At 69.0% G+C, this 57,671-nt stretch carries 36 protein-coding genes, 1 tRNA gene and 3 rRNA genes (2 of these 40 running past the window's edge); 31 read left to right on the forward strand and 9 right to left on the reverse strand.

Going from position 1 to position 57,671, the window contains the following annotated elements; all coding sequences use genetic code 11:
* The 4 genes from OHB41_RS32730 to eccE form a co-directional block, all read right to left on the reverse strand.
* Positions 1-1,593, reverse strand: partial view of an ABC transporter substrate-binding protein gene (locus OHB41_RS32730; protein ID WP_266701847.1) — the 5' portion only. The gene continues 252 nt to the left of window position 1, outside the view; the window shows 1,593 of its 1,845 coding nt (coding positions 1-1,593); the start codon lies at positions 1,591-1,593; its stop codon lies off the left edge, out of view.
* A 330-nt stretch (positions 1,594-1,923) separates the two neighbouring features.
* Positions 1,924-5,325 carry an SCO5717 family growth-regulating ATPase gene (locus tag OHB41_RS32735; RefSeq protein ID WP_266701849.1) on the reverse strand — a complete coding sequence of 1,134 codons (3,402 nt, stop codon included), beginning with the start codon at positions 5,323-5,325 and terminating at the stop codon, positions 1,924-1,926.
* Positions 5,326-5,737: 412 nt separating this feature from the next.
* Positions 5,738-6,562, reverse strand: a complete 825-nt coding sequence (locus OHB41_RS32740) for a hypothetical protein (RefSeq protein ID WP_266701851.1) — start codon at positions 6,560-6,562, stop codon at positions 5,738-5,740.
* On the reverse strand, positions 6,562-7,896 hold the full coding sequence (gene eccE / locus OHB41_RS32745) for a type VII secretion protein EccE (RefSeq protein ID WP_266701853.1): 1,335 nt from the start codon (positions 7,894-7,896) through the stop codon (positions 6,562-6,564). Before eccE ends, OHB41_RS32740 begins: the two co-directional genes overlap by 1 nt.
* A gap of 195 nt (positions 7,897-8,091) precedes the next feature.
* Here eccE and eccB point away from each other — a divergent pair, with 195 nt between their 5' ends.
* The 7 genes from eccB (at position 8,092) to OHB41_RS32780 (ending at position 15,444) form a co-directional block, all read left to right on the forward strand.
* Positions 8,092-9,618, forward strand: a complete 1,527-nt coding sequence (eccB, locus tag OHB41_RS32750; protein WP_266701855.1) for a type VII secretion protein EccB — start codon at positions 8,092-8,094, stop codon at positions 9,616-9,618.
* An 18-nt stretch (positions 9,619-9,636) separates the two neighbouring features.
* A complete protein-coding gene (gene mycP, locus OHB41_RS32755; RefSeq protein WP_266701857.1) occupies positions 9,637-10,896 on the forward strand; it encodes a type VII secretion-associated serine protease mycosin in 1,260 nt (419 codons plus the stop codon).
* A 234-nt stretch (positions 10,897-11,130) separates the two neighbouring features.
* Positions 11,131-11,604 carry a DUF2563 family protein gene (locus tag OHB41_RS32760; RefSeq protein WP_323138414.1) on the forward strand — a complete coding sequence of 158 codons (474 nt, stop codon included), beginning with the start codon at positions 11,131-11,133 and terminating at the stop codon, positions 11,602-11,604.
* Positions 11,604-13,367 carry a WXG100 family type VII secretion target gene (locus tag OHB41_RS32765; RefSeq protein WP_266701859.1) on the forward strand — a complete coding sequence of 588 codons (1,764 nt, stop codon included), beginning with the start codon at positions 11,604-11,606 and terminating at the stop codon, positions 13,365-13,367. Before OHB41_RS32760 ends, OHB41_RS32765 begins: the two co-directional genes overlap by 1 nt.
* Positions 13,368-13,470: 103 nt before the next feature.
* Complete coding sequence (locus OHB41_RS32770) at positions 13,471-14,658, forward strand: S8 family serine peptidase (protein WP_266706312.1); 1,188 nt, start codon at positions 13,471-13,473, stop codon at positions 14,656-14,658.
* 77 nt (positions 14,659-14,735) lie between these two features.
* Positions 14,736-15,074, forward strand: a complete 339-nt coding sequence (locus OHB41_RS32775; protein WP_266701861.1) for a WXG100 family type VII secretion target — start codon at positions 14,736-14,738, stop codon at positions 15,072-15,074.
* 67 nt (positions 15,075-15,141) lie between these two features.
* Complete coding sequence (locus OHB41_RS32780; RefSeq protein WP_148010778.1) at positions 15,142-15,444, forward strand: WXG100 family type VII secretion target; 303 nt, start codon at positions 15,142-15,144, stop codon at positions 15,442-15,444.
* A gap of 212 nt (positions 15,445-15,656) precedes the next feature.
* Here the strand turns inward: OHB41_RS32780 and eccCa are convergent, their stop codons facing one another.
* Entirely contained in the window at positions 15,657-19,622 is a 3,966-nt protein-coding gene (gene eccCa, locus OHB41_RS32785; RefSeq protein ID WP_266701863.1) for a type VII secretion protein EccCa, read from the reverse strand.
* 401 nt (positions 19,623-20,023) lie between these two features.
* Between eccCa and eccD the strand changes: the two genes are divergently transcribed.
* Positions 20,024-21,532 carry a type VII secretion integral membrane protein EccD gene (gene eccD, locus OHB41_RS32790; protein ID WP_526025071.1) on the forward strand — a complete coding sequence of 503 codons (1,509 nt, stop codon included), beginning with the start codon at positions 20,024-20,026 and terminating at the stop codon, positions 21,530-21,532.
* A gap of 78 nt (positions 21,533-21,610) precedes the next feature.
* Here eccD and OHB41_RS32795 read toward each other — a convergent pair whose 3' ends face one another.
* The gene (locus OHB41_RS32795) at positions 21,611-21,931 is read right to left on the reverse strand and encodes a DUF397 domain-containing protein (protein WP_266701867.1); all 321 of its coding nucleotides are present in this window, start codon (positions 21,929-21,931) and stop codon (positions 21,611-21,613) included.
* 265 nt (positions 21,932-22,196) lie between these two features.
* On the opposite strand from OHB41_RS32795, the gene rpsO reads away from it, so the two are divergent.
* The 5 genes from rpsO to OHB41_RS32820 all read left to right on the forward strand — a co-directional run bounded on the left by rpsO (position 22,197) and on the right by OHB41_RS32820 (position 27,704).
* Positions 22,197-22,484 carry a 30S ribosomal protein S15 gene (gene rpsO, locus OHB41_RS32800; protein ID WP_019064787.1) on the forward strand — a complete coding sequence of 96 codons (288 nt, stop codon included), beginning with the start codon at positions 22,197-22,199 and terminating at the stop codon, positions 22,482-22,484.
* A 351-nt stretch (positions 22,485-22,835) separates the two neighbouring features.
* The gene (locus OHB41_RS32805; RefSeq protein ID WP_266701869.1) at positions 22,836-25,052 is read left to right on the forward strand and encodes a polyribonucleotide nucleotidyltransferase; all 2,217 of its coding nucleotides are present in this window, start codon (positions 22,836-22,838) and stop codon (positions 25,050-25,052) included.
* Positions 25,049-26,428: a M16 family metallopeptidase gene (locus OHB41_RS32810; protein WP_266701871.1), complete on the forward strand. Its 1,380-nt coding sequence runs from the start codon at positions 25,049-25,051 to the stop codon at positions 26,426-26,428. The genes OHB41_RS32805 and OHB41_RS32810 overlap by 4 nt, the downstream gene beginning before the upstream one ends.
* A gap of 26 nt (positions 26,429-26,454) precedes the next feature.
* Positions 26,455-27,207, forward strand: a complete 753-nt coding sequence (dapB, locus tag OHB41_RS32815; RefSeq protein ID WP_266701873.1) for a 4-hydroxy-tetrahydrodipicolinate reductase — start codon at positions 26,455-26,457, stop codon at positions 27,205-27,207.
* A gap of 41 nt (positions 27,208-27,248) precedes the next feature.
* Positions 27,249-27,704, forward strand: coding sequence for a tetratricopeptide repeat protein (locus OHB41_RS32820; RefSeq protein ID WP_266701875.1), 456 nt, complete (start codon positions 27,249-27,251; stop codon positions 27,702-27,704).
* Between the two features lie 557 nt (positions 27,705-28,261).
* Here the strand turns inward: OHB41_RS32820 and OHB41_RS32825 are convergent.
* Together OHB41_RS32825 and OHB41_RS32830 are read right to left on the reverse strand one after the other, a co-directional pair.
* Positions 28,262-28,819: an SCO5741 family PH domain-containing membrane protein gene (locus OHB41_RS32825; protein WP_266701877.1), complete on the reverse strand. Its 558-nt coding sequence runs from the start codon at positions 28,817-28,819 to the stop codon at positions 28,262-28,264.
* A gap of 90 nt (positions 28,820-28,909) precedes the next feature.
* Entirely contained in the window at positions 28,910-29,149 is a 240-nt protein-coding gene (locus tag OHB41_RS32830) for a hypothetical protein (RefSeq protein WP_266701879.1), read from the reverse strand.
* 177 nt (positions 29,150-29,326) lie between these two features.
* Here OHB41_RS32830 and thyX point away from each other — a divergent pair, with 177 nt between their 5' ends.
* The 8 genes from thyX (at position 29,327) to OHB41_RS32870 (ending at position 39,638) form a co-directional block, all read left to right on the forward strand.
* Positions 29,327-30,067, forward strand: a complete 741-nt coding sequence (gene thyX / locus OHB41_RS32835) for an FAD-dependent thymidylate synthase (protein WP_266701881.1) — start codon at positions 29,327-29,329, stop codon at positions 30,065-30,067.
* Between the two features lie 210 nt (positions 30,068-30,277).
* Positions 30,278-31,177 (forward strand): 4-hydroxy-tetrahydrodipicolinate synthase, encoded by a 900-nt coding sequence (gene dapA / locus OHB41_RS32840; protein ID WP_266701883.1) that lies wholly within the window; start codon positions 30,278-30,280, stop codon positions 31,175-31,177.
* Positions 31,178-31,314: 137 nt separating this feature from the next.
* Positions 31,315-33,000, forward strand: a complete 1,686-nt coding sequence (locus OHB41_RS32845) for a ribonuclease J (RefSeq protein WP_266701885.1) — start codon at positions 31,315-31,317, stop codon at positions 32,998-33,000.
* Positions 33,001-33,517: 517 nt separating this feature from the next.
* Positions 33,518-35,043: ribosomal RNA gene (locus tag OHB41_RS32850) — 16S ribosomal RNA — on the forward strand.
* 314 nt (positions 35,044-35,357) lie between these two features.
* Positions 35,358-38,478: ribosomal RNA gene (locus tag OHB41_RS32855) — 23S ribosomal RNA — on the forward strand.
* 86 nt (positions 38,479-38,564) lie between these two features.
* Positions 38,565-38,681 (forward strand): 5S ribosomal RNA (gene rrf, locus OHB41_RS32860).
* Together the 16S, 23S and 5S rRNA genes form the textbook arrangement of a ribosomal RNA operon.
* 114 nt (positions 38,682-38,795) lie before the next feature.
* Positions 38,796-39,458 carry a DegT/DnrJ/EryC1/StrS family aminotransferase gene (locus tag OHB41_RS32865; protein WP_266706314.1) on the forward strand — a complete coding sequence of 221 codons (663 nt, stop codon included), beginning with the start codon at positions 38,796-38,798 and terminating at the stop codon, positions 39,456-39,458.
* Between the two features lie 104 nt (positions 39,459-39,562).
* Positions 39,563-39,638, forward strand: a tRNA-Thr gene (locus tag OHB41_RS32870).
* 60 nt (positions 39,639-39,698) lie between these two features.
* Here OHB41_RS32870 and OHB41_RS32875 read toward each other — a convergent pair.
* The gene (locus OHB41_RS32875; protein ID WP_266701887.1) at positions 39,699-42,446 is read right to left on the reverse strand and encodes a SpoIIE family protein phosphatase; all 2,748 of its coding nucleotides are present in this window, start codon (positions 42,444-42,446) and stop codon (positions 39,699-39,701) included.
* Positions 42,447-42,810: 364 nt separating this feature from the next.
* On the opposite strand from OHB41_RS32875, the gene OHB41_RS32880 reads away from it, so the two are divergent.
* From OHB41_RS32880 to OHB41_RS32925, 10 genes are all read left to right on the forward strand, one after another.
* Complete coding sequence (locus OHB41_RS32880) at positions 42,811-48,312, forward strand: HAMP domain-containing protein (RefSeq protein WP_266701889.1); 5,502 nt, start codon at positions 42,811-42,813, stop codon at positions 48,310-48,312.
* 300 nt (positions 48,313-48,612) lie between these two features.
* Positions 48,613-49,296, forward strand: a complete 684-nt coding sequence (locus OHB41_RS32885; protein ID WP_266701891.1) for a response regulator — start codon at positions 48,613-48,615, stop codon at positions 49,294-49,296.
* Positions 49,297-49,510: 214 nt separating this feature from the next.
* Entirely contained in the window at positions 49,511-52,249 is a 2,739-nt protein-coding gene (locus OHB41_RS32890) for a DNA translocase FtsK (RefSeq protein ID WP_266701893.1), read from the forward strand.
* A gap of 276 nt (positions 52,250-52,525) precedes the next feature.
* Positions 52,526-53,380: a helix-turn-helix domain-containing protein gene (locus OHB41_RS32895; protein WP_266701895.1), complete on the forward strand. Its 855-nt coding sequence runs from the start codon at positions 52,526-52,528 to the stop codon at positions 53,378-53,380.
* 91 nt (positions 53,381-53,471) lie between these two features.
* Complete coding sequence (rimO, locus tag OHB41_RS32900) at positions 53,472-54,947, forward strand: 30S ribosomal protein S12 methylthiotransferase RimO (RefSeq protein WP_266701897.1); 1,476 nt, start codon at positions 53,472-53,474, stop codon at positions 54,945-54,947.
* A complete protein-coding gene (gene pgsA / locus OHB41_RS32905; RefSeq protein WP_266701899.1) occupies positions 54,944-55,657 on the forward strand; it encodes a CDP-diacylglycerol--glycerol-3-phosphate 3-phosphatidyltransferase in 714 nt (237 codons plus the stop codon). The genes rimO and pgsA overlap by 4 nt, the downstream gene beginning before the upstream one ends.
* Positions 55,654-56,199 carry a CinA family protein gene (locus tag OHB41_RS32910; protein WP_266701901.1) on the forward strand — a complete coding sequence of 182 codons (546 nt, stop codon included), beginning with the start codon at positions 55,654-55,656 and terminating at the stop codon, positions 56,197-56,199. The genes pgsA and OHB41_RS32910 overlap by 4 nt, the downstream gene beginning before the upstream one ends.
* A gap of 109 nt (positions 56,200-56,308) precedes the next feature.
* Positions 56,309-56,686 (forward strand): helix-turn-helix domain-containing protein, encoded by a 378-nt coding sequence (locus tag OHB41_RS32915; RefSeq protein WP_148010798.1) that lies wholly within the window; start codon positions 56,309-56,311, stop codon positions 56,684-56,686.
* A 189-nt stretch (positions 56,687-56,875) separates the two neighbouring features.
* A complete protein-coding gene (locus OHB41_RS32920) occupies positions 56,876-57,346 on the forward strand; it encodes a Dps family protein (protein WP_266701904.1) in 471 nt (156 codons plus the stop codon).
* A gap of 113 nt (positions 57,347-57,459) precedes the next feature.
* Positions 57,460-57,671, forward strand: the 5' portion of a protein-coding gene (locus tag OHB41_RS32925; protein WP_266701906.1) for a hypothetical protein. It continues 79 nt past the right edge of the window; 212 of the gene's 291 nt are visible here — the first part of the coding sequence; its start codon is at positions 57,460-57,462; its stop codon lies beyond the right edge, outside the window.

Below are 57,671 nucleotides of genomic sequence, written 5' to 3' on the forward strand. Positions count from 1 at the left end.
GTTCGGGTACGCCATGACGTTCATGTACCCGGTGTCGTACAGCCGCGACTCCATCTGCTTGACGATCTCCGCCCGCTTGGCGGTGTCGTACTCGGCGAGTTGCCGGCCGTACAGCTCGTCGTACTTCTTGTCGCAGATGAAGTTGTCGGTCGCGCCCGTGTCCTTGGGTGTGGCGGGCAGCGCCGCGCAGGTGTGGATCGACAGCACGAAGTCGGGGTCGGGGTTGACGGACCAGCCGTCGAAGGCCAGGTCGTACTTGCCCGCGAGCCACGGGTCCGTCACGTTGTCCAGGCAGTCGAGGGTGACGCCGATGCCCAGCTTGCCGAACCACTCCTTCAGGTACTGCCCGACCGCCTTGTCGTTCGGGTCGGTGGCGTGGCACAGCAGCCGGTAGTTGATCGGCTTGCCGTTCTTCTCGACGCGCTTGCCGTCACCGTTCTTCTTGTAGCCCGCCTCGTCGAGGAGTTGGGCCGCCTTCGCCGGGTCGTAGCCGAGGTTCTGACTCGCCGAGGGCTTCCAGGAGTACGTGGAGAAGCGCGGCGGGATGTATCCCTCGCCCTCGACGGCGTGGCCCTGGAAGACCTTGTCGACGAGGGTGCTCCGGTCGACCGCCATGAACAGCGCCTGGCGGACCTTCTGGTCGAGCAGGGACTGTGCACCGTCGCCGAAGCGGTCCCCGTTCGCGGCCTGGGCGCCGGGATTGGTGGCGAGGGCGTAGAAACGGCGGCCGGGGGCGTCGTTGACCTTGATGTTCGGCTGGCTCTTGAGCGCGGCGGACTGGGCGGGCGTCAGGTTGGAGACGAACGACACCTCGCCCTTCTGGAGGGCCGCGACGGCCGCGTCACCGTCCTTGTAGTACTTGAAGACCAGCTCGTCGAACTTGGGCGCGCCTCGCCAGAAGGTCTTGTTGGGCTTGAGCCGTACGTAGCTGTCGGGCTTGTAGTCCGTCAGGATGAACGGCCCGTTGCCCACGATGGGGAAGCTCTTGTCGTTGTTGAACTTGGAGAAGTCCCCGACCTTCTCCCAGATGTGCCGGGGCACGATCGGGACGTCGAGAGCGGCCATGGTGGCCTGCGGCTTCTTCAGCTCGATGACCAGCTTGGTGGGGCTCGGGGCGGTGACCTTCTTGAAGTTGCCGACGAAGCTGCCGTTCGCGGTGGCCGCGTTCGGGTCGGTCATCATCTTGTTGAAGGTCCACGCCGCGTCCGCGGCGGTGGCCTGCTTGCCGTCCGACCACTTGGAGTTCGAGCGGATCGTGTAGGTCCAGGTGAGCTTGTCGGCGGACGGCGCCCACTTGGTGGCGAGGCCCGGGATCGCGTGGTTGTCCGCCGGGTCGTAGTTGGTCAGGTACTCGTACATGAGCCGGTGAATGCTCGTGCTGACCAGGCGTGACGCCAGGAAGGGGCTGAGCGAGTCGACGCTCTGGGCGACCGCGACGGTGAGGACGTTCTTGCCCTCCGCGGCCCGGGCCTGCTGCGGGGCCGGATCGAGCGGCGTCGCGAGACCGGCGGTGAGGGTGAGGGCGGCGGCGCCCGCGGCGGCGAGGAGCCTGAGACGCGGACGTCCTCCGGTGAGCTGATCTTGTCTGTTCATGGGTCGGTGACCTCGCGTCATCGCTCGCACGGGGATGGCTGGTTGAACTACTGGATCAGGGGTGAACGGGGGGCGCCGGCGGGGTTGATGTGTGTGTCTATCAGCGGCGGTCTCCGCGAGTCAACGGCAGGCGGACCCCATGTGGCCTGCGGAAATAACGAGTTGGCGCGGAATATTCGCTCATTGGTTCAGACCGGTGAAGCCCCCCTGGCCAGGGGGTGGCGCTTTCTTTCGCCCCTGGACACGCGAAGGCCCGCACCGTCGACGGACGGTGCGGGCCCTGGCGGGAACCGGCCCCTCGGAAGGGGCCGATCGGGTGAGGGTTTCCGGCTACTGCTGAGGGGACGCGGGAGGCGGCGGGGGCGGGGTGTGGCCCTGGTGGGGCGGATAGGCCTGACCGTCCTCGAAAGGCCGGCCCGCGGCGGACTGACCCGGCTGCGGCTGCGGCTGCGGCTGTGGCTGTGGGGGCGGGGGCGGCGGGTACGCCTGGCCCGGCTGCGGCGGAGGGAGCGGCGGCCCCGGCTGCTGGGGGTAGGGACCGCCCTGCTGGTACGGGTGGGGCTGGCCGGGAACCGGCTGTCCGGACGGCGGCGGGCCGGCAACCGGCTGGCCGGGGGCGGCCTGACCGCCCGGTACGGGTACGTCCAGCGGGTACGAGTACTGCGGCTGCCGCGGCATCGGCGGGGCGGCCACCGGCGGCGGGTTGCCGTCGTTCGTCCACAGACCGTGCGACTGCTGGTGACGCACGATGTCCTCCGCGACCATCGCGGAGAGGTTGAAGTACGCCTCCCGCACCTTGGGCCGCATCATGTCGAGGTCGACCTCGGCGCCCGCGGCCAGATGCTCGTCGAACGGCACCACCACGACCCCGCGGCAGCGCGTCTCGAAGTGGCTGACGATGTCCTCCACCTTGATCATCTTTCCGGTCTCGCGCACCCCGGAGATGACGGTGAGGGAGCGCGAGACGAGATCCGCGTACCCGTGCGCCGACAGCCAGTCCAGCGTCGTACTCGCGCTGCTCGCGCCGTCGACGGACGGCGTGGAGATGATGATGAGCTGGTCGGCGAGGTCGAGCACCCCGCGCATGGCGCTGTAGAGCAGACCCGTGCCGGAGTCGGTCAGGATGATCGGGTACTGCTTGCCCAGCACGTCTATCGCGCGCCGGTAGTCCTCGTCGTTGAAGGTCGTGGACACGGCCGGGTCGACGTCGTTGGCGATGATCTCGAGCCCGGACGAGGCCTGGGACGTGAACCTCCGGATGTCCATGTACGAGTTGAGGTACGGGATCGCCTGGACGAGGTCGCGGATGGTGGCCCCGGTCTCCCGCCGTACCCGGCGCCCCAGCGTTCCGGCGTCCGGGTTGGCGTCGATCGCGAGGATCTTGTCCTGCCGCTCGGTGGCCAGCGTGGAGCCGAGGGCGGTGGTGGTGGTCGTCTTTCCGACACCGCCCTTGAGGCTGATGACCGCGATCCGGTAGCACGACAGCACCGGCGTCCGGATCAGCTCCAGCTTCCGCTGCCGCTCGGCCTCCTCCTTCTTGCCGCCCAGCTTGAACCGGGAGGAACCGCCGCCGGGGCGGCCGCTCTTGGCCTTCTGCTTCTTGTTGTTGAGCAGACGGTCGGAGGACAGCTCCACCGCGGCGGTGTACCCGAGAGGCGCGGCGGAGGGGTTGGTGGGCTGCCGCTGGTCGTGCCGGACGGGCTGCGGCCAGGCGGTCCCGCTGCGGGGATCCACGGGGACCTGCTGGGGAGCCTGCTGCTGGTGCGGCGGCTGCTGCGAGGCGTCCGGAGCCTCGGGCGGCAGGCCCGGGTGCGGCTGGTACTGCGCGGGGATGTGCGGCTGCTGTCCGGGGATGTGCGGCTGCGGCTGCGCGGGCGGCTGGGGATGCGGGGGGAAGCCGTAGCCCGGCTGCGGGCCCGGGGCCCGGGGTGCCGGGGCATCCGGCCCCGACGCCTGGGGCGCGGGCGGCTGGGGAGCCGGAGCGGGGGCGCCCGGCTGGGGGAAGCCGTAGCCGGCCTGCGGCGCCGGCGGTCCCTGCTGCGGGAAGCCGTAACCGGTCGGCGGGGCCGGGGGGTTGGGTGCGGCGGGAGCCGGAACACCGGGCTGCGGGAAGCCGTAGCCGTCCTGCGGCGCGGGCGGCTGGGGGACCGGAGCGCCCGGCTGGGGGAAGCCGTACGCAGCCTGCGGTGCGGGCGGGACGGGGGCGCCCTGCTGCGGGAAGCCGTAGCCGCCCTGCGGCGGGGCCGGGGCGGGCGCCGGGGGCACCGGGCCCGGCGCGGGCGGTGCGGCCTGAGGGTCCCAGGGCGTGGGCGCGGGCTGCGCGGCCGACGGCTGGAACGGCGGCTGCGGCTGGGCCGGCGGCTGGTGCGGCTGGACCTGGGCGTGCTGGGGCTGGATCTCGGGCTGGTGCGGCGGAGCGGGCGGCTGCGCCCCGGCGACCGCGGGGTGCGGCGGTACAGGAGGCTGTGCGGGCCCCTGCGCGGCCGACGGCGCCGGCTGCTGCGCGGTCTCGGGCACGGGCGGTGCCACCGGCCCGGGCGAGGGCCACTGCGCGGCCGCAGCCGGGGCGGCGGGCTGGTACGCGGGCGGCAGCGGCGGCAGCGCGCCCTGCGCCATCGGCGGGGGAGCCCAGGCGGGCGCCGCTTCCGGTGCGTCCACGGGTACGTCCACTCCGGCGTCCGGCACCGCGCTCTCGGGCGGGGTGCCCGACGGGTCGCCACCCTCGACCATGACGTTCCGCGTTCCCGCGTCCTGGTCTCCGGAGTGCTGCGACGGCACCTCCGGTGACGTGGCGGCATCGGGTCGCCCGGTCCCCGCGTCGTCACCGCCGGTGGCGGTGGCGGTGTTCGCGGCGCCCTCCGCGTCCGCGTGGGAAGGCGAAGCCTCGCCGTCCGGGCCGTCCGGGCCGTCCGCGTCGACAGCTCGGGCCGCCACATCGGCCTCGGCGTCCGCGGGCTCCTGCCCCTCCCCAGGGACGGGCTCCACGACATCGGCACCGGCATCGGCACCGACGCCGGTGTCAGCGCTCGTGGAGGCGCCCCTCTCGGCGCCGTCCTGCCCGCTCACGTCGGTCTCCTTGCTCTCCGGTCGTGAGGGCGTGTCCCCGCTCACCGCGGACGCGCCGGAAGCCTCCGCGGCCCCTGTCTCCGGCCCCGACTCCAACTCCGCACCGGGCACAGCGTCCGGAGGAGCCGGAGCGCTCAACTCGAAGTCGCCGCCGGTCGGGTCACCGCTGTCCGATCCGGCGCCGGCCGGCTCCTCCTCGGGGGCGCCGACGACGCCACCGTTCGCCCCGACCGCGACCGGGTTCCCGGCCTCGGCGGCGTGTTCCCCCGCGGACCGCTCCGCGAACTCACGCTTGAGCGCGGCGGCGGAGATACGCATGGTCGCGCCGCTCTCGATGTCACCGGTCGCCGTACCCGCCCGGTCGGCCGGTACGACCGGCGGCGACCAGGCGGCCTGCGGCATCGGCGCGGGCGGCACCGGGGGAACCTGGGGCACCGGCGGCAGCGGTGGCCCCTGAGGGCCCGGTGGAGCCGGAGCGGCGGGCACCTCGGGAACCGGAGCCTGCGACGGCTGTGCCGAACCGGCCGACGCGTTCTGCGTGTACCAGGCGGGCGGCGCGTAGTCGATGGTGAACTCGCCCGTCGCCTCGACGGCGGACTCCGCGTCGGACTGGTCATCGCCGGGTGTGGCCCAGCCCCCGCGGATCCCGTCCCGATCGCTGTTCACAGTTCCTCCTGGTGTGGTCAAGCACCCTCGATACCGAGCCGGGGCGACCGTTCTCTTCATCTGAATCTCTTGGCCGGACGCCGTCCGACGCCGTCCGACGCGCCGGACCGTCCCCGCGGGACGCGGGCGGTCCGCCGACGGGTCGGTCGACGGCGAGGTGTCGCCTCCGGTCCCAGCCTAATCACCACGGGCGCCGCGACGGCAGGCCCGTCCACCCCTCCGCACAGGCCCACTTCGTCACACCCTGCCCAGAAGCGGCGCACGCACGCGCCACGGGACGAAACAAATCGGGCAATCCTGGTGAACAAGTCGGTAGCGAGAGGGGGTAATCGGCCTGAAACGCCCGAGTCCGGAAGAGAACTCCCGGAGCGCGAACCGGGTTTGCGGCAGGTCCGTCCCAGGCCGCGCCCGGTCAGTCCATTCTTCGCGGCGTACCGAACAATCCGGTCTCGGCGTCCGTGGGCTGCGTCATCACATACTGCCGGTCGCGGTCGGCGCACCACAGCGTGACGCCGTCGGTGAGCGTCGGCAGCGACTCCACGTCGCCCCGGGGCAGGGCCAGCGCCCGCCCGATCTCCGCGGCCTCGTCCGGCGAGACCCGCTGCACACCGACGAGCCGCGCCTGCCGCAGCAGCCGTGGGGCCACCGGGCTGAGATACGGCAGCAACGTCAGAATCGACTGCCAGGGACCGGCCACCACCCGCCCGCGGGGCGGCCGCATTCCGCAGTCGCGCACCACCAGCACCGGGTTGCCCGCCGAGGCGCCCTGCGGCGGAACCCGCCCCACGTCGTGCACACTCATGCCGTTCTGCCCGCCGCCCATCGCGTGCACCATCTGCATCCAGGCCTGCGCCCGCCCCGTCTCGACGGCGACGCGCGCACCGGTGGCCGCCGCCCGCAGCGCGAGCACCTGCGCGGTCCACAGCCCGCCGATCAGGACGACGTCGTACGGTGTCGGCCGGTTGAGCCCGAGCACGGCGGGCTGCCCCCCGGCGTCCACGCCGATGACGACCCCGTCGTCGCCGATGGGCAGCGCCAGCGAGTCCACCTGTTCCACGGACAGCACATGCCGTCCGTGCCGCGGCCCGATCAGACCGAATCCGCTGCGCAGCAGGCCACGCGGACGCTCCGCGGCCGAGGCTCCCGTTCCGTCGGGAGAACCCGACGGAACGGACCCGGGAGCCCCCGAAGTCCCGTACGTCCCCGGCGCGGTGGTTCCAGGTGGGGTCATGGACATCAGCGAACACCTCCGAGGGGCAGCGTGGCGAGCACACCCGGAAGCTGCTCCCGGTCGAGCCGGGTCAGTCCCGTGCCGGCCCGTCGTGCGGCGTCCTCCAGCGAACGGCGCGCCGCGACGAGTTCATCGTCGCTGCGCCCGGTCACCCGCAGGTGTCCGCACAGCGACACGTCCTGACGCTCCCCGCGCCGCAGGGTGAGACTGAAGGTGGTGGCCAGCGCGGGCACGGCCGTGAGCAGCGCGACGAGTTGGGGCAGCGACGGCCCGCCGGAACCGCCCAACTGGGGCCAGCGCCGCACCCAGTACGTCGTGTGCCGACGGTTGTCGCAGCGCCAACTGCGGCTGGACTCCTCCGTCCGCCGCGCCGGCAGGTCCGTGCGTCCCGCCTCCGCCGTCACCAGGGGGTTCGCGCACGCCGAGGTCGCCACCGCCGCGGTCAGCTCCTCCTCGTTCAGCAACGTCGTACGGAACCCCGCTCCCGTGAGCCGGCTCGCGAGGTGGTCCGCGGCGCGTACGACGCACTTCTGCGCACCGACGAGTCCGCCCCCGCGCGCGGCCACCGCCTCCGGGCACAGCTCCGGATCGAGCTTCAGCGCGATCCAGGTGATGCGCACGGCGGGCGCCCCGGTCTGCTCCTGCAACGGCGCGTAGTTGCTGACGGCCACGGACTGCTGGGGCAGATGCAGCGCGGGCGCGGGCTGCGTGTGCAGCACGACCTGCGCCGACTCCAGGCGGACGCCGTCCACCTCCAGCGCGTCCCGCACCAGTCCCAGGGGCAGCGGCTGGCGGCTCCGCTCGGCACGCAGCGCGGTCGCGTCGGCCTCCACCTGCAGGACGGCGGTCACGAACGTGCCGTCCCCGATGACACCGACCGGGCGCCGGTCGCGGGCGCTGTACGCGGAGGTGCGCAGGCTGGGATCGCACTCCACGGCCGGGGCGAGGCCCGGCTCCGTACCCGGCCGAATCGGCGTGCCCGCGGCGCGGCGCCGCCGGACGCGCAACGCCCTTGCCGTGGCCAGCCATTCGGGCAGTGAGCGGCCGCGGCGGCGCACCAGGGCGAGCAGGACCAGCACGACCGCGAGTACGACCGCGGGGACCAGCGCGAAGGGGGAGACGACCCATCCGACGAGCAGCGCGGCGGCGGCGATCTCCAGCAGGACGACTCGTTGCAACCGGAACGATCCGGACCGGCCGGAGCGCACCTTGAGATGCAACGCACCTGTGTGCGCCCCGGGTTGGGAGCGGTCGGGTGTCCCGGGCGGCTGCGGCCGGGACGCGGACGAGTCCTGCTCCCGCGACCGGTCACGCGACCGGAACCGCGCTCCGGAAGCCATCACGTCATCCCCCCGATTTCCTCACAACTCACTGGAACAAGGCCACCACACAGGGCCCTTGAGGCGCCGATACCCTACCCGCACCACCGGGCCGCTCCCTTACCAGGCATAGTAGGGGGCCGGTCCGACAACGGAGGGCGGGGGACGGGACCCCCGAGCGCGGGCAGGGCGAGACACGGGGAGACACAGGCACACATGGCATCTCGGCGGGACCAGCTCAACGCCTACACCTTCGCGAAGCGCCGCATGCTCGCGTCCTTCGTCCAGTCGTCCCCGGACGGCTCGGAGGAAGGGGCACCGCGCCCGTTGCGCGCCGTGCTGCCGGGCACCATCGTCGGGGTCGTCATCCTGGCCGCGTTCGGGGCGTGGGGGATGTTCAAACCGACGGCCCCGCAGGGCTGGGACACCGTCGGCGAGAAGGTGATCATCGCCAGCGACTCCACCACCCGCTACGTGGTGCTCAGGACGGACGGCAAGGTGCAGCTGCACCCGGTCCTCAACATGGCGTCCGCGAAGCTCCTCCTCAAGACGGGCAAGGGGGAGGTCGTCACCGTCGACGAGTCGATCCTCGACAAGGGCACCATCCCGCGCGGTGTCACGATCGGCATCCCCTACGCGCCCGACCGCCTGCCCGCGGCCTCGGAGGCGGGCTCCGCGAAGCGCTGGGCCGTCTGCGAACGTCCCAGCGCGGGTGGCAGGTCCATCCAGAAGGCCGCCTTCGTCCTCGCCTCCCGCGACATGGACAAGACCGAGGGAAGCCGGCAGAAGCTGCGCGGCGGCGATCTGCTGTACGTCGTCGGACCGGACAGGACCCGCTACATCGTGGACGCGCACGGCAAGTCGTACGAGGTGGACAGGAAGGACGAGTTCCTGCTGCGCACCCTCGTCGGCTCCGGCCGGGAACCCCAGCGCGTGTCCAAGGAGTGGCTGGAGACCCTGCACCAGGGTGACCCGATCACCTTCCCGAAGGTCGAGGGGCACGTCGGCGCCGGCGCCGGCGTCGGGGGCGGTCTGCCCGCGGCGGCGGACAAGGTCGGCATGCTGCTCAAGGCTCCGAACGGCGACCGGGACCAGTACTACGTCGTCGAACCGGGCAAGGTGGTGCCCGTCTCGGACTTCACCGAGAAGCTGCTGCTCAGCAGTCCGGACCTGGGAAGTCTCAACCAGACCGACGCGCTGGACGTCCGGATCTCCGACTTCACCCCGGACTCGGGGGAGTTCGCCGCCGACTACGACTGGCCGGCCGAGTCCCCGTCGACCGTCAACGAGGCGGGCACCGGACAGGGCAGCCGCAACACCGTCTGCAACGTCCTGCGGGGCGTCGACAAGGACAAGGGCACGACGACGCTCAGCACCTGGGCGGGCACCGACTTCCCGGCCCCCCTCCCGACCGGTTCCACCAGCGCGTACGTCACCCCCGGCTCCGGTCAGCTCTACCGTCAGTTCCAGGGCGAGGAGACCAGGGCGGGCGGCGTCTTCCTGGTGACCGACACCGGCCTGCGCTACGCGATGCAGTCCAACGACGACAGCGCCACGGACGACGCGGGCATCGGCACCACGGCCAAGGACCGCAAGCAGCTGGAGCAGGAGGCCAAACTGGCCCAGACCAGCCTGGGTTACTCCGACGTGGATCCGGCGCCGATCCCCGTCTCGTGGTCCTCGTTCCTGTCCACCGGCCCCCGTCTGTCGACGTCGGCGGCCCGCCAGCCGCAGGGCTCCTAGGGACTCGGGGGTCAGTCCATGCCGTACGCGCCCGCAGCGAAGTCTCCGCGTGCCGCGGCCCTCGTCGCCGCGCCACTGATCGCCTTCGCCTCCATCGCCGCCCTCGCGCCGGCGGCGGCCGCGGACTCGTCCACCGACCAGTGCACCTTCCCGAGCAAGATGTACGCGGGCCGCCCCTGGGCCCTGCAACGCGTCCTCCTGGACGAACTGTGGAGCCAGTCCAAGGGCAAGGGCGTCCGCGTGGCGGTCATCGACACGGGCGTGGACGTGCAGAACCCGCAGCTCACCCACGCGGTGGACACGGCCGCCGGACACAACTTCCTTCCCAAGAAGCTGAAGGACGACAACGGGGATCCGATCCCGCGCGGCAAGGAGAACGGCACGACGGACACCGTCGGCCACGGCACCCGTGTCGCGGGCATCATCGCGGCAAGGCCCGCCCCGAAGACCGGATTCGTGGGCCTGGCCCCCGAGGCGACGATCATCCCGCTCGAACAGAACGACGCCGAGGGCCACGGCACGGCGAGGGAACTGGCGGCGGCCATCCGCTTCGCGATCAACGCGAAGGCCGGTGTCATCAACATCTCCCAGGACACCTCCAACGCGGTGGAGCCCGACCCGGACCTGAGACGGGCGGTGGACGAGGCGCTGAACGCGAACGTCGTGGTCGTCGCCTCCGCGGGCAACGACGGCCTGGGAGGCAACGTCAAGAGGACCTACCCGGCGTCGTACCCCGGCGTCCTGGCCGTCGCGGCCTCGGACCGCAACAACGAACGCGCCTCCTTCTCGCAGTCCGGCGACTTCGTCGGCGTCGCCGCACCGGGGGTGGACATGATCTCCACCGTCCCCAAGGGCGGCCACTGTTCCGACAACGGCACCAGCTTCTCGGCCCCGTACGTGGCCGGCGTCGCGGCCCTGGTCAAGGCCAAGCACCCGGACTGGACCCCGCGCGAGATCGTGGCGCAGATCGAACAGACCGCGGAACGCTCCGTTCCCGGCCACGACCGGCTGGTCGGCTGGGGCGTCGTCGACCCGGTCCGCGCCCTGACCGAGGACGACCACCCCCTGCAGTCCCCCGATCCCCGGGAGGGTCTCTCCAAGGCGGAGGCCCCGGCCCCCGCCGCCCTGCAACTGGGCGAGACCCCGGACGAACGCAACGCCCGTCTGGCGACGTACGTGGCGGTGGGCGCTGTGGTGCTGGTCGCGGGCCTGGCCGGGGGCGCGGTGGCGATACGGGACGCGCGCCGACGCGGACACCGGATCCCGGGGACTGAGTAGAAGTACTCATGCCCGGCGGCCCGTTGCACGTCTAGCCTCGCGTTGCGGGAGTGATCATCGTGGTGCACCGGGCATGGTGAAGGAGGAGTGAAGCCTCGCACAGTAGTAGCAGAGCTGCTGCATAAGGCAGTTGGGGCTGTCACATGAATTGACTAGAGTGGTTGCGTTGCAGACAGGAGCGCTCGGGGGCGCGGTATCCCCGGGCAGGCGACGACAACGGGGAGGGAAAGCATCGTGCTTCCTGCGGACATGGGTGGCAGTGGGGGCGCCGACCTGAGGCGTGGCATGGAGGCGCTGACGACCTTCAAGAAGCGTGTCGACGGCGTGCTCTCGAACTTCGAGGACTCACCGGGCAGCGCGACGAAGGTCGGGGCGCACACCATCTCCCAGGCGTCGTTCTGCGGCAAGGGCGACTTCGGGGAGGCCAAGGGCCTCCACACGCAGTACGAGCGCGTCCACGAACGTCTCACCACGCTCTCCAAGTCCCTAGGGTTGCAGATCGAGGCGCTCCGGATCGCCGTGCACGGCGCGGACGTCGGCTTCGACAACCTCGAGGAGGAGCTCCGGCACCGCTTCTGGGAGATCCAGACGCAGGTGCGCCGCGAGCAGGAACAGGCGCAGCGCGAGAAGGCCGCGGCCGAGGCCGCGAAGCACGGCAAGCCCGAGGAGAAGCGCTCCGACGACACCAAGTCCGAGGCCGGGTACTGATGGGTGACGAGAAGAACAAGCCGGACCACAAGGCCGACCTGGAGCACGTGAACCAGCAGGTCGGCGTCATCGACGCGACCAACGCCGTGTCCGAGATGCTCAACCGCACCTTCCTCGGTGGCGGTGTCCGCTTCTTCGGCAAGACCGACTTCGAGGGCCACGAGCTCAACGACATGGTCGACATGGTCGAGTCCGCGAACCCCGAGCACCTGGAGACCGCGGGCAAGGCCCTGTGGGACGCCCGGGACGCCATCAACGACGCCGCCGAGGAACTGAGCGGCCACATCGGCCGGGTCGACTGGGACGGCGAGGCGGGCAGCGCGTTCCGTACGTGGGGCGGCAACCTCGTCACCCACGCGCGTGACCTCGCCACCTTCGCGGAGGTCGCGGGCACGCAGATCACCGCGGCGGCCACGGGACTGGCGTCCGTACGCAAGTCCATGCCGCCGCGCGACGCCCGGCTCGCCCCCAAGACGGTCGCCGACATTCCGGCACCCAAGCGGGTCGAGGGCAACCACGAGTACGCGGCGGCGGTGAAGGCCGAGGACCACCGCCAAGAGGCGATCAACCAGATGAACCGGTTGTCGTCGTTCTACGCGGTGTCGGAGGAGACGCTGGCGGCCCAACAGCCTCCGGTGTTCGAGCCGATGCCGGGGGTGGGGGTGCCGAAGCCGGCTCCAGGGACCATCAAGGGCAGGGAGGACGGGGGTTCAGGAGACGGTTCGCTGCGGACGACGAGCGAATCCGGCTCCGTGCACCACTCGGTCACCCAGCCGACGGTGGAGACCCGGCACTCGGCGGAGATCCCACCGCACTCCTCCGCGCACGTGGACGACCCGATCTCGCGACCGGACCTGCCCGTCGTCGGGACGGAGATCGACAGCGTCGGCACTCTGCCGCAGGACACCGTTCACCAGATGCCCGCCGTGCCTCCGTCGGCGACCGGGCCGGGCGGAAGCCCCGCGGGGAGCGTTCCCGTCGTCGGTACCGGCCCAGTACCTCCTGTCTTCGGGGGCCCGGTCGGACGTGTACCGGGATCGGGCGGAGCGAACGGGCCGAGGTCACCGCTCTCGACACAGGGGCGCGTCGGCACCACCCCCGGCGGGACGCCGGGCAAGGGGACCGGACGCGGCCCGGCGGGGCCGGTCGGACGTGCTGTCACGGCCGGTCAGACAGGAGCCCGTGGGGTCGGATCGTCCGCGGGCAAGCCGCCGATGGGGCGGAGCGTCACCGGCGGGATTCCGAGAGCCGCCGGTGCGGCGGGCGGACGAGCCGGCACACCGGGCGGACGTCCGGGTGGCCCGGGAGCCACGAATGCCGGACGTGCCAACGGTGTTGTCGGCGGAAAGCCCAGCACGGGTGCGACACCCGGGAAGCCGGGCTCCCGACTGCCGCGTGGCACGGTCGTCGGTGGCAAGGGCGCCGCTGAATCACCCACGTCCGAGGGCAGGCTTGGTCAACGCGGAGTGATCGGGGCTCCCCAGCAGGCCAGAGGCATGGCGCCTGGGCAGACTTCGCGTCGGTCCACGAGCAACCCCGATGGTGTGGTCGGCGCTCCCCGGGACCGGACCGCCGGAACGAAGAGCAAGGGATTCACCTCCGGCGGCACTGGCCTGGTGAGGGGTCCGGGGGGCGGACAGGCTCCTGGAAACGCTCGCGGCAAGGGCACATCGCGTCGTGAACGACCGGACGAGAACGAGAACGAGAACGAGACAGGTTCGCGTGAGGACCCACGGCGCGACGCGCGGCCGACGACGGACTGACCGGATACGAGCGAGGACATACAGGGGCATGGTGTCAGGGATCAGCCGACAGGGCAGGCGGGCCGCTTCCTCCGTGGGGCGCAACGGAAGGCGGGTGTCCTCCGTGTGCGCCGCGCTGGGCGCGGTGGTCGCTCTGTCGGCCTTGCCGGCCCCGGACGCGGCGGCCGACGACGGCCAGTCGAGGCAGTGGTATCTGGCCCCGATGAAGGCCTCCGAGATGTGGAAGGTGAGCACGGGCGAGGGCGTGAAGGTCGCCGTGATCGACTCGGGCGTCAACCCCGAGACCCCCTCGCTCAAGGGACAGGTACTGGTCGACGAGGTGCCGAAGGCCCTCTCGTACCACGTCACGCAGGACTACTCGGGCCATGGGACGAGCATGGCCGAATTGATCGCCGGTACGGGCGCCGGAGGTGGCCTGAAGGGTCTGGCCCCTGGGGCGAAGATCGTGCCGTACCGGATCGTGACCAGCGATCTGAAGGGCGAGGCCGAGAGGAAGAGGACCTTGACCTCGGCCCGGGCGATCAGGGCTGCCGCCGACAGCGACGCCAAGATCATCAACATGTCCTACGGCAGCCCGGCCAGTGATCCGGATGAAGAAGCGGCCGTCAAGTACGCCTATTCGAAGGGCAAGTTGCTGATCGCCGGCACCGGCAACAACGCGGAGAAGTTCAACCTGATCGGGTACCCGGCCTCGTATCCGTTCGTCGTCGGAGTCGCCGCCGCGGACAAGACCGGGAAGGTGGGGAAGTTCTCGGAGCACGGCAACTACGTCGACCTCGCGGCCCCCGGCCTCGACGTGCCCACCTGGTGCGACGCGACGTTCAAGTCGTACTGCCCCGGCGTGGGAACGAGTATGGCCACCGCCATCACCTCCGCCTCCGCCGCCCTCGTCTGGTCCGCCCACCCCGACTGGACGGCCAACCAGGTCCTCGGGAGTCTCATAGACACCGCGGGACGCGACTGGCCGAAGAACAACCCGAGCAACTACCTCGGATACGGCCTCATCCGGCCCCGCAAGGTGCTGGAGGACACCGGCATCGACCCCGGACCGGCCAAGACCGACCCGCTCAGCTACGAGAACGGGACGGGCGTCACCGACGCCTCCCCCTCCGCCACCGCACCCGCCTCGTCCCGGCCCCCCAAATCCACCTCGGGTGACCGGACTTCGGCGGCGGGATCGAGCACGGAGTCGTCCGGCGGCACCCCCTGGGGTGCTCTCGCCGGTGCCGCAGCCGTGCTGGTGATCGCGGGCGGCGCCTTCGCGGTGATCCGTTCACGGCGCCGCGCATGACCACCTCGCACGTCCGGACCACTCGGTGACGTGCACGCAAGGAAGACGAACCACAACCCACGAAAGGGAGTGCGGACATGGCCGACGGCCGCAAGTTCGACGACGACCGGGTACAGAAGCTCCAGACGAACGTCCTGGACCGGTACGAGTCCATCAAGAAGCAGCTCGCCGCCCTCCAGGGGACCATCGACATGATCGAGGCCAGCTGGACGGGTGTCGGCGCCAACGCCTTCAACAAGAAGCAGACCGAGATCAACGACAACATGGCCCAGATCGGCCGGATGCTCGACCGGTTCCTCGAGAACCTGCACCTCACCAAGTCGGACAAGGTCAAGCTCGAGGACGAACTCCACTCGACGATCTCCAACATCCAGGTGGACCTCGGCGGCAAGACCTCGGCGCTCAACAGCTACTGACGGCGCTGAGCCGCACCGTTCCCCGGACCGCGAGGTCCGTCCGAAATCGTCAAGGAGATGAGGAAACATGTCCGGCGTCCACTACCAGGACCTTGCCGTCAAGTACGGCACCCTGGACGCGCTCACCACGGAACTCGGCAACCAGGCCAAGAAGCTCGAGGAAGACCTCGGAGCGCTCAAGCAGGCCGTTCTCGACGCGGCGGAAGGCTGGGGCGGCGAGGCCTACGACGCGTTTCAGGCGCAGTCGAAGGAGTGGGACAACCACGCGACCGCCGTTCACCAGGCGCTGCTGTCCATCTCGCAGAAGGTCCACCAGGCCGGCGGTGACTACCGGGGCGGCGACCTCAAGGGAGCCAGCTACTTCCAGTAGGACCAGGCGGTACGGACGACCGGGGTGGGCACGCACGGGAGGTGCCCACCCCGTTTCCGTACCCCTGTCGCGGCGGGGCTCCGCACACGAGCGGCGAGGAGAGCGGAACACCCGCCCCCCTCGCCGCCGTTCGCCGTCCGGGCACCTCGTGACGGTCACCCCGTGCCGCCGTGCCCCGTGCCGGTGACCCGTGCCCGGTCAGCACCCGCCGGTCAGTACGTCCCCTCCGGCACCAGCCCCGTCTGCACCAACGGCTTCCCCCGCCGGCGTGACACGAAGACGCCCCGCCCGGCAGGCATCGGCCGGGGCCGCACCCCGCCGAGGATGTCGCCCTCGCCCGGATCACCGGCGAGTACCACACCCTGCGCGCCCAGCTCCTTCATCCGCTGCATGAAGGGTTCGTACGAGGCACGCCCCGCGCCCGCCGTGGAGCGGGCGATGATGAACCGCACGCCCACGTCCCGCGCGAACGGCAGCAGTTCCGTCAGACCGCTCAGCGGGTTGCCGCCGGACGTGGAGACGAGATCGTAGTCGTCGATGACGACGTACACCGTCGGCCCCCGCCACCAGCTCCGCTCCCGCAGCTGCTGCGCCGTGACCTCCGCCGTGGGGGTGCGGCGCTGCATCAGGTCCACCAGCGCCGCCATGTGGTGGTCCATGGCGTTGGACATCGGGATGTACTCGGCGAGGTGGGTGGCCGGGGTGACGTCCAGCAGCGAACGCCGGTTGTCGACGACGAAGAGCTTGCAGTCGTCGCCGGGATAGCGCTCGGTGAGCTGCTTGATCAGCAGCCGCAGCAGGTTCGACTTGCCGGACTCGCTCTCGCCGTAGACGAGGAAGAACGGGTCCTGCTCGAAGTCGACGTAGACGGGTTCGAGGTTGTCCTCGTCGAGCGCGAAGGCGACGCCCCGGCGCGGGAAACTGTCGCCGGGCGGCAGCTGTTCGGCCGGGAACTCGCGTGGCAGCAACCGGACTTCGGGGGCGCCGGGCGCCTGCCAGTGCCGGGAGACCTCCGCCGCCAGCGCGGCCGTCGCGTCGGCGAGGTCCGTGTCGGAGGTCAGGCCGTCGATACGCGGGACGGCCCCCATGAAGTGCAGCTTCTGCGGCGACTGGCCGCGTCCGGGCACTCCGGTCGGGACGTTCGCGGCCACCTTGCGGTCCAGCTCGGAGTCCATGGTGTCACCGAGGCGCAGCTCCAGGCGGTTCATCAGGTGGTCCTTGAGGTTCGCCCGGACCTCCATCGACCGGGACGCGGTCAGCACCAGGTGGATGCCGTAACCGAGACCGCGCGCGGCGATGTCCAGGACGACACCCTCAGCCGCCTCGTAGTCGCCACGGAAGTTGCCCCAGCCGTCGATGACGAGGAAGACGTCTCCCCACGGCTGGTCGGTCACGGAGATCTCGCCGCGCGCCCGCTTCGTACGGAACTCGGCGATCGAGGAGATCCCGGAGGACCGGAAGTACTCCTCGCGCCGGGTCATGACGCCGTACACCTCGGCGACCGTGCGCCGCACCTTCTCCGGGTCCAGGCGCGAGGCGACACCGCCGACGTGCGGGAGCCCGGCGACGGCCGCGAGACCGCCGCCGCCGAAGTCGAGGCCGTAGAACTGCACCTCGTGCGGGGTGTGCGTGAGGGCGAAGGAGGCGATCAGTGAGCGCAGCAGCGTCGACTTGCCCGACTGCGGGCCGCCGATGATCTGCATGTGGCCCGCCGCGCCGGAGAAGTCGACCCACAGCGGGTCGCGGCGCTGCTCGTACGGCTTGTCGACGAGGCCGACGGGCACGACGAGCCGCCCCGCCCCCTCGTAGCCGGGCTGGGTGAGCCCGCGCCCCGGTACGGCGGCCAGTCCCGGCAGCAGCCCGTCCAGCGACGGCGGGCTGTCCAGCGGCGGCAGCCACACCTGGTGGGCGGCCGGGCCCTGCGCCTCCAGCCGGCGCACGATCACGTCGAGCACGGTGTCGGCGAGGGCGTCGTCCGTCTCCGGCGTCACCGCCGGGCGCTGCTGGGGCACGGCCGCGTACTGCACCGGCACCTCCGCCGCCGTGAACAGCACCGGCCGCCGGTCCACCGGCAGCGCTCCGCCGAGCGCGGCCTGCGCCGGACCCGTGCGGTACACCCCGGAGACGTACGCCGCCTTGAAGCGCACCATCTCGTCGGTGCCGAACTTCAGGAAGCCCGAGCCGGGGACGTTCGGCAGTTCGTAGGCGTCGGGGACACCCAGTGCCGCGCGGGACTCGGCGGCGGAGAACGTCCGCAGACCGACGCGGTACGAGAGATACGTCTCCAGACCGCGCAGCCGCCCCTCCTCCAGGCGCTGCGAGGCCAGCAGCAGGTGCACGCCGAGCGATCGGCCGATGCGGCCGATCTGCACGAACATCTCGATGAAGTCGGGCTTGGCGGTGAGCAGTTCGCTGAACTCGTCGATCACCAGGACGAGCGAGGGGATCGGCTGGAGGGGGGCGCCCGCGGCGCGCGCCTTCTCGTAGTCGTGGATGTTCGCGTAGTTGCCCGCGTCGCGCAGCATCTCCTGGCGGCGGTTGAGCTCGCCGCGGATCGAGTCGCCCATGCGGTCGACCAGCGTCAGGTCGTCCGCCAGGTTGGTGATGACGGCCGCGACGTGCGGCATCTGCGCCATCCCCGCGAAGGTGGCGCCGCCCTTGAAGTCCGCGAGGACGAAGTTCAGCGTCTCGGAGGAGTGCGTCACCGCGAGACCGAGCACCAGGGTGCGCAGCAGCTCCGACTTGCCGGAACCCGTCGCACCCACGCACAGCCCGTGCGGACCCATGCCCTCCTGCGCGGCCTCCTTGAGGTCCAGCATCACGGGCCTGCCGTCCTCGCCGACACCGATCGGAACCCGCAGCCGCTCGGCGAGCGAACGCGGCCGCCAAGTGCGCTTGGTGTCCACCGAGGCGGCGTCGCCGAGGCTCAGCAGATCCGTGAACTCCAGGTTGGCGAGCAGCGGTTCGTCGTCGTCTCCGCCCGAGGCCATGCGCAGCGGCGCCAGTTGCCGCGCCAGCGCCTCCGCGGACTCGTACGAGAGGACGTCCGGCGTGCCCTCGTAGACGAGGCCGTGCCCCGACTCCAGGTGCAGCGCGTGCGGTTGCACGACGATGGAGAGGTCACCGCGGGCTCCGGAGAGCTCACCGGGCACGACCTCGACGACCGTCACCCCCTGCAGCCCCTCCGGGCTGGCCAGGACGGAGTCCGGCGGCAGCGACAGACCGTCGAGCACGACGACGATGTGCGGCTCGTCGGGGAGCGGGGTGGCGCCCGGATGGAAGCGCGGACGCCCGGTCAGCCGGGTGGCCAGCAGGTCCTCCAGTTCCCGGGTGTCGGCGCCGATCAGCCGTCGGCTGCCCGCGCCGTCCACCGCGGCGGACGCCTGCGCGTGCGGCAGCCACTTCGCCCACTCCCAGTGCGGCAGCTCCCCCCGCCCCGCCGCGACCACGATCATCAGGTCCTCGGGGGAGTGCAGTGAGGCCAGCGAGCCGGTCAGGGCGCGCGCCGAAGCACGGACGGACCGCGGGTCGCCGCTGACCGTCACGTGGTAGAAGGCCCGCAGCGAGACCGCCATCGGCAGGGCGTCCAGGACGCTGTGGGTGGCGACGAAACGCTGCATGGCCCCTGCCGTCAGCGGCTCCAGCTGGTCGACCGGCCCGGTGTCGGGAGAGACCAGCGGGGTCGCCAGGGACTGCGGGCCGAGGCCGATGCGCACCTGGGCGAAGTCCTCGTCGCCGGGCCGCCGTTCCCACACCCTGCTGCCCTCGGCGACCAGCGCCCACAGCTGCTCGGGGGAGGGGTGCTGGTAGTACTGGGCGTCGCGCTGTGCCCGCGCCGTGTCCATCGCGGCCCGCCGGGTCTGCGACAGATAGCTCAGGTAGTCGCGGCGCATGTCCGCCAACTGCCCCTGGGAGCCGCGGCGGAAGCGGACCACCATCGCGATGGACATGGCCACCGTCGACGCGATCATCACCATGCCCATGATCTTCATGAACGGTTGCCCGTTGGTGAAGAAGAAGACCACCGAGCCGCCCATGCCGAGCGTCGGCAGGAGCTGCATGAGGACGCTCTCCTGGTGCCCGCGCGGGAGTTCCGGCGGTGGCTGCAGGACGACCTCGGCGGTCGGTACTTCGGACGGCAGCGCCCTGGGCGGGCGCTTGACGATGATTTGGCTCACTGCTCACCAATTCCCTTGCCGGCCCCAGGGTCTTCCGCCCGCCGCCCCGTGTCAGGCGGGCGGAGGCCGCCGCGCGATCCTACTGACTTCCCGCTGAGGTCACAGGAGACGGGTGGGCGGTAAAGTGCCGGATGTTCGCGTGAGCACACGCGAACAGGGTCGGAGAATCAGGGCATTTCGCGCGATGTGGAGGTGTGCGGGGCCCTCGTTCCGGTCGCACGGGCCGCTTTCCGCCGCCTCGCCGCACGGCCGGCCCGGCGCGCGGAGCAAAGAGACGCAGGACCTTCACACGGCAGACGCAGAACCACCGCAGTCGCGGAACCGCCGCGGAAGCCGAACCGCCGAAGACCCGGAACCACCGCAGACGCAGGACCATCACTGAGGGGGAGCAGCAGGTGAGCATGACGGCCTCCGCGACAACCACCGGAGCCGGCGGGCCGGGCCCGGGAGCCCCCCAGGGGGCGGGCACCGGCCTCGGCTTCTGCCGGGTCACCATCGTCGCGCCCGACAGCCGGATCGACGTGGCACTGCCCGACGACATCCCCGTCGCCGACATCTACCCGGAGATCCTGCGGCTCTCCCAGCAGAGCCCCGCCGAGGACGCCCCGGTCGGCTACCACCTCGTACGCCGCGACGGAACCGTCCTCGACAGCTCGCGCTCCTTCGCCGCCCAGCGGATCCTCGACGGCGAACTCCTCACCCTGCGCCCCTTCTCCGAGTCGCTGCCGCCCGCCGTCTTCGACGACGTCTCCGAGGCCGTCGCGTCCGCGGTGACCCGCGAACGCAGCCTGTGGAGCGGCGACCTGACGCGGGCCGCCGGGCTCGTCGGCGGCGCCGTGCTGCCGACGCTGCTCGCCTTCGTGGCCTGGACCGCCGATCCCCGCCACGACATGCACAGCCTGCCCGGCATCCTCGCGGGCGTCACCGGCGTGCTCCTGGTCGTCCTCGCGGCGGTCCGCGCCCGGATCTACGACGACCGCGCCTCCGCGGTCGCGCTCGGGCTCGGCGCGCTGTCGAACGTGGGCGTCGCGGGCTCCGGGCTGCTCGCCGTCGCGCACGGTGAGGGCATCGGCAAGCTGCAGTTCCTGCTGGCCTGCGCCGCGGTCCTGGTCGCCTCGGTGATCCTGACGCTGTGCTCGCCGAGCGGGGACGGTCCGTTCGTCGCCTTCGTGTTCGCCTCCGCCATCGGCCTGGTCACCGTGTTCGTGGCCCTGCTCGTGCACTGGACGCCCACCGAGACCGCCGCGCTCTGCGCACCGGTCGCCGTCGGAGCCCTCGCCTTCCTGCCGGGCATGTCCATGCGCTTCGCCCGCATCCCGATCGGTTTCGACCCTCCGAACGCCACCCCGCGCAGCGCGTACGGCGCCGAGCCCGCCCCTCCGGAGCCCGTCGACGCCGGCCGCATCGAGGCACAGACCCGCCGCGGCCACGAACTCCTCGTCGGCCTCGTCGGCGGGTGCGCGCTGCTCGCCGTCGGCGCCTCGGCGGTGCTCGGCTTCTCCGACGACCTCTGGGGACAGCTGCTCGCCTTCGCGACCGGCGTCGCCCTCCTGATGCGCGCCCATCTCTTCCGCTACACCGCGCAGGTCGCCCCCGTGCTGGGCGCGGGCCTCGGCGCCCTCGTCCTGCTCGGCCTCGGCCTGGCACTCCACCCGCCGCACTCCCTGGTGCGCGACGCCCTCGCCGGAGACCGCGCGGACCTGGACATCCGTACGATCTGGCTCGTCGCGGCGATCGCGGCGGCGGCCGCGCTGGTCACCGCGCTCGGCCTGATCCTGCCGCGCGGAGGCCTCACCCCGTTCTGGGGCCGCTTCCTGGAGATCGCCGAGAGCTTCGTGCTGCTCACCCTGATCCCGCTGGCACTCGCGGTCTTCGACGTCTACGGCACGGCCCGCTCGATGACGGGCTGACCGGCCACGCGTCCCCGTCGGCGACGGAAGAGGGCGGCCGGCCCAACGGCCGACCGCCCTCCCCGCCGTCCGCTCGGGCTACTCCGCCGCGAGGCCGCCGTTGTGCGGCGCCGGCTCCAGATCGAACTCGCCGTCCCGGGCCCCCAGCACGAAGGCCCGCCACTCCGCCTCCGTGTACCGCAGGACCGTCTCCGGGTCGAGCGACGAACGCATGGCCACCGCACCCGCGGGCAGATACGCGATCTCGACCCGCTCCTCGTGCTCCTCCGTACCCGGCGCGCTCTGCCACTCGACGTCCGAGATGTCGAGCGCGTAGAGCTCGTCCCGCTCCCGCTCCTTGCGCGCCCTGACGTCCGCGTCCCTGACGTCGACGTCCCTGTCCGCTGCTGCCTCGGCCATGTTCCGACGGCCCCTTCCCCACGTACGGTTGACCTCTGCCGTCACCCTAGTGGCCGGACCGGCGCCGCCCGTGAGGTTCCGGGACGCGGGCGGACGCATCCGGCCAGGCTGGTACGCTGTGTGACGGCCGTTTGTGTACGCACCCCCGGAGCCCATCGCTCTGGAGGCCGCGCCCAGCGGATCCCCGCCTCCCGAGTAACGGAAGCTCCCCTGAGATGTGGACCAGGGGCACTCGGTGGCACATCAAAGACTACGAGGAGTACGCGTGTCGCTCGACGCCGCTACGAAGAAGCAGCTCATCAGTGAGTTCGGTCAGAAGGAGGGCGACACCGGCTCCCCCGAGGTCCAGGTCGCCATGCTCTCGCGCCGCATCTCGGACCTGACCGAGCACCTCAAGACCCACAAGCACGACCACCACTCCCGTCGTGGTCTGCTGATCCTGGTCGGTCAGCGCCGCCGGCTGCTGCAGTACCTGGCCAAGAAGGACATCCAGCGCTTCCGTGCGCTGGTCGACCGCCTGGGCATCCGCCGCGGTGCGGCGGGCGCCAAGTAAGACGCCGTGAAGGGAGCGGTTCCCACCTCTTGGGAGCCGCTCCTTTTGCTGTACGTGCCCTGTACGTGCGGAGTGTCACCGACGCTTTGTAGTGTGGTAGCACAAGGACACACGCAGGACACAGCACGTACGACACAGCGTGACGACGCCCCACCCGCCGGGTAGGGACCGTCACGACAAACGAACGAGGAGAAGCGCACCTCGCCGCCGCCGGTCCTCGGTAGTGGCCCCCGGGAGAATGAGACCCCGGGTGCTTCGATCGAAGACCGGCCCGCACCAGAAGGAGCGCTTCTCCGCCACCGTCCCCCTGCCACACGGGCAGGACGGGACGAAGACGAGGAGAAAACGCTAGTGGAGAACGAGACCCACTACGCCGAGGCCGTTATCGACAACGGTTCCTTCGGCACCCGCACCATCCGCTTCGAGACGGGCCGCCTGGCCAAGCAGGCCGCCGGCTCCGCCGTGGCGTACCTGGACGACGACACCATGGTGCTGTCGGCCACCAGCGCTTCCAAGAAGCCCAAGGACCAGCTCGACTTCTTCCCCCTCACGGTGGACGTCGAGGAGCGGATGTACGCCGCCGGCAAGATCCCCGGCAGCTTCTTCCGCCGTGAGGGCCGGCCCTCCGAGGACGCCGTCCTCACCTGCCGCCTGATCGACCGCCCGCTGCGCCCGTCCTTCAAGAAGGGCCTGCGCAACGAGATCCAGGTCGTCGCCACGATCATGGCGCTCAACCCCGACCACCTGTACGACGTCGTGGCGATCAACGCCGCCTCCGCGTCCACCCAGCTGGCCGGTCTGCCCTTCTCCGGCCCGGTCGGCGGCGTCCGCGTCGCGCTGATCAACGGCCAGTGGGTCGCGTTCCCGACGCACACCGAGCTCGAGGACGCCGTCTTCGACATGGTCGTCGCCGGTCGCGTCCTGGAGGACGGCGACGTCGCGATCATGATGGTCGAGGCCGAGGCCACCGACAAGACGATCCAGCTGGTCAAGGGTGGCGCCGAGGCGCCGACCGAGGAGGTCGTGGCCTCCGGCCTCGACGCCGCGAAGCCCTTCATCAAGGTCCTGTGCAAGGCGCAGTCGGACCTCGCCGCGAAGGCCGCCAAGCCGACCGCCGAGTTCCCGATCTTCCTCGACTACCAGGACGACGTCCTGGAGGCCCTCACCGCCGCGGTCAAGAGCGAGCTCGCCCAGGCGCTCACCATCGCCGGCAAGCAGGACCGCGAGGCCGAGCTGGACCGCGTCAAGGAGATCGCCGCCGAGAAGCTGCTCCCGCAGTTCGAGGGCCGCGAGAAGGAGATCTCCGCCGCGTACCGCGCGCTGACCAAGAAGCTGGTCCGCGAGCGCGTCATCAAGGACAAGGTCCGCATCGACGGCCGCGGCGTCACGGACATCCGTACGCTCGCCGCCGAGGTCGAGGCCATCCCGCGCGTGCACGGCTCGGCGCTGTTCGAGCGTGGCGAGACCCAGATCCTGGGCGTCACCACCCTCAACATGCTCCGCATGGAGCAGCAGCTGGACACCCTCTCCCCGGTGACCCGCAAGCGCTACATGCACAACTACAACTTCCCGCCGTACTCCGTCGGTGAGACCGGCCGCGTCGGCTCCCCGAAGCGCCGCGAGATCGGCCACGGCGCGCTCGCCGAGCGCGCGATCGTGCCGGTCCTGCCGACCCGCGAGGAGTTCCCCTACGCGATCCGCCAGGTGTCCGAGGCGCTCGGCTCCAACGGCTCGACGTCCATGGGCTCCGTCTGCGCCTCCACCATGTCGCTGCTGAACGCCGGTGTGCCGCTCAAGGCCCCCGTCGCCGGTATCGCCATGGGCCTGATCTCCCAGGAGATCGACGGCCAGACGCACTACGTCGCCCTCACCGACATCCTCGGTGCGGAGGACGCCTTCGGCGACATGGACTTCAAGGTCGCCGGCACCAAGGAGTTCGTCACCGCCCTCCAGCTCGACACCAAGCTGGACGGCATCCCGGCCTCCGTCCTGGCCGCGGCCCTCAAGCAGGCCCGCGACGCCCGCCTCCACATCCTCGACGTGATGATGGAAGCGATCGACACGCCGGACGAGATGTCCCCGAACGCCCCGCGGATCATCACGGTCAAGATCCCCGTGGACAAGATCGGTGAGGTCATCGGCCCCAAGGGCAAGATGATCAACCAGATCCAGGAGGACACCGGCGCCGAGATCACGATCGAGGACGACGGCACCATCTACATCGGTGCCGCCGACGGCCCGGCCGCCGAGGCCGCCCGCGCCACGATCAACGGCATCGCCAACCCGACCATGCCGGAGGTCGGCGAGCGCTACCTGGGCACCGTCGTGAAGACGACGACCTTCGGCGCGTTCGTGTCGCTGCTCCCGGGCAAGGACGGACTGCTGCACATCTCGCAGATCCGCAAGCTCGCCGGCGGCAAGCGCGTGGAGAACGTCGAGGACGTCCTCGGTGTGGGCCAGAAGGTCCAGGTCGAGATCGCCGAGATCGACTCCCGCGGCAAGCTCTCCCTCATCCCCGTGATCGAGGGCGAAGGCGACGACGACAAGAAGGACGACACCGACCAGTGACGTCTCGTAGCTCCACGACGACGGCCCGCACCTCTTCGGAGGCGCGGGCCGTCGCCCGTACCCAAACCCTCATCAAGGGCGAGAACGGCATCGGTACGGTCCGCAAGACCACCCTCCCCGGCGGCCTGCGCATCGTCACCGAGACGCTGCCCTCCGTCCGCTCCGCGACCTTCGGGATCTGGGCCCACGTCGGCTCCCGCGACGAGACGCCGACGTTGAACGGCGCCACGCACTACCTGGAGCACCTGCTCTTCAAGGGCACGAACCGCAGGTCCGCCCTGGACATCTCGTCCGCCATCGACGCGGTCGGCGGCGAGATGAACGCGTTCACCGCCAAGGAGTACACGTGCTACTACGCACGCGTGCTCGACACCGACCTCCCGCTCGCCATCGACGTGGTCTGCGACATGCTCACCGGCTCGCTGATCGAGCAGACCGACGTGGACGCCGAGCGCGGTGTGATCCTCGAAGAGATCGCGATGACCGAGGACGACCCGGGCGACTGCGTCCACGACCTGTTCGCGCACACCATGCTCGGCGACACCCCCCTCGGCCGCCCCGTCCTCGGCACGGTCGACACGGTTAACGCCCTCGGCGCCGACCGCATCCGCCGCTTCTACAAGAAGCACTACGACCCGACCCATCTGGTCGTGGCCTGCGCGGGCAACGTCGACCACAACAAGGTCGTACGCCAGGTCCGTGCCGCCTTCGAGAAGGCGGGCGCCCTCCGGGAGGCCACCGCCGAGCCGATCGCCCCGCGCGAGGGCCGCCGCGCCATCCGCACCGCCGGCCGTGTCGAACTGCTCGGCCGCAAGACCGAACAGGCGCACGTCGTCCTCGGCATGCCGGGCCTCGCCCGCACCGACGAGCGCCGCTGGGCCCTGGGCGTCCTCAACACCGCCCTCGGCGGCGGCATGTCCTCCCGCCTCTTCCAGGAAGTCCGCGAGAAGCGCGGTCTGGCCTACAGCGTGTACTCGTACACCTCGGGCTTCGCCGACTGCGGGCTCTTCGGGGTGTACGCCGGCTGCAGGCCGAGCCAGGTCCACGACGTGCTCAAGATCTGCCGCGACGAGCTCGATCACGTCGCCGAGCACGGACTGTCGGACGACGAGATCGGCCGTGCCATCGGCCAGCTCCAGGGCTCCACCGTCCTCGGCCTCGAGGACACCGGCGCGCTGATGAACCGTATCGGCAAGAGCGAGCTGTGCTGGGGCGAGCAGATGTCCGTCGACGACATGCTGGCCCGGATAGCGTCGGTCACCCCGGACGAGGTCCGTTCGATCGCCCACGACATCCTGGGACAGCGGCCCTCGCTGTCGGTCATCGGTCCGCTCAAGGACAAGCAGGCGTCCCGTCTGCACGAAGCGGTCGCGTAAATCCCGTCTCTGTTAGGAACGAAGCAATGAGCAAGCTGCGCGTGGCGGTCCTCGGTGCCAAGGGCCGGATCGGGGCCGAGGCGGTACGAGCCGTCGAGGCCGCCGAGGACATGGAGCTGGTGGCAGCGCTGGGCCGGGGCGACCGACTGGAGACCCTCGTCGACGCGGGCGCCCAGGTCGTGGTCGAGCTGACCACGCCGGACTCGGTGATGGGCAACCTCGACTTCTGCGTCCGCAACGGGATCCACGCGGTGGTCGGAACCACGGGCTGGACCGACGAACGCCTCGCACAGCTCACCACGACGCTGGCCGAGTCGCCGGGGACGGGGGTGCTCATCGCCCCGAACTTCTCCATCGGCGCCGTACTGACCATGAAGTTCGCCGAGATCGCCGCGCCGTACTTCGAGTCCGTCGAGGTCGTCGAACTGCACCACCCGAACAAGGCGGACGCGCCCAGCGGCACCGCCACGCGCACCGCCCAGCTCATCGCCGCGGCCCGGGAGCGAGCGGGCAGCGCCCCGCAGCCCGACGCCACGGCCACCGCTCTCGACGGCGCCCGCGGGGCGGACGTCGACGGCGTCCGGGTGCACTCGGTCCGGCTGCGCGGCCTCCTCGCCCACCAGGAGGTCCTGCTCGGCGGCGACGGCGAGACCCTCACCGTCCGCCACGACTCGCTGCACCACAGCAGCTTCATGCCGGGCATCCTGCTCGGCGCCCGCCGCGTGGTGAGCACGCCGGGCCTCACCTTCGGCCTGGAACACTTCCTGGACCTCGGCTGAGCCGAGGGACGGGCACGGACGGACACGGACACCTGGCAGACATGCGCGCGAAGATCACCTACGCCGTCACGGCGGCCGTCCTGGTCGTCTATTTCGTCCTGGTCGGCAGCCGCGGCGTGCTGCTCATCCAGAACGGCACCCTGATCACCGTCACCTTCGGCATCGCGGTGCTGATCCTGCCGGTCATCGGTATCTGGTTCCTCTGGAAGAACACCCAGTTCGTACGCAAGGCGAACCGGCTCGCGGCGGAGCTCGACGCCGAGGGCGGACTGCCGGTCGACGAGCTGCGGCGCACCGCGGGCGGCCGCATCGACCGCGACTCGGCCGACGAGGTCTTCGCCAGGCGCAAGGCCGAGACAGAGGACGCGCCCGACGACTGGCGCAGCTGGTTCCGCCTCGCCGTCGCCTATCACGACGCCAGGGACACCCCGCGGGCCCGCAAGGCGATGCAACGGGCGATCGCCCTCCGCGAGGGCAGGCCACCGGCGGAGGCCTGAGCCCCGGCGCAGGCCTGGGCCGGGGCCCGGCAGGGGGCTCCGCCCCCAGACCCCCGTTCGGCCTGAAGGGCCTCGTCCTGAATCGCCGGACGGGCTGAGGGTGCGGGCCCGCGCTGGAGATTTAGGCGTGCGCTGGATGGTCGTGGGCGGGCTGGATATGTCGGCATCTGCCGGAGAGTTCGGCATGGGCTGGATGGTTCCGCACGGGCTGGAGATGCGGTCCCGCGCCGGTGGGGCGCCCTCGAAGGCTGGCGCCGAGGTCATGCATGTCAGCCCGTCCGGCGTTTGAGGACGAGCCCTTCGGGCGAGCGGGGGGCCAGGGGGCGCAGCCCCTCGGCGGGGTCTGGGGCGGGGCCCCAGGGACAGGGTGATAGGGTCTCCCACCGCTAGAGCGAAGCCGAGGTGTCCGAGCCCGCGCCGGGACCCGCCACCGCGAGAACCCGGGAGTCCGGCCCAGCGATGAGCGCGGAGTTCGGGCGCGGAGGCCCGGGATGACACGACGAAGGGGCCGGTCCGCACGACGCGGACCGGCCCCTCCGTACGGGTCAGGCCCCGGCTCAGCCCAACCGGTACTCGTCGGCCCAGACCTCGACGGCGTCCGCCGCCCGGTCGAAGGCCTCCGTGCGCGCCAGGAAGTCGGAGTTGTGCGAGGTCAGCAGTGGCGGTACGGCATCGGACGCCCGGTCCCTGCGGACCAGGATCAGCGCCTGCCCCTGCACCGTGCGCGGCAGCCCGAGCCAGCGCACCGGCTGCTGCACGGTGCGCACGGCGACGACCTGATCCCAGGGCGCGGTACTGGTGGTGAGGAAGCCCACGCGGCGCAGTCCCCGGGCACTCACCCAGACGCCCATCCGCAGCAGCCGCAAGGCGCCCAGGACGACGATCACGGAGACCAGCAGACAGACCATGGCCGCGGAGCGGCTTCCGGCGAACGCGGTGATCACGGTGGCCACGAGCACATAGGACGCGAGCAGCAGAATCAGCGCGGCGAACGCCACCCGCCACGGGCCTGGCCGGTAGGGGCGACGCCACTGGTCGCGGTCGTCGAACGGCAGGGCGAGATCGTCCGCAGCCTCGTCAAAAGCACGGTCCGCCGTCAGGAAGGGCAGGGGCACGACTGATCCTCACTCAATCCACGCATGGGCTATGCCCGGTGAGGCTATCGAGCCGGGTCCCCGCTCACCACCCTCGGGGGTCCGGAAGAGTCAGCGGCCGTCCGAGGCCTCGGAGTGCTGTGTGTGGGCGGGTGACGGGTCCTGCGACAGGGCGGGCATGCCGAGGATCAGGGACCCGACGAGCCCGGCTGCCAGGGTGAGTCCCATGAGCCACCGCCCGGCAAGCTGGCCGGCGGAGGCCCGCTCACGCGGTGGGGGAGTGACATTGCTGCGGAAGTTGTCGGCTTCGGCGATGAAGGCGAACGGTACGGGCTCGCGCCGACGGAACATGAGGACTGCGTCTCCTCTGGAGTCTCGAAGAAATCTCTGTCACCAATACAGACGTACGGACGCCCTCGGTGGTGCCCAGTTTCGCCGAATTCATTGCGGCAAGGCCCGAACGCCCTGGTATCGGCGCCCCGTAGAGTGGCCGCGTTGCAAGCTGTGATGGGAAGGACCCCCCGAATCGTGACCGAAACCCCCGCCGACGATCTCAAGATCGACCTCCGTAGCGATGTCACCGTCGAGCTGGTGAAGCACTCCGCGGCCGACTCCGACGTGCTGTTCGCCGCCCGTGTCTCCACCGTCGGGGAGCAATCCCTGGACGAGATGGACAAGGACCCGGAGCGCTCGAAGGGGTTGATCAACTACCTGATGAGGGACCGGCACGGCAGCCCCTTCGAGCACAACTCGATGACGTTCTTCATCAGCGCTCCGATCTTCGTCTTCCGCGAGTTCATGCGGCACCGCGTGGGCTGGTCGTACAACGAGGAGTCCGGCCGGTACAGGGAGCTCCAGCCGGTCTTCTACGTCCCGGACGAGTCGCGCAAACTGGTCCAGCAGGGCCGTCCCGGGAAGTACGTGTTCGTCGAGGGCACCGAGGAGCAGCGCGAACTCGTCGCGGGCGCCATGGAGGACTCGTACCTCGCGTCGTACCGGACGTACCAGGAGATGCTCGCCGCCGGTGTCGCCCGCGAGGTGGCCCGCGCCGTCCTCCCGGTCGGCCTCTTCTCGTCGATGTACGCCACCTGCAACGCGCGCTCCCTGATGCACTTCCTCGGCCTGCGCACCCAGCACGAGCTCGCCAAGGTCCCGTCCTTCCCCCAGCGGGAGATCGAGATGGTCGGCGAGAAGATGGAAGCGGAGTGGGCCAGGCTCATGCCGCTCACGTACGCGGCCTTCAACGCCAACGGTCGTGTGGCGCCGTAGGGCGCTCCCATGCGCCTTCCGGCACAGATGTACGGATCAGCCGAGCGAGGTGTCCGTATTGCGGCATTTCGAGAAGTTCATCTAGCCTGATCAAACGGACCCGGCACTGCTTGAACCCCCGAGCAGGCAGTGCCGGGCTCCGCATTTGTCGTGCTTTGTCGTGTCCCCCGAGGGCAGACCCGGCCCTGAGCAGCGAGTAGCGTGTTACCCATGGCTCCGACCTCCACTTCGCAGACCCCCTTCGGACGGGTCCTCACCGCCATGGTCACGCCCTTCACGGCGGACGGCGCACTCGACCTCGACGGCGCCCAGCGGCTCGCCGCCCACCTGGTGGACGCAGGCAACGACGGCCTGATCGTCAACGGCACCACCGGCGAGTCACCGACCACCAGCGACGCGGAGAAATCGGATCTCGTACGGGCCGTGCTGGCGGCCGTCGGCGACCGAGCCCACGTCGTCGCGGGCGTCGGCACGAACGACACCCACCACAGCATCGAGCTCGCCCGGGCCGCCGAGAAGGCCGGCGCGCACGGCCTGCTGACCGTCACGCCGTACTACAACAAGCCCCCGCAAGAGGGCCTGTACCGGCACTTCTCGGCCATCGCCGACGCCACCGAACTGCCGGTGATGCTCTACGACATCCCCGGCCGCAGCGGCGTACCGATCAGCACCGAGACGATCGTCCGCCTCGCCGCGCACCCGCGCATCGTCGCGAACAAGGACGCCAAGGGAGACCTCGGCCGGGCCAGCTGGGCCATCGCCCGCTCCGGTCTCGCCTGGTACTCCGGCGACGACATGCTGAACCTGCCGCTGCTCTCCGTGGGCGCGGTCGGCTTCGTCTCGGTCGTCGGCCACGTCGTCACGCCGGAGCTGCGGGCCATGCTCGACGCCTATGTCGCTGGCGACGTGCAGAAGGCGACCGAGATCCATCAGAAGCTGCTTCCGGTCTTCACCGGCATGTTCCGCACCCAGGGCGTCATGACGACGAAGGCCGCGCTCACCCTCCAGGGTCTGCCCGCCGGACCGCTGCGCGCCCCGATGGTCGAACTGTCACCCGAGGAGACCGCTCAGCTCAAGATCGATCTTGCTGCCGGCGGGGTACAGCTCTAAGTACAGACTTCACAACTGAATACGTACGACAACGCAGGCCCGCGGCCTGCACCCCACACAAACAACAGCTACTGCACGAACGTCATGCACGCCACGTGCCTTGCCAGGTACGTGGCGTGTGTGGTGAGGAGAGTCTTTTGAGTCATCCGCATCCTGAACTCGGCCCGCCGCCAAAGCTTCCCCAGGGGGGCCTGCGGGTCACCCCGCTCGGCGGCCTCGGTGAAATCGGCCGGAACATGACCGTCTTCGAATACGACGGCCGCCTGTTGATCGTCGACTGCGGAGTGCTCTTCCCCGAGGAGGAGCAGCCCGGAATCGACCTGATCCTGCCGGACTTCACGTCCATCAGGGACCGCCTCGACGACATCGAGGGCATCGTCCTCACGCATGGCCACGAGGACCACATCGGTGGTGTCCCGTTCCTCCTGCGCGAGAAGCCGGACATCCCGCTGATCGGCTCCAAGCTGACCCTCGCGCTGATCGAGGCGAAGCTCCAGGAGCACCGCATCCGCCCGTACACGCTCGAAGTCGCGGAGGGCCACCGCGAGCGCATCGGCCCCTTCGACTGCGAGTTCGTGGCGGTCAACCACTCCATCCCGGACGCCCTCGCGGTCGCCATCCGCACCCCGGCCGGCATGGCGGTGCACACCGGCGACTTCAAGATGGACCAGCTCCCGCTGGACGGCCGGCTCACGGACCTGCACGCGTTCGCACGTCTGAGCGAGGAAGGTATCGACCTTCTCCTCTCGGACTCCACGAACGCCGAGGTCCCCGGCTTCGTCCCGCCCGAGCGCGACATCTCGAACGTGCTGCGCCAGGTCTTCGCTGGCGCCAGCAAGCGCATCATCGTGGCGAGCTTCGCCAGCCACGTGCACCGCATCCAGCAGATCCTGGACGCGGCCCACGAGTACGGCCGCCGGGTCGCCTTCGTCGGCCGCTCGATGGTCCGCAACATGGGCATCGCGCGCGACCTCGGCTATCTGAAGGTCCCGCCGGGCCTGGTCGTCGACGTCAAGACGCTGGACGACCTCCCGGACCACGAGATCGTCCTCGTCTGCACGGGCTCGCAGGGCGAGCCGATGGCCGCGCTGTCCCGCATGGCCAACCGTGACCACCAGATCCGCATCGTCCAGGGCGACACGGTGATCCTGGCCTCGTCGCTCATCCCGGGCAACGAGAACGCGGTCTACCGCGTCATCAACGGCCTGACCCGCTGGGGCGCCAAGGTCGTCCACAAGGGCAACGCCAAGGTGCACGTCTCCGGTCACGCCTCCGCGGGCGAGTTGCTGTACTTCTACAACATCTGCAAGCCGCGGAACCTGATGCCGGTCCACGGCGAGTGGCGTCATCTGCGCGCCAACGCCGAGCTGGGCGCGCTCACCGGCGTGCCCCACGACCGCATCGTCATCGCCGAGGACGGCGTCGTCGTCGACCTCGTCGGGGGCAAGGCCAAGATCTCCGGCAAGGTCCAGGCGGGTTACGTGTACGTCGACGGCCTCTCGGTCGGCGGTGTCGGCGAGCCCGCGCTCAAGGACCGCAAGATCCTCGGGGACGAGGGCATCATCTCGGTCTTCGTGGTGATGGACTCCAGCACGGGCAAGATCACTGGTGGTCCGCACGTTCACGCCCGCGGTTCGGGCATCGAGGACTCCGCCTTCACGGACGTCGTCCCGAGGATCACCGAGGTTCTCGAACGCTCGGCCCAGGACGGCGTGGTCGAGCCGCACCAGATGCAGCAGCTCATCCGCCGCACGCTGGGCAAGTGGGTCTCGGACAACTACCGCCGCCGGCCGATGATCCTGCCGGTCGTCGTCGAGGTCTGACCCCCCCCTCACACGCGCCAACCCGGAGCGGGGCGCCTCGATTTGCATCGAGGCGCCCCGCTCCAGTACGTTTACGGCTCCGCCTGAACGGGAACCCGGCCACAATCGTGTGCCTGGACCACCCCGAGCGGGACGGAAATTCCGACTCAGAATCTCTGATAAAGTCGGAACCGCCGGAAAGGGAAACGCGAAAGCGGAAACCTGGAAAGCACCGAGGAAATCGGATACGGAAACGGTCTGATAGAGTCGGAAACGCAAGACCGAAGGGAAGCGCCCGGAGGAAAGCCCGAGAGGGTGAGTACAAAGGAAGCGTCCGTTCCTTGAGAACTCAACAGCGTGCCAAAAATCAACGCCAGATATGTTGATACCCCGTCTCCGGCCGATCGGCTGGGACGAGGTTCCTTTGAAAAAGTCCTGCCCCTTCGGGGTAGGCGCACAGCGAGGACGCTGTGAACCGGGAGGATTATTCCTCTTCCTGGTTCCGCTCTCGTGGTGTCGTCCCGATTACGGGAAAACATTCACGGAGAGTTTGATCCTGGCTCAGGACGAACGCTGGCGGCGTGCTTAACACATGCAAGTCGAACGATGAAGCCCTTCGGGGTGGATTAGTGGCGAACGGGTGAGTAACACGTGGGCAATCTGCCCTTCACTCTGGGACAAGCCCTGGAAACGGGGTCTAATACCGGATAATACCTGCCTGGGCATCTGGGTGGGTTGAAAGCTCCGGCGGTGAAGGATGAGCCCGCGGCCTATCAGCTTGTTGGTGAGGTAGTGGCTCACCAAGGCGACGACGGGTAGCCGGCCTGAGAGGGCGACCGGCCACACTGGGACTGAGACACGGCCCAGACTCCTACGGGAGGCAGCAGTGGGGAATATTGCACAATGGGCGAAAGCCTGATGCAGCGACGCCGCGTGAGGGATGACGGCCTTCGGGTTGTAAACCTCTTTCAGCAGGGAAGAAGCGAAAGTGACGGTACCTGCAGAAGAAGCGCCGGCTAACTACGTGCCAGCAGCCGCGGTAATACGTAGGGCGCAAGCGTTGTCCGGAATTATTGGGCGTAAAGAGCTCGTAGGCGGCTTGTCACGTCGGGTGTGAAAGCCCGGGGCTTAACCCCGGGTCTGCATTCGATACGGGCTAGCTAGAGTGTGGTAGGGGAGATCGGAATTCCTGGTGTAGCGGTGAAATGCGCAGATATCAGGAGGAACACCGGTGGCGAAGGCGGATCTCTGGGCCATTACTGACGCTGAGGAGCGAAAGCGTGGGGAGCGAACAGGATTAGATACCCTGGTAGTCCACGCCGTAAACGGTGGGAACTAGGTGTTGGCGACATTCCACGTCGTCGGTGCCGCAGCTAACGCATTAAGTTCCCCGCCTGGGGAGTACGGCCGCAAGGCTAAAACTCAAAGGAATTGACGGGGGCCCGCACAAGCAGCGGAGCATGTGGCTTAATTCGACGCAACGCGAAGAACCTTACCAAGGCTTGACATACACCGGAAAGCATTAGAGATAGTGCCCCCCTTGTGGTCGGTGTACAGGTGGTGCATGGCTGTCGTCAGCTCGTGTCGTGAGATGTTGGGTTAAGTCCCGCAACGAGCGCAACCCTTGTTCTGTGTTGCCAGCATGCCCTTCGGGGTGATGGGGACTCACAGGAGACTGCCGGGGTCAACTCGGAGGAAGGTGGGGACGACGTCAAGTCATCATGCCCCTTATGTCTTGGGCTGCACACGTGCTACAATGGCAGGTACAATGAGCTGCGAAGCCGTGAGGCGGAGCGAATCTCAAAAAGCCTGTCTCAGTTCGGATTGGGGTCTGCAACTCGACCCCATGAAGTCGGAGTTGCTAGTAATCGCAGATCAGCATTGCTGCGGTGAATACGTTCCCGGGCCTTGTACACACCGCCCGTCACGTCACGAAAGTCGGTAACACCCGAAGCCGGTGGCCCAACCCCTTGTGGGAGGGAGCTGTCGAAGGTGGGACTGGCGATTGGGACGAAGTCGTAACAAGGTAGCCGTACCGGAAGGTGCGGCTGGATCACCTCCTTTCTAAGGAGCACTTCTTACCGATCCCTCCGGGGTGAGGTCAGAGGCCACTACGTCGGCAAACGTTCGACGGTGGTTGCTCATGGGTGGAACGTTGATTATTCGGCACACTTGATCGTCTTCTCCTTCCAGTACTGTCCTTCGGGGCGTGGAACGAATGAGGGAAGCGGGGAGTGTGTCGGGCACGCTGTTGGGTGTCTGAAGGTACGGCCGATTGTTGGCTGCCTTCAGTGCCGGCCCCAGTGAACTTGCCTTCGGGCAGGGTGATGGGTGGTTGGTCGTTGTTTGAGAACTGCACAGTGGACGCGAGCATCTGTGGCCAAGTTTTTAAGGGCGCACGGTGGATGCCTTGGCACCAGGAACCGATGAAGGACGTGGGAGGCCACGATAGTCCCCGGGGAGTCGTCAACCAGGCTTTGATCCGGGGGTTTCCGAATGGGGAAACCCGGCAGTCGTCATGGGCTGTCACCCTTGCCTGAACACATAGGGCAAGTGGAGGGAACGCGGGGAAGTGAAACATCTCAGTACCCGCAGGAAGAGAAAACAACCGTGATTCCGGGAGTAGTGGCGAGCGAAACTGGATGAGGCCAAACCATATGCGTGTGAGACCCGGCAGGGGTTGCGTATGTGGGGTTGTGGGATTTCTCTTTCACGGTCTGCCGGCCGTGAGACGAGTCAGAAACCGTTGATGTAGGCGAAGGACATGCGAAAGGTCCGGCGTAGAGGGTAAGACCCCCGTAGTCGAAACGTCAACGGCTCGTTTGAGAAACACCCAAGTAGCACGGGGCCCGAGAAATCCCGTGTGAATCTGGCGGGACCACCCGCTAAGCCTAAATATTCCCTGGTGACCGATAGCGGATAGTACCGTGAGGGAATGGTGAAAAGTACCGCGGGAGCGGAGTGAAATAGTACCTGAAACCGTGTGCCTACAAGCCGTGGGAGCGTCGGATATGTGCTTGCACATATCTCGTGACTGCGTGCCTTTTGAAGAATGAGCCTGCGAGTTTGCGGTGTGTTGCGAGGTTAACCCGTGTGGGGAAGCCGTAGCGAAAGCGAGTCCGAATAGGGCGATTTAGTAGCGCGCTCAAGACCCGAAGCGGAGTGATCTAGCCATGGGCAGGTTGAAGCGGCTGTAAGAGGTCGTGGAGGACCGAACCCACCAGGGTTGAAAACCTGGGGGATGACCTGTGGTTAGGGGTGAAAGGCCAATCAAACTCCGTGATAGCTGGTTCTCCCCGAAATGCATTTAGGTGCAGCGTCGTGTGTTTCTTGCCGGAGGTAGAGCACTGGATAGGCGATGGGCCCTACCGGGTTACTGACCTTAGCCAAACTCCGAATGCCGGTAAGTGAGAGCGCGGCAGTGAGACTGTGGGGGATAAGCTCCATGGTCGAGAGGGAAACAGCCCAGAGCATCGACTAAGGCCCCTAAGCGTACGCTAAGTGGGAAAGGATGTGGAGTCGCACAGACAACCAGGAGGTTGGCTTAGAAGCAGCCACCCTTGAAAGAGTGCGTAATAGCTCACTGGTCTAGTGATTCCGCGCCGACAATGTAGCGGGGCTCAAGCGTACCGCCGAAGTCGTGTCATTGCAGCAATAGGGCCAACGCCTGCTGTGATGGGTAGGGGAGCGTCGTGTGCCGGGTGAAGCCGCGCCGGAAGGCAGTGGTGGACGGTTCACGAGTGAGAATGCAGGCATGAGTAGCGATACACACGTGAGAAACGTGTGCGCCGATTGACTAAGGGTTCCTGGGTCAAGCTGATCTGCCCAGGGTAAGTCGGGACCTAAGGCGAGGCCGACAGGCGTAGTCGATGGATAACCGGTTGATATTCCGGTACCCGCTGTGAAGCGTCAAACATTGAACCAGGCGATGCTAAGTCCGTGAAGCCGCCCTGGAGCCTTCGGGCAAAGGGGAGTGGTGGAGCCGATGGTCCAGACCTGTAGTAGGTGAGTGATGGGGTGACGCAGGAAGGTAGTCCATCCCGGGCGGTGGTTGTCCCGGGGTAAGGGTGTAGGCCGTGTGATAGGTAAATCCGTCGCACATCAAGGCTGAGACCTGATGCCGAGCCGATTGTGGTGAAGTGGATGATCCTATGCTGTCGAGAAAAGCCTCTAGCGAGTTTCATGGCGGCCCGTACCCTAAACCGACTCAGGTGGTCAGGTAGAGAATACCGAGGCGTTCGGGTGAACTATGGTTAAGGAACTCGGCAAAATGCCCCCGTAACTTCGGGAGAAGGGGGCCATCACTGGTGATCCGATTTACTCGGTGAGCTGGGGGTGGCCGCAGAGACCAGCGAGAAGCGACTGTTTACTAAAAACACAGGTCCGTGCGAAGCCGTAAGGCGATGTATACGGACTGACGCCTGCCCGGTGCTGGAACGTTAAGGGGACCGGTTAGTCAAACTTCGGTTTGGCGAAGCTGAGAACTTAAGCGCCAGTAAACGGCGGTGGTAACTATAACCATCCTAAGGTAGCGAAATTCCTTGTCGGGTAAGTTCCGACCTGCACGAATGGCGTAACGACTTCTCGACTGTCTCAACCATAGGCCCGGTGAAATTGCACTACGAGTAAAGATGCTCGTTTCGCGCAGCAGGACGGAAAGACCCCGGGACCTTTACTACAGTTTGATATTGGTGTTCGGTTCGGCTTGTGTAGGATAGCTGGGAGACCTTGAAGTCATGGCGCCAGCCATGGTGGAGTCGTCGTTGAAATACCAGTCTGGTCGTGCTGGATGTCTAACCTGGGTCCGTGATCCGGATCAGGGACAGTGTCTGATGGGTAGTTTAACTGGGGCGGTTGCCTCCTAAAGAGTAACGGAGGCGCCCAAAGGTTCCCTCAGCCTGGTTGGTAATCAGGTGTTGAGTGTAAGTGCACAAGGGAGCTTGACTGTGAGACCGACGGGTCGAGCAGGGACGAAAGTCGGGACTAGTGATCCGGCGGTGGCTTGTGGAAGCGCCGTCGCTCAACGGATAAAAGGTACCCCGGGGATAACAGGCTGATCTTCCCCAAGAGTCCATATCGACGGGATGGTTTGGCACCTCGATGTCGGCTCGTCGCATCCTGGGGCTGGAGTCGGTCCCAAGGGTTGGGCTGTTCGCCCATTAAAGCGGTACGCGAGCTGGGTTTAGAACGTCGTGAGACAGTTCGGTCCCTATCCGCTGTGCGCGTAGGAATATTGAGAAGGGCTGTCCCTAGTACGAGAGGACCGGGACGGACGAACCTCTGGTGTGCCAGTTGTCCTGCCAAGGGCATGGCTGGTTGGCTACGTTCGGGAGGGATAACCGCTGAAAGCATCTAAGCGGGAAGCCTGCTTCGAGATGAGTATTCCCACCCCCTTTGAGGGGTTAAGGCTCCCAGTAGACGACTGGGTTGATAGGCCGGATCTGGAAGGCGGGTAACCGCTGGAGGTGACCGGTACTAATAGGCCGAGGGCTTGTCCTCAGTTGCTCGCGTCCACTGTGTTGGTTCTGAAACCACGAACAACCGTCGTAGCTTTGCCACGGCTCCGGTTGACAGTTTCATAGTGTTTCGGTGGTCATAGCGTGAGGGAAACGCCCGGTTACATTCCGAACCCGGAAGCTAAGCCTTACAGCGCCGATGGTACTGCAGGGGGGACCCTGTGGGAGAGTAGGACGCCGCCGAACAAAATTTGACAGAGCTGGTCCCCGAACTTCGGTTCGGGGACCAGCTCTTTTTTGTTGTGCGTCACTTTGCGTTCACTTTGCGCGACCAGCATCCGCGTCATGGGTACTGCTGCAATGCTCAGGGCCGCGGGCGTCGGAGCCGGTGACGAGGTCATCGTGTCGGCGTTCGGCAACGTCGAAGTCACGGAGGCCGTGACCCAGGCCGGAGCCTCGGCCGTCTTCGCCGACATAGACCCGGCGACCTACTGCCTCGACGCCGGCGCGGTCGAGGCGGCCGTGACCGCACGGTCGATGGCCGTCGTGGTCGTCCACCGCTTCGGGCGGACGGCCGACTTGGCGCGACTGCGGGACGTCGGGCAGCGGCACGGACTCCTCGTCCTCGAACTGGGCGAGTCCGAGGCGCCGTACGAGGACATCGCGCAGCGCCGGGAGCGGGCCGCCTACCTCGACGGGCGGTTGAGCGGCGTGCGCACGCCGGCCGGCGGTGACGGGCACACGTACCAGCAGTACGTGGTGCGGGTGCCGGGCAACGGGCGGCCGGACCGGGACGCCTTCGCACGGGCCGTACGCGCCCGCGGAGTCGAGTGCCGGGTGCCGGTGAAGACACCGGTGCACCGCATGCCCGGGTTCCGGCGCGACGTGTTCCTCCCGGAGACCGAACGGGCCGCCGACGAGACGCTCGCGCTGCCCGTGGACGCCTCGCTGACGAAGCGGGAGATGCAGCGGATCGTCTCCGCCTGCAACGCGCTCGGCGGTCTCCTGCAGCCCGCCTTCTGAGCCGACAGACCTCACACGGGGTCAACAGGACTGATTAGGAGCACGCTTCTGTTCGGGGTATGATCTATTTCGTTGCCGCGAGGGAAACCTCGAAAAGGCGACCGGCCCCCCTAGCTCAGTCGGCAGAGCGTCTCCATGGTAAGGAGAAGGTCAACGGTTCGATTCCGTTGGGGGGCTCCACAGCAGAAAGGCCCCGCCCTCCCGGGCGGGGCCTTTTTGCTGCTCCCGTCGGGGAGCGCTTCAGTCCACCTGCAGGCCCGGTACCCGCATCGCCAGAATGGCCATGTCGTCGGACGGGGCGTCGGAGGCGAAGCGTTCCACCGCGCGCATCACGCGGGCGGCCACCGCGCCCGCCGTCAGACCCGTACACGTGGTGAGGACGTCCGTGAGACCGTCGTCCCCCAACATGCGGGTGCCCTCACGGCGTTCGGTGACGCCGTCCGTCACGCACAGCAGAACGTCGCCCGGATCGAGAGTGACCGTCTGCTCGTAGAGCTCCAGGTCCTCCATGACGCCGAGGAGCGGCTGCGGTTCGGCGGCTGCCTCCACCGTGCCGTCCTGGCGCAGACGGAGCGGGAGCGGATGGCCGGCGCAGACCACCTTCAGCACGGCGCTGCCGTCCTCCTGGGGCCACAACTCGCCGTACAACAGCGTCAGGAAGCGGCTGCGGGCGCCCTCGTCGAGGATCGCCGAGTTCAGCCGCTCCAGGACCGCCGGGCCGCCGAAGCCCTCGCGGGCCAGCAACCGCAGCGCGTGCCGGGCCAGACCCGTGACCGCCGCCGCCTCCGGGCCCGTACCGCAGACGTCACCGATGGCGAAGCCGTAGGCGCCGTCACGGATCGGGAAGAGGTCGTAGAAGTCGCCGCCGACCTCGTTGCCCTCGCCGGCCGCGCGGTAGATGACCTCGACCTCGACGCCCTCGATGTGGGGGAGTTCTGGGGGCAAAAGGCTGCGCTGGAGTGACTGGCTGATCGCCGTGCGCTCCGAGTACAGGCGGGCGTTGTCGAGGGCCAGGGCGGCCCTTCGGGAGAGGTCCTCGGCCAGCTCCAGGATCTCCTGCCGGAAGTGCTCGTCGGACGGCTTGCCGAGCGTCAGCATCCCGATGACCCGGTTGCGGGCCACCAGGGGCAGTACGACCGTCTCGCCCCCGACCGCCGCGGCCGTCGCCAGCGTCGTGCCGATGCCGGAACTCACCGGTGAGCGTTCGCCGAGGCCCAGGCTGCGCATGGAGGTGCGCAGCGCCGCCTGGTGGGCGGCCTCGGCGGGGGCCGGCCAGACACGGGCGCCCGGGGTGGGGACCGGGTCCGGCGGGGCGATCTTCGACAGCAGCGCCTTGAGGCCGTCGATGCGTTCCTCGTCCTCGTGCAGGACGTAGGAGAGATACGGGTCCGAGGCCTGGTCGGCGATCGTGTAGACGGCACACCAGGTGGCCAGGGTCGGGACGGTCATCTGGGCCATGAGGGCCAGGGTCTGGTCACGGTCCAGAGTGCCGGCGAGGAGGTCGGAAGCCTCCACGAGGAAGGAGAGCGAGCCGCGGCGCAGGCGTTCCAGCTCGCCCAGACGGGCCGACTCCACCGCCAGCGCGATACGGTCCGCGGCGAACTGGAGGCGCAGCGCCTCCTCGTTGGAGTATCTGGCGGGGGATTCGGCGGCGACACCGAGAGAGCCCGTCAGGCGCCCCTCGACCTTCAGCGGGACCGTGACCACCGACCGCATGCCGGTGCCGCCCAGCAGGGGGACGGCGCCGGGGACGACCGTCAGGTCCTCGTGGACGGCCGGCATCCGGGCCGAGCCGTAGCGGCCGGGGCCCGCCTCGACGGGGACGCGGGCGAAGCGCTGGCGGGCGGAGGGCAGGCCCGTCGAGGCGCGTACCTCCAACTCCGTCTCGTCGTCGGTGGCCAGGAGCAGGAAGGCGGAGTCGCCGTCGAGCATGTCGCGGGCGCGCTCAACCGTGCGCTGGAGAAGGCCGTCCAGGTCGTCGGGGGCCGGAGAGCCGATGAAGACCTCGAAGGGATCCGTGGCCTGGCCCTCGGAACTGGTCGTCGTGTCCGTGGCGGAGGCGCGCAACGGGGTCTGCAGCACGGCGCGTTCGTGGTCGCGCACGAGGAGGCAGACGGTCGAGGGCTCGCCACCCGTGTCACGGACCCGGAGGTGGGAGGCGTAGACGGGGGTGACGCGGCCGCTGGCGCCGCGGATGCCGTAGCTGCCCTCCCAGCGCGAGAGCTGGAGGGCCTCCACGATGCCGGTGCTGGTGCCCGGGGTGTGCGGCCACGCCGCGAGGTCGGTCAGCGGTTTGCCGGTGACCTGCTCGGCGGCGTACCCGAAGAGGTCCTCCGCGTCCTCGTTCCACGCCGAGATGGCGCCGGCACGGTCGATCTGGACGACCGCGACGCGCACCCGGCCGTCGGCGAGCGGAAGGAGGTGGGCGGGGAGGGAAGGGCCCGCGGTGCGGGTGCCGACCGGGCGCTCGGGGAGGTCGAGCTGGAACCAGACCTGCTTGCGGGTGGGCGAGTACTCGACGCCCCAGTGGCCGGCCAGCGCCGCGCAGAGCTGGAGGCCGCGGCCGCCCTCGCGGTCGGGGCTGCCCATGTTCACCGCCGACGCCTGGAGTGGAATCTCGCGTTCCGGGTAGCGGTCCGACACCTCGATGCGCACGCCCCCGTCGCTGCGCAGACACAGGACGTCGGCGGAGGTGCCCGCGTGCACGACGGCATTGGTGACCAGCTCGCTGGTCAGGACCACGGCATCGTCGACGATGTCGGCGAAGCCCCATCCCTGGAGGGTGTCGCGGACGAAGGAACGGGCGGTCGCGACCGATCGTCCCACGGGGTCGAAGCTGGCGGCCGCGCGCGCGGTGATCACAGAACTCCTTGTCCGGTTGTCGGCGTGCAGCGGTGCCGGCCCGACCTGCTCCTGCTGGGGCAGCGCCTGGTTCCCTGTCGGCCGAGGATCCTGAGGCGGTCCCCCAGGATGCAGTCCGGTGGTCATGGTGCGGTGCCCCTCCGATGCCTGCCCGCTCGTTCTCGTGCCACCGCCCAGGCCGGACGGACCGGTGTGGCTGGACAGCCGCATGCAAGGTTACTTACCTTCGCGGTCCATGCGGATGCCGGTCACCAGTGTTTCCGCCCGGAGGGGGCTCATGTTTCCTTCCGGAGGGTCCTGTGGCTCGCGTCCGGACCGTGTGCGGACGATGTGCGAAGCTGCCGAACTGTTATGGCCTGGTTCAGCAGGGGTGAAACACTGGGCAGGCTCCAGTGGGAAGGTCCCGGCAGGCTGAGGGCCTTCCGGTTCGCCGAGCAGCAGTATCCCAGTACGCCGAGCAGTAATGGTCGACCCTTGCGGGAGGGACACAGTGGAGTCTGGCGAAGCGACGCGGGGCACTAAGACGCGCGCAAAAGACGGACAGTCCCTGAACAGCCAGCGCACGCCGCGCAGCGGCACCACCGAGGTGGACACGGCGGCTCTGAACAGGCTGCTGGCCGCCCTCGTGTCGATGCGGGACGGCAATTTCCGCAAGCGCCTCACGGTCTCCGGCGACGGCGTGATGTCGGAGATCGCCGCGGTCTTCAACGAGGTGGCCGACCGCAACCTGCATCTGACGGGTGAGCTGTCGCGGGTGAGGCGGATGGTCGGCCGTGAGGGCAAACTCACGGAGCGGCTGGAGACGGGCGCCTGCGAGGGTTCGTGGGGGGCGGCGATCGACGCGTCCAACGCGCTCGTCGACGACCTCGTACGGCCCGTCTCCGAGGTCGGCCGGGTGCTGTCCGCGGTGGCGGAGGGCGACCTGTCGCCCCGCATGGAGCTGCGGGCGCAGGCGGCGGACGGCAACGGGCATCCGCTGCGCGGGGAGTTCCTCAAGGTCGGGCGCACGGTCAACAATCTGGTCGACCAGCTGTCCACGTTCACCGACGAGGTCACCCGGGTGGCCAGCGAGGTCGGCACCGAGGGCAAGCTGGGCGGACAGGCCCGGGTGCGCGGTATGTCCGGTTCGTGGAAGGATCTCACGGATTCGGTCAACACCATGGCGTACCGGCTGACGGCTCAGGTGCGTGACATCGCTCTCGTCACGACGGCGGTCGCCAAGGGTGACCTGTCCCGGAAGGTCACGGTTCACGTGGCCGGCGAGATGCTGGAGCTGAAGAACACCGTCAACACGATGGTGGACCAGCTCTCCTCGTTCTCCTCCGAGGTGACGAGGGTCGCGCGCGAGGTGGGCACCGAGGGTGAACTCGGCGGTCAGGCGCAGGTGCCCGGTGTGGCCGGCGTGTGGAAGGACCTCACCGATTCGGTGAACCTCATGGCCGGCAACCTCACGGCCCAGGTGCGCGGGATCGCGCAGGTGACGACGGCGGTCGCCAACGGTGACCTGTCACAGAAGGTGACCGTCTCCGCGCGCGGCGAGGTCGCGCAGCTCGCCGAGACGATCAACCAGATGACCGAGACGCTGCGGACGTTCGCGGACGAGGTCACCCGTGTGGCCAACGAGGTCGGGGGCGAGGGCCGGCTCGGCGGGCAGGCGAACGTGCCGGGCGCGGCGGGCACGTGGAAGGACCTGACGGACTCCGTCAACACGGTGTTCCGGAACCTCACGACCCAGGTGCGGGACATCGCCGCGGTGACCACGGCCGTGGCCAACGGTGACCTCTCGCAGAAGGTCAGCGTCGAGGTCGCCGGCGAGATGCTGGAGCTGAAGAACACCGTCAACACGATGGTGGACCAGCTGTCGTCCTTCGGTGACGAGGTCACGCGCGTGGCGCGGGAGATCGGTGTCGAGGGTGAACTGGGCGGTCAGGCGCAGGTGCCGGGCGCGGCGGGCACGTGGAAGGACCTGACGGACTCCGTCAACACGGCCTTCCGGAACCTGACCGGACAGGTCCGCAACATCGCGCAGGTGACGACGGCGGTCGCCAACGGCGATCTGTCGCAGAAGGTCACCGTCGACGTCTCCGGCGAGATGCTCCAGCTGAAGAACACCGTCAACACGATGGTGGACCAGCTGTCGTCCTTCGCGGACCAGGTGACGCGGATGGCCCGGGACGTGGGCACGGAGGGCCGCCTCGGCGGGCAGGCCCGCGTGGACGGTGTGTCCGGTACGTGGAAGGAACTGACCGACTCCGTCAATTTCATGGCGGGGAACCTCACCTCGCAGGTGCGGCAGATCGCCCAGGTCACCACGGCGGTGGCCCGGGGTGACCTGTCGCAGAAGATCGACGTGGACGCGCGCGGCGAGATCCTGGAGCTGAAGAACACCATCAACACGATGGTCGACCAGCTCTCCGCCTTCGCGGACCAGGTGACGCGGGTGGCCCGTGAGGTGGGCACGGAGGGCCGGCTCGGCGGGCAGGCGCAGGTGCCGGGCGTCGCGGGCGTGTGGCGCGACCTGACGGACTCCGTGAACGGCATGGCGGGGAACCTGACCGCACAGGTCCGCAACATCGCGCAGGTCGCGACCGCGGTGGCCCGGGGTGACCTGTCGCAGAAGATCGACGTGGACGCGCGCGGCGAGATCCTGGAGCTGAAGAACACCCTCAACACGATGGTCGACCAGCTGTCGAACTTCGCCGAGCAGGTGACGCGGGTGGCCCGCGAGGTGGGCACGGAGGGCCGGCTCGGCGGACAGGCCGAGGTGCAGGGTGTCTCCGGCACCTGGAAGGACCTCACGCAGTCCGTGAACTTCATGGCGAACAACCTGACCATCCAGGTGCGCAACATCGCCGAGGTGACCACCGCCGTCGCCATGGGTGACCTGTCCAAGAAGATCACCGTCGACGCCAAGGGCGAGATCCTCGAACTGGTCACCACCGTCAACACGATGGTCGACCAGCTGTCGTCGTTCGCCGAGCAGGTGACCCGGGTGGCCCGCGAGGTGGGCACGGAGGGCCAGTTGGGCGGTCAGGCGCGGGTGCCCGGGGTCACGGGCATCTGGAAGGACCTGAGCGACAACGTCAACCTGATGGCCTACAACCTCACGATGCAGGTGCGGAACATCTCGCAGGTGGCGGCGGCCGTCGCCAACGGCGACCTGACCCGGACGGTGACGATCGAGGCGCGCGGCGAGGTCGCGCAGCTCGCCGACACCTTCAACACCATGGTGAAGACGCTGAGTTCGTTCGCCGAGCAGGTCACCAAGGTAGCCCGTGAGGTGGGTACGGACGGCATCCTCGGTGGCCAGGCGCACGTTCCGGGAGTCGCCGGTACGTGGAAGGACCTCACCGAGTCCGTGAACGGGATGGCGTCCAACCTGACCGGCCAGGTGCGCAACATCGCGATGGTCACCACGGCCATCGCCAAGGGCGACCTGACCAAGAAGATCGACATCGACGCCCGCGGTGAGATCCTCGAACTGAAGACCACCATCAACACGATGGTCGATCAGCTGTCGTCCTTCGCGGAGGAGGTCACCCGGGTGGCCCGCGAGGTGGGCACCGAGGGCCAGTTGGGCGGTCAGGCGCGGGTCCGGGACGTCGACGGCACCTGGCGCGACCTCACCGAGTCGGTGAACGAGATGGCCGGGAACCTGACCCGGCAGGTGCGTGCCATCGCGCGCGTGGCGACCGCGGTGACCCGCGGCGACCTGAACCTGAAGATCGACGTGGACGCCTCGGGCGAGATCCAGGAACTTCAGGACTACATCAACAAGATGATCGCCAACCTGCGCGACACCACCATCGCCAACAAGGAACAGGACTGGCTCAAGGGCAACCTGGCCCGTATCTCCGCGCTGATGCAGGGGCGCCGCGACCTCGACGACGTCGCCTCGCTGATCATGAGCGAGCTGACGCCGGTGGTCTCCGCGCAGCACGGTGCGTTCTTCCTGTCGATGCCGCTGGTCGACGGGAGGGACGCGAGCGCCGAGGACGAGGAGGCGTACGAGCTGCGCATGCTCGGGTCGTACGGCTACTCGATGGGCTCGATGCCGACGTCGTTCCGGCCCGGTGAGGCGCTCATCGGGACGGCCGCCCAGGAGAAGCGCACGATCCTGGTGGAGAACGCGCCGAGCGGCTATCTGAAGATCTCCTCCGGGCTCGGCGAGGCGCCCCCGGCGCAGGTCATCGTCCTTCCGGTGCTCTTCGAGGGGACCGTGCTCGGTGTCATCGAGCTGGCCTCCTTCACCCCGTTCACGCAGATCCAGAAGGACTTCCTGAACCAGATCGCCGAGATGATCGCGACGAGCGTCAACACCATCTCCGTCAACACCAAGACGGAGGTGCTGCTCAAGCAGTCGCAGGAGCTGACCGAGCAGCTCCGGGAGCGGTCGGCGGAGCTGGAGAACCGGCAGAAGGCGCTTCAGGACTCCAACGCGGAACTGGAGGAGAAGGCCGAGCTGCTGGCCCAGCAGAATCGCGACATCGAGGTCAAGAACACCGAGATCGAGGAGGCCCGCCAGGTCCTGGAGGAGCGTGCCGAACAGCTCGCGGTCTCCATGCGCTACAAGAGCGAGTTCCTGGCGAACATGTCGCACGAGCTGCGGACGCCGCTCAACTCGCTGCTGATCCTGGCCAAGTTGCTCGCCGACAACGCGGAGTCGAACCTCACCCCGAAGCAGGTCGAGTTCGCCGAGACGATCCACGGCGCGGGTTCCGACCTGCTCCAGCTGATCAACGACATCCTGGACCTGTCGAAGGTCGAGGCCGGGAAGATGGATGTGTCGCCGACGCGTATCGCGCTGGTGCAGCTCGTCGACTACGTGGAGGCGACGTTCCGTCCGCTGACCGCGGAGAAGGGCCTCGACTTCTCGGTCCGGGTCTCGCCGGAACTGCCCGCCACGCTGCACACCGACGAGCAGCGGCTCCTCCAGGTGCTGCGCAACCTGCTCTCCAACGCGGTGAAGTTCACCGACTCCGGAGCGGTCGAGCTGGTGATCCGGCCCGCGGGCGCCGATGTGCCGGTGGCCATCAGGGAGCAGCTGCTGGAGGCGGGTTCGCTGCGGGACGCCGACGCCGACCTGATCGCGTTCTCCGTGACCGACACCGGCATCGGGATCGCGGCCAGCAAGATGCGGGTGATCTTCGAGGCCTTCAAGCAGGCGGATGGCACGACGAGCAGGAAGTACGGCGGTACGGGGCTGGGGCTGTCCATCTCGCGGGAGATCGCGCGTCTGCTGGGCGGTGAGATCCACGCGCAGAGCGAGCCGGGACGCGGTTCGACGTTCACGCTGTACCTGCCGCTGCACCCGAGCGAACTGCCTCCGCAGGGCTACGGGCAGCTCCCGGCCGCGCTGGGAGCGGGGGAGCTCCTCGCGTCCGAGGCGGAGCTGGCCGGCGTGGACATCGGGACGCCGGCCGAGGTGAAGTCGTACCAGGAGACCCAGAACGGGCCCGCCGCGCTCTTCAGGAGGCGCCGCAGGGCGCTGCCGGTGGCCGAGTCGCGTCCTGGGCCGACGGCGCAGCCGAACGGGGCCGGCGGACCCGCCCAGGAGCAGTGGCCGGTCGCGGCGCAGCAGGAGACGGCGTCGCAGTCGCGCGGCGGCATCCGGTTCGAGGGCGAGAAGGTGCTGATCGTCGACGACGACATCCGCAACGTGTTCGCGCTCACCAGCGTCCTGGAGCAGCACGGTCTCTCGGTGCTGTACGCCGAGAACGGCCGTGAGGGCATCGAGGTCCTGGAGCAGCACGATGATGTGACGGTTGTCCTGATGGACATCATGATGCCCGAGATGGACGGCTATGCGACGACCACGGCGATTCGTCGGATGCCGCAGTTCGCCGGACTCCCGATCATCGCGCTCACCGCGAAGGCGATGAAGGGCGACCGTGAGAAGGCCATCGAGTCCGGGGCGTCCGACTACGTCACCAAGCCGGTCGATCCCGATCACCTGCTCTCCGTGATGGAGCAGTGGATGCGGGGGGAGTGAGCGGGTGCGGATCACTGTACGGTGGCGGCGTCCCGGACACCGCGGTGTGCGGGCCGGCGGCTCGTCGCGGCACGCCCGACGTCGGACAACCGACTGTGGGCGAAGCCGTGTAGAACCGCGGGATTCGGGGAACCTTCTGGTCCCCCACTGCGTTTCTGCTACGTGCACAGTGACATCGCGGTGACAGGGTGTGGCGACAGGCGGGGTGCGGCTACCATGACCGGCACAAGGACGGACGGCGCAAGGGAGTCGTCCCCTGGGGCGGCGCCCGGTGCACTGCCGGGACGAGGAGGGCGGGCCATGGTGCAGAAGGCCAAGATCCTCCTGGTCGATGACCGGCCGGAGAATCTGCTGGCGCTGGAGGCGATTCTCTCCGCGCTCGATCAGACACTGGTGCGGGCATCGTCCGGGGAGGAAGCGCTCAAAGCACTACTCACGGACGACTTCGCGGTCATTCTGCTGGACGTGCAGATGCCGGGTATGGACGGGTTCGAAACCGCCGCGCACATCAAGCGGCGAGAACGGACCCGGGACATCCCGATCATCTTCCTCACCGCGATCAACCACGGTCCGCATCACACCTTCCGGGGATACGCGGCGGGTGCGGTGGACTACATCTCCAAGCCGTTCGACCCGTGGGTGCTGCGCGCGAAGGTCTCGGTCTTCGTCGAGCTCTACATGAAGAACTGCCAACTGCGGGAGCAGGCCGCGCTGCTGCGGCTCCAGTTGGAGGGCGGCGGCAAGGTGGCGCTCGGCACCGCCAAGGAGCCGGCCGGTCTCCTCGCCGAACTGTCGGCGCGGCTCGCGGCCGTTGAGGAGCAGGCCGAGGCGCTGTCCAAGCAGCTCGACGACGACTCGGCGGACGCGGCGGCGGTGGCGACCGCCGCCCATCTCGAGCGCAAACTCACCGGACTGCGCAGGGCACTGGACGCGTTGGAGCCGGGCACGGGCAGTGGGGCGCCGTCGGTGCCCTCGCAGAACTGATCTCCGCTCCCGCGCCGGGCGCGTCGCGAACTGACCTTCGGTCCCGCGAATTGCGATGAGCGGAACGCGGAGCCGCCGCCCCGTAGACGAGCGTTCCCGGGGCAGCCGCGCGCGGTGATCCGGCGTCAGTTCCGTGCCTCGGTAAGGGCGACACGATCGGGTGAAGCTGTGGGCGCACGTGTCCCTTGTCGTCTCCACCGGTAACCTCACACCCATGGCCTCACGTCAGTCCGCAGCCAAGAAGCCGCCCGCGAAGAAGGCGGCCGCTCCGACGAAGGCTGCGGTGAAGAAGGCCCCCGCGAAAAAAGCGGTCGCCAGGAAGGCGCCCGCCAAGAAGGCCGCGGTGAAGAAGCCCGTACCCGCGCCGGCGCCCAGCCCGACCGCGGGTGTGTACAGGCTCGTACGCGCCGTGTGGCTGGGCCTCGCGCATGCCGTCGGGGCGATGTTCCGTGGCGTAGGGCGGGGCGCGAAGGGGCTCGACCCGGCGCATCGCAAGGACGGCCTCGCGCTCCTGCTGCTCGCCCTCGCGCTGATCGTCGCGGCGGGCACGTGGTCGAATCTGCAGGGGCCCGTGGGCGACCTCGTCGAGATGCTGGTGACCGGTGCCTTCGGCCGGCTCGACCTGCTCGTCCCGATACTCCTCGCCGTCATCGCCGTCCGCTTCATCCGGCACCCCGAGAAGCCCGAGGCCAACGGCCGCATCGTGATCGGCCTGTCCGCGCTCGTCATCGGTGTGCTCGGGCAGGTCCACATCGCCTGCGGGTCGCCCGCGCGCAGCGACGGCATGCAGGCGATAAGGGACGCCGGCGGCCTCATCGGCTGGGGCGCGTCCACCCCGCTGACGTACACCATGGGCGACGTCCTCGCCGTACCGCTCCTGGTCCTGCTCACGGTCTTCGGTCTGCTGGTCGTCACGGCCACGCCCGTCAACGCTATCCCGCAGCGGCTGCGGCTGCTCGGACAGCGCCTCGGCATCGTGCAGGGCGACCCGGACGAGATGTTCTTCGGCGAGGACGACGAGCGCTACGACGAGCAGTGGCGCGAGGCGCTCCCCGCGCGGCCCCGCAGACGCCCGAGCGGCCCCGGCGACTACGACCCCGGGAGCGCCGAGGAAGAGGCGCTCACCAAGCGTCGTGGCCGCCCCCGGCGGGCTACGGGGCGGCAGCACGACCCGAACCGGCCGATGGACGCCGTGGACGTCGCCGCGGCGGCCGCCGCCGCGCTCGACGGAGCCGTGATGCACGGCATGCCGCCCTCTCCGCTGGTCGCCGACCTGACCCAGGGCGTCACCGCGGAACGCGACGGGTACGAGGAGACGACTCCGGTGCCGGCCGCCCGCGCCAAGGCCGTCCCGGGAGCCAAGCGGCCCAGGCAGGAGTCCCTGCCCGTCGACTCCGTCGTGCCCGACCTCACCAAGTCCGCGCCCGACGCGCCGCGCGACCTGCCCCCGCGCGCCGAGCAGCTCCAGCTCTCCGGCGACATCACCTACTCCCTGCCGTCACTCGACCTCCTGGAGCGCGGCGGGCCCGGCAAGACGCGCAGCGCCGCCAACGACGCGGTGGTCGCCTCGCTCCAGAACGTGTTCATGGAGTTCAAGGTCGACGCCGCCGTCACCGGCTTCACCCGCGGTCCGACGGTCACCCGCTACGAGGTCGAACTCGGCCCGGCCGTGAAGGTCGAGCGGATCACCGCGCTCACCAAGAACATCGCGTACGCCGTCGCCAGCCCTGATGTGCGGATCATCAGCCCGATCCCCGGCAAGTCGGCGGTCGGCATCGAGATCCCGAACACCGACCGGGAGATGGTCAACCTCGGCGACGTGCTGCGCCTCGCGGACGCGGCCGAGGACGACCACCCGATGCTGGTCGCGCTCGGCAAGGACGTCGAGGGCGGCTACGTGATGGCCAACCTGGCGAAGATGCCGCACGTGCTCGTGGCCGGAGCAACCGGTTCCGGTAAGTCCTCGTGCATCAACTGCCTGATCACCTCCGTGATGGTCCGGGCGACCCCCGAGGACGTCCGGATGGTCCTCGTGGACCCGAAGCGGGTCGAGCTGACCGCGTACGAGGGCATCCCGCACCTGATCACGCCGATCATCACCAACCCGAAGCGGGCCGCCGAGGCACTGCAGTGGGTCGTGCGGGAGATGGACCTGCGCTACGACGACCTCGCGGCGTTCGGCTACCGGCACATCGACGACTTCAACGAGGCCATCAGGAACGGCAAGGTGAAGCTGCCCGAGGGCAGTGAGCGTGAGCTGACGCCGTACCCCTACCTGCTGGTGATCGTCGACGAGCTCGCGGACCTGATGATGGTCGCGCCGCGCGACGTCGAGGACGCGATCGTGCGCATCACCCAGCTCGCGCGCGCGGCCGGCATCCATCTGGTGCTCGCCACGCAGCGGCCCTCCGTCGACGTCGTCACCGGTCTGATCAAGGCGAACGTGCCGTCGCGGCTCGCCTTCGCCACCTCCTCGCTCGCCGACAGCCGCGTCATCCTCGACCAGCCGGGCGCCGAGAAGCTGATCGGCAAGGGCGACGGGCTCTTCCTGCCGATGGGCGCCAACAAGCCGACCCGTATGCAGGGCGCCTTCGTCACCGAGGACGAGGTCGCCGCGATCGTGCAGCACTGCAAGGACCAGATGGCGCCCGTCTTCCGGGACGACGTCACGGTGGGCACCAAACAGAAGAAGGAGATCGACGAGGACATCGGTGACGACCTCGACCTGTTGTGTGCCGCGGCCGAGCTGGTCGTCACGTCGCAGTTCGGGTCCACCTCGATGCTCCAGCGCAAACTGCGTGTCGGTTTCGCCAAGGCGGGACGGCTGATGGACCTCATGGAGTCGCGCGGCATCGTGGGGCCGAGTGAGGGATCCAAGGCACGTGACGTTCTGGTGAAGGGCGACGAGCTCGACGGCGTGCTCGCCGTGATGCGCGGGGAAGCCGGATCGTAGGGCCCACGGCCCGGGAAACCGGGACGCATCGGTCACCGGACCAGGGGTACACGACATGTTGATATTCGAACGTGACTCACCCGTAAGGAGCCGAAGGGCAACCGTTTCCGTTCGGCGGACGTCAAGTTGAGCGAGGGGACGGGTATAAGTCCCACATCAGGATGACCGGCCATTCTGATGGCGTACAAAGTCGTACCGCCCGGTTGCCCCACCCTTTCGTACCCCCCCTAAACTGAACCTCCAGCACAGGTGGCTACACGCTCGAAAGGCGCCCCCGTGTCCATCGGCAACTCCCCTGACGGCAACATCCCAAAAGACGAGCGCCCGTTCGAAGAGCACCACGAAGAAGGTCCCTCGGTCGGCCGTGCTCTGCAGCAGGCCCGCATCGAGGCCGGACTGACCGTCGACGACGTCAGCAACGCGACCCGGGTCCGTATCGCCATCGTGCACGCGATCGAACAGGACGACTTCAGCCCCTGTGGCGGTGACGTCTACGCACGCGGTCACATCCGGACCCTGGCCCGCGCCGTACAGCTCGACCCGGTCCCTCTGCTGGCACGCTACGACGCCGAACACGGCGGGCGTCCCGCACCGACCCCGGCCGCCCCGCTCTTCGAGGCGGAACGTATCCGCCCGGAGCGTCGCGGGCCGAACTGGACCGCGGCCATGGTCGCGGCGATCGTCGCCGTGATCGGTTTCGTCGGCTTCACCGCGATCAAGGGCAGCTCGGGCGACGGCGCGAAGTCGAACGTCGCCGAGGGTTCCACGCCCACCACCGGCAAGTCTCCCTTCTCGGCCAGCCCCAAGATCAGCAAGCCCGCCGACCCGAAGGCCGATCCTTCCGACAGCGCCATCGCGGCCGCCCCGCAGGACAAGGTGACCGTGCAGGTGAGCGCCCCCGACGGGCGCAGCTGGATCTCGGCCAAGGACCACAACGGCCGGCTGCTCTTCGACGGCCTGCTCAAGCAGGGCGAGTCCCAGACCTTCCAGGACAAGACGAAGATCGACCTCGTCCTCGGCGACGCGGGCGCGATCCAGCTGTATGTGAACGGCAAGAAGATCGACGACCAGTTCCAGTCGGGCCAGGTCGAGCGACTGACCTACACCAAGGGCGACCCCGTCGTCGGATAACGGGCCCAAGGCACAGGCGTCGACGGGGTTGGCCAAGATCGGCCAACCCCGTCGACGTGGGCTGTCAGTGAGACAAAGTAGTCTTGAGCCCATGCCTGAACGCCGTACCGTCGCACTCGTCACTCTTGGCTGCGCCCGTAACGAGGTGGACTCGGAGGAGCTCGCAGGCCGCTTGGAGGCGGACGGCTGGCAACTCGTGGAGGACGCCGGGGAAGCGGATGTCGCCGTCGTCAACACCTGTGGCTTCGTCGAGGCCGCCAAGAAGGACTCCGTCGACGCCCTCCTCGAAGCCAATGACCTCAAGGGCCAGGGCAGAACCCAGGCCGTCGTGGCCGTGGGCTGCATGGCCGAGCGATACGGCAAGGAGCTCGCCCAGGCCCTCCCCGAGGCCGACGGCGTGCTCGGCTTCGACGACTACGCGGACATCTCCGACCGCCTCCAGACCATCCTGAACGGCGGGATCCACGCCTCGCACACCCCCCGTGACCGGCGCAAGCTGCTGCCGATCAGCCCGGCCGAGCGGCAGAGCGCCGGCGAGGAGGTGGCCCTTCCCGGCCACGGCGCCCCCTCGGACCTGCCGGAGGGCGTTGCCCCGGTGTCCGGCCCCCGCGCGCCGCTGCGCCGCCGCCTGGACGGCTCGCCGGTCGCCTCGGTGAAGCTCGCCTCCGGCTGCGACCGGCGCTGCTCGTTCTGCGCCATCCCGTCCTTCCGAGGCTCCTTCATCTCCCGCCGCCCCAGCGACGTACTGAACGAGACCCGCTGGCTGGCCGAGCAGGGCGTCAAGGAGGTCATGCTGGTCTCCGAGAACAACACCTCGTACGGCAAGGACCTCGGCGACATCCGCCTGCTGGAGACGATGCTGCCCGAGCTGGCCGAGATCGACGGCATCGAGCGGGTGCGGGTCAGCTACCTGCAGCCCGCCGAGATGCGCCCCGGCCTCATCGACGTCCTCACCTCGACGCCGAACATCGCGCCCTACTTCGACCTCTCCTTCCAGCACTCCGCGCCCGACGTGCTGCGCTCGATGCGCCGCTTCGGCGACACCGACCGTTTCCTGGAGCTGCTCGACACGATCCGCTCCAAGGCCCCGCAGGCCGGTGTGCGGTCCAACTTCATCGTGGGCTTCCCCGGGGAGAGCGAGGCCGACCTCGCGGAGCTGGAGCGGTTCCTCACGCATGCGCGTCTCGACGCGATCGGTGTCTTCGGGTACTCCGACGAGGAGGGTACGGAGGCGGCGACGTACGACCACAAGCTGGACGAGGACGTCGTCGCCGACCGCCTCGCGCGGGTCTCCCGGCTCGCCGAGGAACTGGTCGCGCAGCGCGCGGAGGAGCGGGTCGGCGAGACCGTCCAGGTGCTGGTGGAGTCCCTCGACGAGGAGGACGGCGCGTACGGCCGCGCCGCGCACCAGGCACCCGAGACGGACGGACAGGTGCTGTTCACGAGCAGCGAAGGCCTGGCCGTGGGCCGTATCGTCGAGGCCAAGGTGGTCGGTACGGAAGGTGTCGACCTGGTGGCCGAGCCGCTCCTGGGTTCGCTCCCCGGTACTGAGGAGGCGGGCAGATGACCGGAGTCCCGGCATCCGCGGCGGGCGGCTCCCCCAGCGCGAAGGGCGCCGCGGGCGCTCCCGGCGCTCCGGGGGACTCCAAGCCGGCGCGGGGCGGGAAGCTGGGCGCTGCGGCCGTCAACCAGGCCAGCCTCTGGAACATCGCGAACATCCTGACCATGATCCGGCTCGTCCTGGTGCCCGGCTTCGTGGCCCTGATGCTGGCCGACGGCGGGTACGACCCCGTCTGGCGCGCCTGGGCCTGGGCGGCTTTCGCCGTCGCCATGATCACCGACATCTTCGACGGTCACCTGGCGCGTACGTACGACCTGGTCACGGACTTCGGGAAGATCGCCGACCCCATCGCCGACAAGGCGATCATGGGCTCGGCGCTGATCTGTCTGTCCTCGCTGGGTGATCTCCCCTGGTGGGTGACGGGCGTGATCCTCGGGCGCGAGCTCGGCGTCACCCTGCTGCGCTTCGTGGTGATCCGTTACGGCGTCATTCCGGCCAGTCGCGGCGGCAAGCTGAAGACCCTGGCGCAGGGCACGGCGGTCGGCATGTATGTCCTCGCGCTGACGGGGGGACTGGCCACCCTGAGGTTCTGGGTGATGGCCGTGGCGGTCGTCCTGACCGTCGTCACCGGGCTCGACTACGTGAGACAGGCGATGGTGCTGCGCAGGAGTGGGATCGCCGCACGGCTGGCGGCGGCCGCGGAGGCGGAGCGGTGAGTCCCGAGGCCGCCGAGGTGCTGCGACTACTCACGGTGAGGGGCGAGACGCTCGCCGTGGCCGAGTCGCTGACCGGCGGTCTGGTGGCGGCGGAGATCACCGCGACGCCCGGGGCCTCCCGCGCCTTCCGAGGCTCCGTGACCGCGTACGCCACCGAACTCAAGCATCTGCTGCTGGGCGTCGACGCCACCCTGCTGGCCGAGCGCGGGGCGGTGGATCCGCAGGTCGCGGCGGAGATGGCGGCCGGAGTGCGCAAGGCCCTCGGTGCGGACTGGGGGATCGCGACCACCGGTGTCGCGGGGCCGGACCCCCAGGACGGACAGCCGGTCGGCACGGTCTTCGTGGCCGTCGACGGACCTGCCGAAGCGAGGTTTCCCGCCATCGAGAGCGGGAAAGTGGTCCGGCTGCGGTTGAACGGCGACCGGGCGGAAATCCGTATGGAGAGTGTACGCAGCGTACTCGCACTGCTCCTGAGAGAGCTCGCGGGCGAACAGACCGGAAATGAGCGGGCACAGGATACGGAACAGAACGGGGGGACCTGATGTTTGCAGCCCTGAGTGAACACGACATCGCTCCCCGCACGGCCGCGGCGCGAGGCGGTACGGTGGGGCGAGAAGGATGCGGCTACGCGGTCCGAGGAGGGAGCCACCGATGATTCTGCTCCGTCGCCTGCTGGGTGACGTGCTGCGTCGGCAGCGCCAGCGCCAGGGCCGTACTCTGCGCGAAGTCTCCTCGTCCGCCCGAGTTTCACTCGGCTATCTCTCCGAGGTGGAGCGGGGGCAGAAGGAGGCATCCTCCGAGCTGCTCTCCGCCATCTGCGACGCGCTGGACGTACGGATGTCCGAGCTCATGCGGGAAGTGAGTGACGAGCTCGCTCTCGCCGAGCTGGCACAGTCTGCAGCGGCCACCGACCCGGTGCCTGCACCGGTGCGCCGCCCGATGCTGAATTCCGTTTCGGTCACCGGTGTGCCACCGGAACGGGTCACGATCAAGGCGCCAGCCGAGGCGGTCGACGTCGTCGCCGCCTGACGCTCACGAGTTCGCGCTCATGAGCTGAGCACGCTTGTGCGAAGGCCCCGGCCGGGGTTGTTCCAGGGAGATCTGGAGCAGGTTCGGCCGGGGCCTTCGTTTTTCTCCGAGTGACCCTAATTGTTCGTTTATGTCATGGTTAGTGGGCTGTGTTGTATCGCGCCGTGCCAGGAGAGTCGGAGGAATCGGATGTACGTCGTGAAGAGCCCGTTGGCGGACGCGGACCTGAAGACGGTGTCCGGGGCGTTGCAGGGAGCGCTGGTCGACCTGGTGGACCTCTCGCTCGTGGCCAAGCAGATCCACTGGAACGTCGTCGGGCCGCGCTTCCGTTCCGTCCACCTCCAGCTCGACGAGGTCGTGGACACCGCGCGGCTGCACTCCGACACCGTGGCCGAACGCGCCTCGACGCTGGGTGTCCCGCCCGACGGACGGGCCCGGACCGTGGCCGCCGACAGCGGCATCGGCGCGACCCCGGACGGCTGGGTCAAGGACACCGATGCCGTGGGGACGCTCGTCAACGCGCTGGGCGCCGTGATCACCCGGATGCGGGCGCGGGTGGAGGCCACCGGCGCGGCGGATCCGGTGACCCAGGACATCTTCATCCAGATCACCGCCGATCTGGAGAAGCATCACTGGATGTTCCAGGCGGAGAACGGGTGAGTGAATGCGGGCGCGGTCGGCTCCGCATGTGCCCGGGGTGCGCCTCTGTGCCGTTGGTGCGCCCTGTCGATGTGTGAGGGCACGGGTCTAGCTTCGGGCTGGAGGTGGACACCATGGCAGGGCGGATAGCGCGCTGGGGGGTAGCGCTGGTGCTCGGTGCGCTGTGGTGGTGGGGGGTGCTCCGGCTCGCGCTGGTGCCCGACGCGGGTGTGCTGGAAGGGGCGGTCGTCGCCGGCGGGTGGGGACTGAGCCTGCTGCCGGTGCACTGCGTGCCGAAGCCGGGGGTGGCGGGGGACGCCGAGGGCGTGGGGGAGGACCGGGAGCG

It is taken from the genome of Streptomyces sp. NBC_01571 (genome assembly GCF_026339875.1).
Lineage (GTDB): Bacteria > Actinomycetota > Actinomycetes > Streptomycetales > Streptomycetaceae > Streptomyces.

Bases quoted from the DNA above. Each gene is read 5' to 3' on its own strand.
- OHB41_RS32740 (WP_266701851.1), bottom strand. From the start codon at position 6,562: ATGTCCATGACCCCACCTGGAACCACCGCGCCGGGGACGTACGGGACT.
- eccE (WP_266701853.1), bottom strand. From the start codon at position 7,896: ATGGCTTCCGGAGCGCGGTTCCGGTCGCGTGACCGGTCGCGGGAGCAG.
- eccB (WP_266701855.1), top strand. From the start codon at position 8,092: ATGGCATCTCGGCGGGACCAGCTCAACGCCTACACCTTCGCGAAGCGC.
- mycP (WP_266701857.1), top strand. From the start codon at position 9,637: ATGCCGTACGCGCCCGCAGCGAAGTCTCCGCGTGCCGCGGCCCTCGTC.
- OHB41_RS32765 (WP_266701859.1), top strand. From the start codon at position 11,604: ATGGGTGACGAGAAGAACAAGCCGGACCACAAGGCCGACCTGGAGCAC.
- OHB41_RS32775 (WP_266701861.1), top strand. From the start codon at position 14,736: ATGGCCGACGGCCGCAAGTTCGACGACGACCGGGTACAGAAGCTCCAG.
- OHB41_RS32780 (WP_148010778.1), top strand. From the start codon at position 15,142: ATGTCCGGCGTCCACTACCAGGACCTTGCCGTCAAGTACGGCACCCTG.
- eccD (WP_526025071.1), top strand. From the start codon at position 20,024: ATGACGGCCTCCGCGACAACCACCGGAGCCGGCGGGCCGGGCCCGGGA.
- OHB41_RS32795 (WP_266701867.1), bottom strand. From the start codon at position 21,931: ATGGCCGAGGCAGCAGCGGACAGGGACGTCGACGTCAGGGACGCGGAC.
- dapB (WP_266701873.1), top strand. From the start codon at position 26,455: ATGAGCAAGCTGCGCGTGGCGGTCCTCGGTGCCAAGGGCCGGATCGGG.
- OHB41_RS32820 (WP_266701875.1), top strand. From the start codon at position 27,249: ATGCGCGCGAAGATCACCTACGCCGTCACGGCGGCCGTCCTGGTCGTC.
- OHB41_RS32830 (WP_266701879.1), bottom strand. From the start codon at position 29,149: ATGTTCCGTCGGCGCGAGCCCGTACCGTTCGCCTTCATCGCCGAAGCC.
- dapA (WP_266701883.1), top strand. From the start codon at position 30,278: ATGGCTCCGACCTCCACTTCGCAGACCCCCTTCGGACGGGTCCTCACC.
- OHB41_RS32865 (WP_266706314.1), top strand. From the start codon at position 38,796: ATGCTCAGGGCCGCGGGCGTCGGAGCCGGTGACGAGGTCATCGTGTCG.
- OHB41_RS32875 (WP_266701887.1), bottom strand. From the start codon at position 42,446: ATGACCACCGGACTGCATCCTGGGGGACCGCCTCAGGATCCTCGGCCG.
- OHB41_RS32885 (WP_266701891.1), top strand. From the start codon at position 48,613: ATGGTGCAGAAGGCCAAGATCCTCCTGGTCGATGACCGGCCGGAGAAT.
- OHB41_RS32890 (WP_266701893.1), top strand. From the start codon at position 49,511: ATGGCCTCACGTCAGTCCGCAGCCAAGAAGCCGCCCGCGAAGAAGGCG.
- rimO (WP_266701897.1), top strand. From the start codon at position 53,472: ATGCCTGAACGCCGTACCGTCGCACTCGTCACTCTTGGCTGCGCCCGT.
- pgsA (WP_266701899.1), top strand. From the start codon at position 54,944: ATGACCGGAGTCCCGGCATCCGCGGCGGGCGGCTCCCCCAGCGCGAAG.
- OHB41_RS32915 (WP_148010798.1), top strand. From the start codon at position 56,309: ATGATTCTGCTCCGTCGCCTGCTGGGTGACGTGCTGCGTCGGCAGCGC.
- OHB41_RS32920 (WP_266701904.1), top strand. From the start codon at position 56,876: ATGTACGTCGTGAAGAGCCCGTTGGCGGACGCGGACCTGAAGACGGTG.